This is a genomic window from Synechococcus sp. W55.1, from assembly GCF_047461655.1.
Classification (GTDB): domain Bacteria; phylum Cyanobacteriota; class Cyanobacteriia; order Thermostichales; family Thermostichaceae; genus Thermostichus.
Map to the genome: position 1 here is coordinate 1 of NZ_JANSHN010000021.1, position 49940 is coordinate 49940.

General features: G+C 58.6%; 43 protein-coding genes, 2 tRNA genes and 3 pseudogenes. 18 read left to right on the forward strand and 30 right to left on the reverse strand.

Annotation, left to right across the window (positions count from 1 at the left end):
* Positions 1-145: 145 nt before the first annotated feature.
* The 3 genes from NW816_RS10600 to NW816_RS10610 all read left to right on the forward strand — a co-directional run bounded on the left by NW816_RS10600 (position 146) and on the right by NW816_RS10610 (position 4352).
* On the forward strand, positions 146-640 hold the full coding sequence (locus tag NW816_RS10600) for an N-acetyltransferase family protein (protein ID WP_414358523.1): 495 nt from the start codon (positions 146-148) through the stop codon (positions 638-640).
* A 172-nt stretch (positions 641-812) separates the two neighbouring features.
* A complete protein-coding gene (locus NW816_RS10605; RefSeq protein WP_414409131.1) occupies positions 813-2096 on the forward strand; it encodes a competence/damage-inducible protein A in 1284 nt (427 codons plus the stop codon).
* Positions 2097-2198: 102 nt separating this feature from the next.
* Positions 2199-4352 carry a M48 family metalloprotease gene (locus tag NW816_RS10610; RefSeq protein WP_414409132.1) on the forward strand — a complete coding sequence of 718 codons (2154 nt, stop codon included), beginning with the start codon at positions 2199-2201 and terminating at the stop codon, positions 4350-4352.
* A 30-nt stretch (positions 4353-4382) separates the two neighbouring features.
* Here NW816_RS10610 and typA read toward each other — a convergent pair whose 3' ends face one another.
* The 4 genes from typA to glpX all read right to left on the reverse strand — a co-directional run bounded on the left by typA (position 4383) and on the right by glpX (position 9254).
* Complete coding sequence (gene typA, locus NW816_RS10615; RefSeq protein ID WP_414409133.1) at positions 4383-6200, reverse strand: translational GTPase TypA; 1818 nt, start codon at positions 6198-6200, stop codon at positions 4383-4385.
* Positions 6201-6374: 174 nt separating this feature from the next.
* A complete protein-coding gene (gene psb30 / locus NW816_RS10620) occupies positions 6375-6482 on the reverse strand; it encodes a photosystem II reaction center protein Ycf12/Psb30 (RefSeq protein ID WP_099812430.1) in 108 nt (35 codons plus the stop codon).
* Positions 6483-6589: 107 nt separating this feature from the next.
* Positions 6590-7885: a glutamyl-tRNA reductase gene (locus NW816_RS10625; protein WP_414409134.1), complete on the reverse strand. Its 1296-nt coding sequence runs from the start codon at positions 7883-7885 to the stop codon at positions 6590-6592.
* 325 nt (positions 7886-8210) lie between these two features.
* A complete protein-coding gene (gene glpX / locus NW816_RS10630; protein WP_011433831.1) occupies positions 8211-9254 on the reverse strand; it encodes a class II fructose-bisphosphatase in 1044 nt (347 codons plus the stop codon).
* A gap of 258 nt (positions 9255-9512) precedes the next feature.
* On the opposite strand from glpX, the gene NW816_RS10635 reads away from it, so the two are divergent.
* A complete protein-coding gene (locus NW816_RS10635) occupies positions 9513-9788 on the forward strand; it encodes a DUF1830 domain-containing protein (RefSeq protein WP_414409135.1) in 276 nt (91 codons plus the stop codon).
* A gap of 58 nt (positions 9789-9846) precedes the next feature.
* On the opposite strand, the gene NW816_RS10640 is transcribed toward NW816_RS10635, so the two are convergent.
* Positions 9847-10113, reverse strand: a complete 267-nt coding sequence (locus NW816_RS10640; protein ID WP_414409136.1) for a hypothetical protein — start codon at positions 10111-10113, stop codon at positions 9847-9849.
* 170 nt (positions 10114-10283) lie between these two features.
* On the opposite strand from NW816_RS10640, the gene NW816_RS10645 reads away from it, so the two are divergent.
* The gene (locus NW816_RS10645) at positions 10284-10892 is read left to right on the forward strand and encodes a peroxiredoxin (RefSeq protein ID WP_414357471.1); all 609 of its coding nucleotides are present in this window, start codon (positions 10284-10286) and stop codon (positions 10890-10892) included.
* 167 nt (positions 10893-11059) lie between these two features.
* On the opposite strand, the gene NW816_RS10650 is transcribed toward NW816_RS10645, so the two are convergent.
* Positions 11060-11494, reverse strand: coding sequence for a photosystem I reaction center subunit II PsaD (locus tag NW816_RS10650; RefSeq protein ID WP_369791755.1), 435 nt, complete (start codon positions 11492-11494; stop codon positions 11060-11062).
* A gap of 233 nt (positions 11495-11727) precedes the next feature.
* Between NW816_RS10650 and NW816_RS10655 the strand changes: the two genes are divergently transcribed.
* A complete protein-coding gene (locus NW816_RS10655) occupies positions 11728-12591 on the forward strand; it encodes an arginase family protein (RefSeq protein ID WP_414409137.1) in 864 nt (287 codons plus the stop codon).
* A gap of 36 nt (positions 12592-12627) precedes the next feature.
* Positions 12628-13266, forward strand: coding sequence for a class I SAM-dependent methyltransferase (locus NW816_RS10660; protein WP_414409138.1), 639 nt, complete (start codon positions 12628-12630; stop codon positions 13264-13266).
* A 64-nt stretch (positions 13267-13330) separates the two neighbouring features.
* Here the strand turns inward: NW816_RS10660 and NW816_RS10665 are convergent, their stop codons facing one another.
* Positions 13331-13846 (reverse strand): TIGR02652 family protein, encoded by a 516-nt coding sequence (locus tag NW816_RS10665; RefSeq protein WP_011433824.1) that lies wholly within the window; start codon positions 13844-13846, stop codon positions 13331-13333.
* A 301-nt stretch (positions 13847-14147) separates the two neighbouring features.
* On the opposite strand from NW816_RS10665, the gene rimP reads away from it, so the two are divergent.
* From rimP to NW816_RS10680, 3 genes are all read left to right on the forward strand, one after another.
* Positions 14148-14618, forward strand: a complete 471-nt coding sequence (rimP, locus tag NW816_RS10670) for a ribosome maturation factor RimP (RefSeq protein ID WP_011433822.1) — start codon at positions 14148-14150, stop codon at positions 14616-14618.
* A gap of 135 nt (positions 14619-14753) precedes the next feature.
* Positions 14754-16127: a transcription termination factor NusA gene (gene nusA, locus NW816_RS10675; RefSeq protein ID WP_414409139.1), complete on the forward strand. Its 1374-nt coding sequence runs from the start codon at positions 14754-14756 to the stop codon at positions 16125-16127.
* Between the two features lie 289 nt (positions 16128-16416).
* Positions 16417-18033 carry a B12-binding domain-containing radical SAM protein gene (locus NW816_RS10680; protein ID WP_414409140.1) on the forward strand — a complete coding sequence of 539 codons (1617 nt, stop codon included), beginning with the start codon at positions 16417-16419 and terminating at the stop codon, positions 18031-18033.
* 6 nt (positions 18034-18039) lie between these two features.
* Here the strand turns inward: NW816_RS10680 and NW816_RS10685 are convergent, their stop codons facing one another.
* Positions 18040-18558, reverse strand: a complete 519-nt coding sequence (locus NW816_RS10685; protein ID WP_414409161.1) for an inorganic diphosphatase — start codon at positions 18556-18558, stop codon at positions 18040-18042.
* A 298-nt stretch (positions 18559-18856) separates the two neighbouring features.
* Positions 18857-18928, reverse strand: a tRNA-Asn gene (locus NW816_RS10690).
* 224 nt (positions 18929-19152) lie between these two features.
* Between NW816_RS10690 and yidC the strand changes: the two genes are divergently transcribed.
* From yidC to NW816_RS10710, 4 genes are all read left to right on the forward strand, one after another.
* On the forward strand, positions 19153-20343 hold the full coding sequence (gene yidC, locus NW816_RS10695; RefSeq protein WP_414409141.1) for a membrane protein insertase YidC: 1191 nt from the start codon (positions 19153-19155) through the stop codon (positions 20341-20343).
* 70 nt (positions 20344-20413) lie between these two features.
* Positions 20414-21025, forward strand: a complete 612-nt coding sequence (locus NW816_RS10700; RefSeq protein WP_414409142.1) for a protein jag — start codon at positions 20414-20416, stop codon at positions 21023-21025.
* Between the two features lie 89 nt (positions 21026-21114).
* Positions 21115-21603 (forward strand): YceD family protein, encoded by a 489-nt coding sequence (locus tag NW816_RS10705; RefSeq protein WP_414409143.1) that lies wholly within the window; start codon positions 21115-21117, stop codon positions 21601-21603.
* Between the two features lie 8 nt (positions 21604-21611).
* Positions 21612-22523, forward strand: a complete 912-nt coding sequence (locus NW816_RS10710; RefSeq protein ID WP_414409144.1) for a homogentisate phytyltransferase — start codon at positions 21612-21614, stop codon at positions 22521-22523.
* A 209-nt stretch (positions 22524-22732) separates the two neighbouring features.
* Here NW816_RS10710 and NW816_RS10715 read toward each other — a convergent pair whose 3' ends face one another.
* Positions 22733-23533 (reverse strand): photosystem II S4 domain protein, encoded by an 801-nt coding sequence (locus NW816_RS10715; RefSeq protein ID WP_414409145.1) that lies wholly within the window; start codon positions 23531-23533, stop codon positions 22733-22735.
* Positions 23534-23601: 68 nt separating this feature from the next.
* On the opposite strand from NW816_RS10715, the gene NW816_RS10720 reads away from it, so the two are divergent.
* Positions 23602-23674, forward strand: a tRNA-His gene (locus tag NW816_RS10720).
* A 309-nt stretch (positions 23675-23983) separates the two neighbouring features.
* On the opposite strand, the gene NW816_RS10725 is transcribed toward NW816_RS10720, so the two are convergent.
* From NW816_RS10725 to NW816_RS10740, 4 genes are all read right to left on the reverse strand, one after another.
* Positions 23984-26089 carry a hydantoinase/oxoprolinase family protein gene (locus NW816_RS10725; protein ID WP_414409146.1) on the reverse strand — a complete coding sequence of 702 codons (2106 nt, stop codon included), beginning with the start codon at positions 26087-26089 and terminating at the stop codon, positions 23984-23986.
* 162 nt (positions 26090-26251) lie between these two features.
* Complete coding sequence (locus NW816_RS10730; protein ID WP_414409147.1) at positions 26252-27508, reverse strand: ATP-binding protein; 1257 nt, start codon at positions 27506-27508, stop codon at positions 26252-26254.
* A gap of 90 nt (positions 27509-27598) precedes the next feature.
* Complete coding sequence (locus NW816_RS10735) at positions 27599-27889, reverse strand: hypothetical protein (RefSeq protein ID WP_414409148.1); 291 nt, start codon at positions 27887-27889, stop codon at positions 27599-27601.
* Positions 27890-27954: 65 nt separating this feature from the next.
* Positions 27955-29838: an FAD-dependent oxidoreductase gene (locus NW816_RS10740; RefSeq protein ID WP_414409149.1), complete on the reverse strand. Its 1884-nt coding sequence runs from the start codon at positions 29836-29838 to the stop codon at positions 27955-27957.
* An 87-nt stretch (positions 29839-29925) separates the two neighbouring features.
* On the opposite strand from NW816_RS10740, the gene metG reads away from it, so the two are divergent.
* Entirely contained in the window at positions 29926-31482 is a 1557-nt protein-coding gene (gene metG, locus NW816_RS10745; RefSeq protein ID WP_414409162.1) for a methionine--tRNA ligase, read from the forward strand.
* On the opposite strand, the gene NW816_RS10750 is transcribed toward metG, so the two are convergent.
* From NW816_RS10750 to NW816_RS10765, 4 genes are all read right to left on the reverse strand, one after another.
* Positions 31479-32027 (reverse strand): hypothetical protein, encoded by a 549-nt coding sequence (locus tag NW816_RS10750; protein WP_414409150.1) that lies wholly within the window; start codon positions 32025-32027, stop codon positions 31479-31481. The two genes, metG and NW816_RS10750, sit on opposite strands and share 4 nt — an antisense overlap.
* Positions 32024-32395, reverse strand: coding sequence for a YtxH domain-containing protein (locus NW816_RS10755; RefSeq protein ID WP_414409151.1), 372 nt, complete (start codon positions 32393-32395; stop codon positions 32024-32026). The genes NW816_RS10750 and NW816_RS10755 overlap by 4 nt, the downstream gene beginning before the upstream one ends.
* Positions 32396-32494: 99 nt before the next feature.
* The gene (priA, locus tag NW816_RS10760) at positions 32495-34933 is read right to left on the reverse strand and encodes a primosomal protein N' (RefSeq protein ID WP_414409152.1); all 2439 of its coding nucleotides are present in this window, start codon (positions 34931-34933) and stop codon (positions 32495-32497) included.
* An 8-nt stretch (positions 34934-34941) separates the two neighbouring features.
* Positions 34942-36417: a hypothetical protein gene (locus NW816_RS10765; RefSeq protein WP_414409153.1), complete on the reverse strand. Its 1476-nt coding sequence runs from the start codon at positions 36415-36417 to the stop codon at positions 34942-34944.
* Between the two features lie 589 nt (positions 36418-37006).
* On the opposite strand from NW816_RS10765, the gene NW816_RS10770 reads away from it, so the two are divergent.
* Complete coding sequence (locus tag NW816_RS10770) at positions 37007-38560, forward strand: TolC family protein (protein WP_414409154.1); 1554 nt, start codon at positions 37007-37009, stop codon at positions 38558-38560.
* Positions 38561-38951: 391 nt separating this feature from the next.
* Here NW816_RS10770 and rpsD read toward each other — a convergent pair whose 3' ends face one another.
* The 10 genes and pseudogenes from rpsD to NW816_RS10820 all read right to left on the reverse strand — a co-directional run bounded on the left by rpsD (position 38952) and on the right by NW816_RS10820 (position 47850).
* On the reverse strand, positions 38952-39563 hold the full coding sequence (gene rpsD, locus NW816_RS10775; protein WP_011432724.1) for a 30S ribosomal protein S4: 612 nt from the start codon (positions 39561-39563) through the stop codon (positions 38952-38954).
* Positions 39564-39739: 176 nt separating this feature from the next.
* Positions 39740-40876 carry a GDP-mannose 4,6-dehydratase gene (gene gmd / locus NW816_RS10780; RefSeq protein ID WP_414357356.1) on the reverse strand — a complete coding sequence of 379 codons (1137 nt, stop codon included), beginning with the start codon at positions 40874-40876 and terminating at the stop codon, positions 39740-39742.
* Positions 40877-40998: 122 nt separating this feature from the next.
* Positions 40999-41466 (reverse strand): annotated as a pseudogene (locus NW816_RS10785) (zinc ribbon domain-containing protein); the annotation flags it as partial.
* 11 nt (positions 41467-41477) lie between these two features.
* Positions 41478-42180, reverse strand: a pseudogene (locus NW816_RS10790) (IS5 family transposase).
* A 337-nt stretch (positions 42181-42517) separates the two neighbouring features.
* Positions 42518-42784: pseudogene (locus NW816_RS10795) on the reverse strand (NADP-dependent phosphogluconate dehydrogenase); the annotation flags it as partial.
* Between the two features lie 51 nt (positions 42785-42835).
* Complete coding sequence (locus tag NW816_RS10800; RefSeq protein WP_414357565.1) at positions 42836-43864, reverse strand: formamidase; 1029 nt, start codon at positions 43862-43864, stop codon at positions 42836-42838.
* Positions 43865-43897: 33 nt separating this feature from the next.
* Entirely contained in the window at positions 43898-44539 is a 642-nt protein-coding gene (locus NW816_RS10805; RefSeq protein WP_414357564.1) for a restriction endonuclease subunit R, read from the reverse strand.
* A 46-nt stretch (positions 44540-44585) separates the two neighbouring features.
* Positions 44586-45533 carry an ABC transporter permease gene (locus NW816_RS10810; protein WP_099812292.1) on the reverse strand — a complete coding sequence of 316 codons (948 nt, stop codon included), beginning with the start codon at positions 45531-45533 and terminating at the stop codon, positions 44586-44588.
* A gap of 68 nt (positions 45534-45601) precedes the next feature.
* Positions 45602-46696 carry an ABC transporter permease gene (locus tag NW816_RS10815; protein ID WP_414406450.1) on the reverse strand — a complete coding sequence of 365 codons (1095 nt, stop codon included), beginning with the start codon at positions 46694-46696 and terminating at the stop codon, positions 45602-45604.
* Complete coding sequence (locus NW816_RS10820) at positions 46696-47850, reverse strand: BMP family ABC transporter substrate-binding protein (protein ID WP_414357561.1); 1155 nt, start codon at positions 47848-47850, stop codon at positions 46696-46698. The genes NW816_RS10815 and NW816_RS10820 overlap by 1 nt, the downstream gene beginning before the upstream one ends.
* Before the next feature lie 275 nt (positions 47851-48125).
* Here NW816_RS10820 and NW816_RS10825 point away from each other — a divergent pair, with 275 nt between their 5' ends.
* Positions 48126-49361: an amidohydrolase family protein gene (locus NW816_RS10825; RefSeq protein WP_414409155.1), complete on the forward strand. Its 1236-nt coding sequence runs from the start codon at positions 48126-48128 to the stop codon at positions 49359-49361.
* Positions 49362-49399: 38 nt separating this feature from the next.
* Here the strand turns inward: NW816_RS10825 and NW816_RS10830 are convergent, their stop codons facing one another.
* Positions 49400-49789, reverse strand: coding sequence for a gamma-glutamylcyclotransferase (locus NW816_RS10830; protein WP_099812288.1), 390 nt, complete (start codon positions 49787-49789; stop codon positions 49400-49402).
* A gap of 77 nt (positions 49790-49866) precedes the next feature.
* The coding region (locus NW816_RS10835; RefSeq protein WP_414409163.1) for a hypothetical protein at positions 49867-49940 on the reverse strand (74 nt) is incomplete at its 5' end.

A 49940-nucleotide genomic window follows, 5' to 3' on the forward strand; every position in this document is an offset into this window, starting at 1 on the left:
TGCCATATGCGTTATCCTACCCCCACCTGTCCCAGTTCTGAGTGCTCCACAAATCCAGTGGCGCTATCCATCCCCACTCTATAGAGGGTGGGGAATTCCGGGCGTTTTGTTAAACTTGAGCTTGCTTGAACTTGTCGGGCAAGTTATGGAAATTCGCCCTGCCACCGCCTTGGACGTGCCTGTTCTATTTAATCTCATTTGCGCTTTGGCTGAATATGAGAAGCTGAGCCACTTGGTAACGGGATCCGCCGATCTGTTGCACCACTACTTGTTCGGCCCAGAAGCCTTTGCCTCGGCATTGCTGGCAGAAGTGGAGGGGCGAGCGGTGGGCTTTGCTCTCTATTTCCGCAATTTTTCCACCTTCCTGACCCGACCGGGGATTTACCTTGAGGATCTGTTCGTGTTGCCGGAGTTTCGAGGCAGAGGCATTGGCAAAGCGCTCTTGGCACGGGTGGCTCAGGAGGCGGTGGCCAAAGGATATGGGCGGCTGGAGTGGATGGTTTTGGATTGGAACCAGCCGGCGATTGAGTTCTATCGACGCATGGGTGCCAAGCAACATCCCGAATGGATTCTCAACCGCGTGGTGGGTGCTGATTTGGAAGCTTTGGCTCGGCTGGCTGAGGATCCCCATCGAGCTTGAGTGTGCCTTCTGTGGGGTAGTCGGCGCGGAAATTTTCTCAGAGCGGGAGAGGGAAGTGAAAACCCGCCGGCTGTCTCACCGCAATTGGGAATGGCCGACGACCAGCCGGAAATCTGGGGGCCGAGACCTCTTGTATACTTTTCTTGCGGCTGAGCTGAGCTCGAGGCCAAGCATGATCCCACCGCAAACTGCTATTCCCCAAGGGGCTGAGATCCTCTGCATCGGCACAGAATTGCTTTTGGGAGAGATCACCAATACCAATGCCCAGTACTTGGCAGCCGAGTTGGCGCAACTGGGGATCCCCCACTATTACCAAACGGTGGTGGGGGATAACGAGGCCCGCATTCACCACGCGCTGGAGGTGGCCTGTGGTCGTTCCAGCTTGATTCTGATCACCGGGGGTTTGGGGCCGACGCCGGACGATCTCACCCATGAGGCGCTGGCTTCCTTTTTTGGGGCGGAGATGGTGGAGCACCCCCAAGTGTGGGAAGAGATCCTGCAAAAGTACGGGCAGCGGGGCCTTGTGCCCTCGCCGAGCAATCGCAAGCAGGCTTTTCTGCCCCGGGGAGCGAGGGTGTTGCCCAACCCGCTTGGTAGCGCCTGTGGCCTCATCTGGCAGCCCCGGCCCCACCTGACGATCCTCACTTTTCCCGGGGTGCCGCGGGAGATGCAACACATGTGGCGGGAGACCGCCGTGCCTTATCTGCGCTCCATCGGCTGGGGAAAAGAGGTGTTCTACAGCCGGGTACTGCGCTATTGGGGCATTCCCGAATCGACGCTGGCCGAACGGCTGGGATCCCTGTTGGCGGGGGAAAACCCTACGGTGGCTCCCTACGCCAGCCAGGGGGAGGTACGCCTGCGGGTGACCGGACGCGCTCCCACCCGTGAAGCGGCCCAAGCGTTGATTGCCCCGGTGGTGGAGCAGATTTTACAGATTTCTGGAGAAGACTACTTCGGCAGTGATGAGGCGACCTTGGCCGGTGTGGTGGGGGAGCTGCTGCTGCAGCGGGGGCAAACTCTGGCAGTGGCGGAATCCTGCACCGGCGGGCTGCTGGGGCAGTTGGTGACCGGGATCCCGGGCAGCTCCCGCTATTTTGTGGGGGGGATCGTGGCCTACGACAACCGCATCAAGGAGCAGCTTTTACAGGTGAATCCGGAAACCCTGCGACAGCACGGGGCCGTGAGCGAGGCAGTGGCCGCCCAAATGGCGCTGGGGGCCAAGCAAGTCCTGGGCTCCAACTGGGCCTTGAGCATCACCGGCATTGCCGGGCCAGAGGGAGGCACCGCCACCAAGCCAGTCGGTCTTGTGTATCTGGGTTTGGCGGATCCGCAAGGGAAGGTGGAAGTACACGAGTACCGGTTTGGCAGCCTGCGCGGCAGAGAGGGGGTGCGTTGGTGGAGCGCCCAGACGGCTCTGGATCGCTTGCGGCGGCGCTTGCTCTGCTACCCCCTTTAGGGGGGATCCAGTCTCTCGGGGTTGGATCCCTGAGTAAGCTGGGGGAGCAGATGGATCCAACCGATCTCCAGAAGCAGACCCTACCAGGCAAGGAGCAAGCCGATGATCCCCGATGCCGTCCAGGCGGGCAAGGAAGCCCTGCGGCAGGGCCGCCTTCAAGAGGCCATCCAACTTTTTGAAGGCTACCTGGCCCAATCCCGTCAGCAGGACAAAGCATTAGGGATCCCGGCAGACTCATCTGACGGCGAAGCCCTGGAAGCCCAAATGAACCTGGTGCGGGCCTACCACCAGTTGGGCCAGACGGAGAAGGCACGGTCCCTCTGCCTAGAGCTGCTGCAACACCCCAACCCCCAGGCGCAAGGCTGGGCCAAGAAGATCTTGCTTCGCCTGCCCACTGCAACAGAGTCCCTGGCTGCTCCGTCCGCCAAACCTGTCGAACCGCGTTCTGCTCCCCCAGAGGAGCCGTCTCCTGGAGCGGGATCCCTGTCCACCCGTCAACGGGCCGCCCAACTGGGTATGAAGATCCCCCTGCCGGAGCGGGCCGGCCCCCTGCATTGGGCCAAGTGGGGATCCCTGGGGGTGGGCATTGTCTTCCTTTGGTGGCTGAGCTTTGTGTTGGTAGGCAGCCATCTGGATTTTGGCCGGCTGAGTTTTCCGCGGCAGCTTTGGTTTTTGCAGGGGTTGCTGCCCTGGCTGCGCAATGGCCTGCGGTGGTTGGTGGCCGGCAGCCTGGCGGTCAACTTTGGAGTAGGCCTTCTCTTTTTTGCCCCCTGGCTGATGGATCAGCTCCACCAACGGCTGCACAAGTTGCGTTGGGCCAGGCTTGGCGAAATCGAACGCCACAGCCCCGAAACGGCGCGCCTGCTGCAGCGCATCTGTGCCCAAAACCAGCTAAAACAGCCCCGACTGGGGGTGATCCCGGATGCTGGGCCGCTGGCCTTTGTTTACGGCACTTTTTCTGATGGCTGCCGCATTGTGGTCACCCAAGCCCTGTTGCAGCAGCTTTCTGAGGATGAGATTGCCGCCGTCTACGCCCAGGCCCTGGGGCGAATTGTTAATGGAGATATCCTGGTCATGACCCTGCTGGGATCCCCGATTCAACTGGTTTACCTGGCCCTAGAGCAGGTGAGCCAACTGGGAAGCAAACGGCGGGATCTCATCGGGCATGTGGCCCCGCTGCTCTACCTCATCTACACGGTGCTCTCCTACCCGCTGTTTTTCCTCTCCCGCCTGGGCACCTACCATGCCGACCATTTTGCTGTAGAGGCGACTGGCAACCCGAACGGGCTGATTGCTGCTCTGCTCAAATCGGCTGCTGGCCTGCAGGAGGCCCACAAAAACGACCGCCGACCTTCCTCGCTGTTGCACTGCACCCGCCTGTTCAGCTTTTTGGACTTCAAAACCATCGCCGCTGCCAGTGCTGCCGCCCGCCTCCAGGATCCCTCCCAAGCTGGCCAAGTCTTTCTTTGGGATCAAATCAACCCTTGGGCCCGCTGGATGCAGGTCAATTCCAGCCATCCGCTGCCGGGGCACCGCTTCAAGGTCTTGGCGGGATATGGAGAGCGGCTGCGCCTCCTGCCGGAGCTGAGCCTGGGATCCGGGTCCAAATTGGATGTGGCCCGCCTGCAAAGCCGGTTTTGGCTGGATCTGGCCATCTACGCAGCCGAAGTGGTCGGGATCCTCATTGGCTGGCTGGTGGGGCTGATCCTCTACCTGCTGCTGCAAAACCGTCTCGATCCCAAGGTGATCGCGGCAGCAGCGGTGGTGGGCTACGGGGTGGGCTTGTGGGCCAAAGCGGGATTGATGTACGGGGGATCCCTGCCGGCAAGGCCGACGGATGTGCTCAGCTTGCTGGCGGATCCCGACGCGGATCCCCGCCGCGGACAATGGGTGGAGCTGGAGGGGGAGTTGGTGGGACTGGGCCCCTCCGGCTATCAACTGGGGGCAGAGCTGAAGCTGCAAGAGGCCACAGGGCTGATCCCGGTGCGCTTTACTTCCCCTTTGGGGCCGGTGGGCAATGTCTTTTCCGGCCTGAAGCGGATCCGCGCCCTGGTGGGCCGGCGCGTCAAAGTGGTGGGCTGGTTCCGCCGCGGCAATACTGCTTGGGTGGATCTGGCCTACGTCCAGGTGGGATCCAATAAGCTGCACAGCCGACCGCGCCTTTGGCTGGTTGTGTTCGGCTTGGGAGTCATCCTGCTGGGGATTTGGGGGGCGTTCTATTTCCCCAACTTGGCCTCTTACCTGCGGCGGTGGTGAGCCGGGTTCTCTTCCAGTTGGCTGAGAAAACTAGCGGCGAGAGGGCGTTAACTGTGCCTTGCGCAGGCGCACCGACTGGGGCGTGATCTCCACCAGCTCATCCTCGCCGATGTATTCCAAAGCCCGCTCCAGGGTCATCTCCACCGGCGCTTGCAAGTGCACCAGCTCCTCCCCGCCCGCAGCCCGGTGGTTGGTCAGTTGCTTGGTCTTGCAGACGTTCAGCTCCAAGTCTTGGGGACGGTTGTGCTCGCCCACGATCATGCCCTTGTAAACGCGGGTACCTGGCGTAATAAAGAATACACCTCGATCTTCCGCATTCTTGAGGGCATAGGTAGTGGCCACCCCTTCTTCAAAAGCAATCAGCACCCCGTTGCGGCGCATTTCCATCTCAGAGGTCAGGGGACGGTATTCCAAAAAGCTGTGGCTCATGATCCCCTCGCCGCGGGTGATGCGGATAAACTCCCCCCGAAAGCCGATCAGCCCTCGCGCCGGAATGACAAACTCCAGCTGAGCCCGACCATCGGATCCCACCATCATGTTCTGCATTTCTCCCCGCCGTTGCCCCAGCCGCTCGATGCAGGCCCCCACCGTCGCTTCCGGCACATCCAGCACCAAACACTCATAGGGCTCATAGGGCTGGCCGTTGACCTCGCGGAAAATTACCTTCGGTTGCCCCACCTGAAACTCATAGCCTTCCCGCCGCATGGTTTCTAGCAGGATGCCCAGGTGCAGCTCGCCTCGCCCCGACACCAAAAAGCGATCCGGCGAGTCGGTTTCTTCCACCCGCAGCGCCACGTTGGTTTCCAACTCCCGCATCAGGCGCTCCCGCAACTGTCGCGAGGTAACGAAGGTACCCTCCTGGCCGGCAAAGGGAGAATCGTTGACACCGATCATCACCTGCAGCGTCGGCTCGTCCACTTTGATGAGCGGCAGAGCCTGGGGATTTTCGGGAGAGGTGAGGGTGTGGCCAATGTTGGCCTCGGCAAACCCCGCCACAGCAACAATGTGGCCGGCGGTAGCTTCCGTCAGCTCGATGCGCTGCAGGCCCTGAAAGCCGAACAGCTTGGTTACTTTGCCCTTGGCAATGGATCCATCCTCTTTCACCACTGCCAATGGATCCCCCAGACGGATGGTGCCGTTGTGGATCTTGCCGATCACGATCCGGCCCAGGTATTCCGAATACTCCAGCGTGGTGACCTGCAGCTGCAGGGGCTTGCCGGGATCCCCAATGGGAGGTGGGACATGCTTGAGAATGGCCTCGAAAAGAGGCTTCATATCCAGGGATCCGCTGTACTTCCCTTCCAGAAAGTCTTTGAGATGGGCTTCTTCCAGGGCAAAGCCGCGCAACCCAGAGGCAAATAGATAGGGGAAGTCGCACTGGTCTTCGTCCGCCCCCAGCTCCAAGAACAAATCCAGCACCTTGTCGACGGCTTTGTAGGGCTCGGCGCGAGGCCGATCGATCTTGTTGACCACTACGATGGGGCGCAGACCCTTCTCCAAAGCCTTGCGCAGCACAAAGCGGGTTTGCGGCATCGGGCCTTCGTTGGCATCCACGATCAACAGGCAGCCCTCCACCATCCCCAGCACCCGCTCCACCTCGCCCCCGAAATCGGCGTGGCCAGGGGTGTCGACGATGTTGATCAAGGTTTCGCCGTAGCGGACGGCTGTGTTTTTGGCCAAGATGGTGATGCCCCGCTCCCGCTCCAGCGTGTTGGAGTCCATCACACAGGTGGGGATGTCTTCCCCCTCCCGAAAGATGCCCGCCTGGCGTAACAGGGCATCCACAAGGGTAGTTTTGCCGTGGTCGACGTGGGCGATGATGGCGACGTTGCGGATGGGGAGTGACATAGATAATCAGCCAGGGGAACATTGCCCTATAGGCAGGAGAGCCCTAGGGATCTCTTTACAACTTTAGCGCAAAGAAGCGTTACATCGCTAAACAGCTGATCGCCCTTGACTCTGGGCTTAGCCCCAGCACTCCCAAGGGGCTATCCCGGCTGTCTCGATATCCAAAGGGATCCCCTACATATCGGCGCCGCGCAGGTAAAGCACTAGGATGACCGCCGGGCCTGCCAAGACGATCAAGGCCAGCAGAGCCAACTGCACAAAAACTTCGTATTGTCCGAACATAATCCCAGATCCTGTGGCTTACGCTTTGTATCCTAAGGGGTGCCCTCCACCCCAGATGGGAGAGCTGTTACAATTCTTCAAGTCATGCGCTCTTCGCCAAGGGATCCCTAGCGCTCCTGCTGGGCTTGAAACACCACCGGATCCAGGTTGAACAGTTCCTGCAAGATCCGCATGGCTGCCCGCCGCGCCTCAATATCCCGTTTGGCCCGCAGTTGCACCATCGGGTCGTGCAGGATCTTGTTGACGATGCCGCGGGTCAAGGCGTCGATCACCTCCAGGTGCTTCTCGGCAAAGTCCTTGCCCAGGCGGGAGAGAGCTTTTTCCATCTCCTGCTCGCGGATGGACTCCACCTTGTGGCGCAGGCTGGAAATGGTGGGCACCGTCTCCAGAGAACGCCACCACTCCATGAATTGATCCACCTCTTCTTCCACCAGGGCTTCGGCAGCCAGAGCCAGCTTTTGCCGTTGGGCGCGGTTTTCTTCCACGACGCGGGAGAGGTGATCCACATTGAACACCTGTACCCCCTTCAGCTTTTCCACGTCGGGATCGATGTTGCGGGGCACAGAGATATCCACCAACAACAGCGGCTGATCTGGCTGCAGCACCCCTGCCAGTTGCTGGTAGGTGAGGATCGGCTGGGTGGCACCGGTGCTGGTGAAGACCAAGTTGGACTCGGCCACGCTGCTCAGCAGCGACTCCCAGGGCAACACCTGGATCGGCTGCTCGAATTGCTTGGCCAGGGCTTCGGCCCGCTCCAGGGAGCGGTTGACCACCGTGATATCGACTGCCCCTTTGGCCAACAGGTGCTGCACCAACAGACGGGCCATTCTCCCCGCCCCCACCACGGTAACTTTGCCCTGAGAGAGGGATCCCTGCTCTTGCAGAGCCAACTCCACCGCTGCCGAGCTGATGGACATGGCGCCGGTGCCGATCTCCGTTTCGGTACGGACGCGCTTGCCGGCGGTAATGGCTGCCTTAAAAAGGCGATTGAGGATGCGATCCATGCCGTTGCAGGCTTGGCCCAGTTGCTGGGCTTTTTTCACCTGCGAGAGGATCTGCCCTTCTCCCAGCACCAAGCTGTCCAGACCGGCAGCCACCCGCATCAGGTGGGTTACGGCATCCTGGTAAAGAAGGGTAAACAGGTGCGGACGCAGTTGGGGCAAGGGGATCCCTTTCAGCTCAGCCAAGAACTGCATCGTCTGCCGGACACCACTCTCCATTTCTGAGGTGACGATGTAGACCTCCAGCCGGTTACAGGTGCTGAGGATCGCAGCCTCCTCAATGTGGGGGTGGGCGCGAAGCTGCTGGATCGTCTCTCCCACCTCCGCCTCCGCGATGTTGAGGCGCTCCCGAATCTCCACAGGAGCTGTGCGATGGCTAAGACCGACAACCGCGATAAACATGCCTCTCCGTCGTCTGTACAGCAACAGCAAAAGTTATTAAAAACAAAAACTCTGAACAAAAGCAAATATTGTTTCAGAAAGAAGGCAAAAGCTGTAACCGATATGGGGGATCCCTTGACTCGGTTCCAGCAAGCTTAGGTAACTTTTCTCAGCCTACCTAAACCCTAAGACCAGTATCGAACCGGTTTTGCCGGATTTTGCTGAAGAGTTATTACGTTTTCACGGGTTGGGGCTTGATAGATTTCGTAACTTTCCCAAAAAGGCAAGGGCGACCTTCACCAGGGGAAAGCCGCCCCGATCTGCGAGGATGTTAGATAGGGATCCCTTAGCGCAGCTGCAGTCCGCGGGGCTGCTGGCCATCTTTCATGTGGATGGTATCCACAAAGCGCACCGTGCGGGATTGGCTGGAAATCACCAAGGTCTCGGTGCGGGCCCCACCCCCAAAGAAACGTACCCCGCGCATCAAGTCACCATCGGTGATCCCGGTGGCAGCAAAGAGGACTTCCTTGCCACTGGCCAGCTCCTCACACTCCCACACCTTGTCGGGATCCTCAATGCCTTTTTCTTTGAGTTCCCGTCGCGTTTCCTCCACAGGCGGCAGGTAAGTGCCCGCCTGAACTACTTCGGGATCGTAGATCAGCCGACCTTGGAAGTGGGCGCCCAAGCACCGCAGAGCAGCTGCCGAGATCACTCCCTCAGGAGCAGCCCCGATCCCCATCAGGGCATGAATGCCGGTGCCATTGAAGCCTGCCGAGAGAGCCGCCGAGATGTCGCCATCGGTAATCAGCTTCACCCGCGCCCCCGCCTCTCGAATTTGGCGAATCAGATCGAGGTGGCGCTTGCGATCCATGACCACCACCGTCAGATCGGAGATCTCCCGATCCAGGCTTTCGGCGATGATCTTCAGGTTTTTCTCGGGGGGATAGTCGATGTGCACCTTGCCCTTGGCCTGGGGCGGAGCTGCCAGCTTCTGCATGTAGATGTCCGGGGCATGGAGAAGGCCGCCTTTCTCGGAGATGGCCAGCACCGCCATAGAGCCGTTTTGGCCTTTGGCCACTAGGTTGGTGCCCTCGCAGGGATCCACAGCAATATCGATCTCCACCAGCTCTTCCACACGGCAGAACTGCTCAGCATCCGGGCGGGTACAGATGCCCACTTCTTCGCCGATGTAGAGCATGGGGGCCTCATCGCGGGTTCCTTCCCCGATGACGATGCGACCGCGCATAGGGATCTGGTTGAGTTTCTCCCGCATGGCCTCTACAGCCACCTGGTCGGCGGTCTTGTTGTCCCCTTTGCCCATCCAGCGGGCGGCGGCAATGGCAGCCTGCTCCACAACTTCGATGATCTCTAGCCCCAACTTGTTGTCCACGGTGTGCCCCCTTGCTGATCTCAGAATGGTGAAGGCCAACTTAAGGATATCTTCAGACTCTTCCCCTCAGTTTACCAGGGCAGGCTTCTCCTCGGGATCCCATTCTCTCAACCCCAATAAGCTGAGAGAACAAATCTCCCAAAGCCAGTCAGGAAGAGCGATCCCCGTCTTGGCGGCTCGCTATTGTCGCTTGGGGATCAGGGATGGTAGCCTATTTTAAGGGCAATAAGTTTTTCTTAACGCAATTAAAAAAACGCAATGAAAAGATACGCTTTCGTCAACCGTTCCGGACAGGTTCAGGTGATCCGAACGATCCCCGGCCACTGGGAGCGCACCCTCTTCCCCGGCCAGCAGGCGATCTTTGAGGCGGAGCCGGACGACTATCTGGAAGTTTACAGTTGCTGCTGCTCCACCACCATCCTGGAAGAGCGCCGCCCCTGTCGCTATCTGGTGGATTCTTCCTCGCCTGAGGTTGACCTCTACCTGTGGTCATCTTCGCAACGGGGAACTCTGGCGGATGCGTTGAATGGTTGACAGGCTCTAGCGGCTGGCTGCCCCATAGGGGCAAGAGGACTGGGTTTGCCCAGGATAACTAGATTGGGGATCGCTTCTCCTGAGGCCGATCCCCGGATTTTTCAGAGGGCGGATGCGGATCTGGAGAAGGGGCATCGGGGGGACGGGTCAGGCAACTGCCCCGCGCAGCATTGCGAAAGGTATCGATGCGCTCCACACAATTTTGATGGCCGCAATAGGGGCAATACAGGCGATCCCCAGGTTGCGGCTCCACATCGGCCTGGCTCCACCACCGCCGACAGCGATCACAACAGAAGTGATAGAGGAACTCCAGCGCCACCCTCATGACAACAGGATCCCTTGCAGAGCCGAACCGATCAGCATGGAAAAATGGGGATTATCCGGATCCCAGCAGTTGGGATCCCTCCCTAGCCCTCGGATTAAGACAAACTCATTATGAGTATGGTATGTTAGGTTTGGTTTACGTTTGCACTTTACCGCAAGGAGCGTGGATTGATGTCTCAGGAAGGATGTCTGCGGGTTGGCCAAGCTGCTCCCGATTTTTCGGCCACCGCCGTCTATGACATGGAATTCAAGACGGTGAAGCTCTCCGACTACCGGGGTAAGAAGTATGTGGTGCTGTTCTTCTACCCCTTGGACTTCACCTTTGTCTGCCCAACGGAGATCACGGCCTTTAGCGACCGCTATGACGACTTTGCCAAGCTGGATACCGAGATCCTGGGCGTCTCGGTGGACAGCGAATACTCTCACTTGGCCTGGATCCAGACCGACCGCAAAGCCGGAGGGGTGGGCGAGCTGAGGTATCCTCTGGTCTCTGACCTGAAAAAGGAGATCAGCGCTGCCTACAATGTTCTGGATCCGGAGGCCGGTGTGGCGCTGCGCGGCCTGTTCATCATCGACAAAGAAGGGATCATCCAGCACGCCACCATTAACAACCTGGCCTTTGGCCGTAGTGTGGATGAAACCTTGCGCACCCTGCAAGCCATCCAATACGTGCAATCTCACCCCGACGAAGTTTGCCCGGCCAACTGGCAGCCCGGCCAGAAAACCATGAATCCCGACCCGGTGAAATCCAAGGAGTTCTTCGCGGCGATTGCCAAGTAGGTTGGCCCCTGGGATCCCTGGCTACATATAGGAGATCCCCAGCGCTTCCGGGCGTAGCTTCAGCTCAAGGTGGGCTGGAGCTTTTTTGTCGAAAACAGGCAAGCAAAAGATCCCCCGACCTTGCTAGGGGATCCTGAAACCCAGTAGGGAGCGAAGCTGTGGGGAGTTCAATCCCAGGGTTTCCCGCCGGTGAACTTGTAGGTAATCGGCTCTTTGTTTTTGCCGATGTTGCGATCCACTTTGCCGACGGGCTCACGGCCTTCGTTGACCTTCTCAGGAAAAACGCCATCTTTGGGATGCACCAACACAGGCTCTCCACCCGCCGGAATGCGGAAGATCTGGTAGTCGTTGATCTTGTAGTCGGATCTCAACTGGGCACCCAGCGCCAAACACTGCTCTTTGCGGGCAAAGGTGAGAAAGTTTTTGCCTTCCACCATCTCAGCAGCGCCGCCAGTGGGCATTTCAAACACCTGCCCCGGCTTGCCCGTCCAGGTAATGACGTATTTTTCTTCGGTTTCGGCTGCGCTCAACAGCCCTCCGGTGGATCCCCCAAATAGAGGCAGCTTTGCTCCCTGACGAGGATCGCCTTCCATCACAGCCATAGCCTACCTTACTCAACTCGTTGTGGTTTGCAGTTGTTTGCCCTATCTAAACCGCGTTTGCGGCGCGGAGCACTTTGAATCTACCATCGACCCGATTTTTGACCGCAGCTCCGCCTGGGATCTGTAATCTTTCGTAGCAGACCGGCTGGCCCTCAGACGGATCCCTGGGCGCCCTGTAGGCCACCATAGAACAAGCCGGAGACCCACAGCTTTCTGGAAAAGGAACAGCGCCCATGGCCCAGTGGTCCCTCCATCCCAGCTCGCAATCCAACGCTAGGGTCATTCTCATTCCCACCGCCTTTGGCCACGATACTCAGGCTCCGATGGCCATTCTCAATGCCGGTTCGGAGCTGTGTGCCTTCGAGCCGAGGTTGGGGATCGATGTGGATAAGCTGGCGGTGGCGCAGTTGCCGGGGCTGGTGGATGAGCCTCCCTACGGCATGTGTGAGGCGGCGGTGACTCAAGCTTGGAGACGACAACAATGGCCGGTGCTGTTGCCTTCGGTCTTGGCCGCCAGTTGGGGGGCCATTCGTGCCCTTTGGAAACACCACCCAACCCTGAGCGTGGTGCATTGCAGCGCCCATGCCAATCTGATGCCGCCGCCGGAGATGAGCCAGCCGGATCAAGATACGAGCTATGGCAGTGCTGCCTGGGTGGAGTTGCTCTACCAGCACATGCTGCCGGTGATCCATGTGGGGTTGCGCAGCGGCAGTGCGCGCGCCTACGCATGGCTGAAAGCCCACCACAGCCCAATATTCTGGGCCCAAGATGGCTGGGATCCCCAGCAGGTGGTGGCCTCTTTGCCGGATCAACCGGTGTTTTTGGTGGTGGACTGCAGTGTGTTGGATCCTTCCTTGGCGCCCGCGGTGCATCACCCAGAGCCAGGGGGGGTGAGTTGGCCGCAACTGTTGCAGACCTGTGAGGCCATCTTTGCCGCTCGTCCTGTGGTTGGCCTTTCACTGGGAGGGGTGGCGGTGGGATCCGCAACGCGGCAAACCGCTCGTGTGGTGGCCCGCCTGCTCAATTGGTTGCTGGCCTGCTATGCCCTTCACTCCCTGAAGGTGACTGCTCAACCGCAACCTGCCCAGACTGTTTAAGCTGCTCAGGTCTGAACATTCATTTGGGATGGTCGAATGAACCTCTATCGCCGAATAATCTTCCCGCGGCTGTTGGATTTAGCTCTCTCGGGGGAAGGGATGGAGCGCTATCGGCGGCAGCTTCTGGCCCATGTGCAGGGAGCTGTTCTGGAGATTGGTTTTGGCACCGGCCTCAACCTACCCTGCTACCCAGAGCACATTCACAAGATCACAGGGGTAGACCCCAATCCCGGCATGGGATCCCTGGCTCGTCGGCGCATTGCATCTTCTCCCATCGCCGTTGATTGGCAGGTGGCGGATGCCCAGAAACTGCCTTTTCCAAGCCAGAGTTTTGATAGCGTGGTCAGCACCTGGACATTGTGCAGCATTCCTAATGTGGCCAAGGCTTTGAGAGAGATCCGGCGGGTGTTGCGAGCAGGGGGAAAGCTGTTTTTTCTCGAACACGGCCTCAGCGAGGATCCCCAGGTGCAAAGATGGCAAAATCGTCTCAACCCCCTCCAAAAAGTGATTGCAGATGGCTGCAACCTCAACCGAGATATGGCCCGGTTGATCCGAGAAGCGGGGTTTCGGTTTGAGCAACTGGAGCGGTTTTATATGCCTGACCAGCCGAGATTCATTGGCTACACCTATCAAGGCATAGCGCTTCCCGCCGCGGAAGGAAACTTCCAGTTCTAGAAGACTTGAGCAGCCACCAATTTTCCAACAGCTCTCTACCTGTTCGCCTTTCTAATCACACAGTCTAATCACACAGTTGCAGACGGGATTGCGGCTGCCGCATGGCCGGGTCGATCTCGTAGGTCAGCTCAAAGTTGATCACCCGCCAGCGCTGAGGGGATCCACCCCTATCCTCTGGGATTTGGGAGCTGAAGCTGACGGGCAAGCCATAGAGGCGAGGTGGGCCAGGACGACGGTGGGATCCCTGCTCCAGATAAGGGGTGAGCAGCTGGCGGTAGCGCTCGGCCACGATCACCTGAGTGGCTCGCATTCCTTGCATGCGCAGCCGATCCAATTCTTCATGAATCTCAAAACGGATCCCATCGGCGTGGGTGTGCTGACGAAACCAGCGACCTTCCCAAAAGCGCCAGCGCCGTCCGGATTGCAGGTGTACCAGCTCCTCTTGTTCGGCATCCGCCTCAAATGCACCATGGCGAGGGCAGAGGTAGGTATCGGTCAGGGTGAGGGCCGCAATCGTTTGCCGACAGTGGGGGCACTGAATGCTGGGGCCGAAGATCGGGTAGGAAAAGGCAACAGTCATAGGAAACCCCACAAAACGCGGCTGGATATCTGGGCAAATCCGCAGTTGTCCACATTATAGATGTTGCCTTTTGGGGATCCCCATGACAAAACCGGGGGAGATCTTCTAAAGTAGTAACGAGGGGAATGCACCAAGAGTCTGCATCGACTCTGGGCAAGCCCTGAGCAATCTCCACGATGACAACGGGGAGTGGGTAAAGCCCACTTCTTTGCTTTTTGAGGGGGCTTACTGTCCCCTTTGCCGGCTCCGGCTCCAAGGGGTTTGGATCTGGCTGCAGCACCGGGTTGGTGACGAGTAGGTTATGGTTCACCCTCTTATTCCACAGTTGGAGAGCTTGGCCCGTCCCTTGGCCGCTCAACTGGGATACCAGTTGGTGCAGATGGTTTTCCACACCAACCAGCATCCGCCAGTTCTGCGGGTGGATATCCGCCCACTGGATCCCGACCGAGAAACCAGCCATGCCGATTGCGAAGCCATGAGCCAAGCCTTAGAAGTCGAGCTGGATCGGGTGGATCTGATCCCAGGCCAGTATGTGTTGGAGGTGTCCAGCCCTGGCATCAGCAACCTTCTCACCAGCGATCGCGACTTTGTGGTTTTCAAAGGGTTTGCGGTGGAGGTGACCTTGGATCCACCCTACAAGGGCAAAGCCGTTTGGTCAGGACACCTGCTGGGTCGGGATGAGGAGAGGGTTGCCTTATCCCTCAAGGGGCGGCGAGTTCAGTTGCCCCGCGCTTCGGTGCAGCGGGTTGCCCTCTCATCGGAAACTGACTAGGAGACCGGAGATAGAGAGAGCGTTTGACCGCAGGTGGTGCGGCCCTCCCTTCGCATCAGAGATGCGGGTTCAGTTCCCGCTGGGGAGCAATAGCAACAGTAAGTTTCATGAGGTTTATGCAGGAGGACAGTGGTTATGGCGATGGTGCCTCTGCCGGGTTTGGCGGAAATGGTGGAGATGATCTCGCGGGAGCGCAACTTGCCCCGCCATGTGGTCACCGATGCTCTGCGAGAGGCGCTGCTCAAGGGCTACGAACGCTACCGCAAAACCATCCAGCGAGATGTGGTCTTCGCAGAAGACCACTTCCGAAACTTTGATGTGGAGTTGAATGTGGAGGCAGGAGGCTTTCGCGTTTTGGCCACCAAAGCCATCGTTGAGCAGGTACAGGATCCGGATCACGAGATCTCTCTGTACGACGTGCAGCAGGATTACCCAGAAGCCGAAGTAGGCTGGGAAGTCACAGATGATGTCACCCCACAACAGGCGGAATTTGGCCGCATGGCGGCCATCCAAACCAAGCAGGTGCTGGCGCAAAAGTTACGGGATCAGCAGCGCCGTCTGATTCAGGAAGAGTTCCGCGATCTGGAAAAAACCGTACTGCAGGCACGGGTGCTGCGCACCGAGCGGCAGACGGTGATCATGTCGGTATCCAGCGGTTTCGGACAACCTGAGGTGGAAGCAGAACTGCCCAAGAAGGAACAGCTGGCCAGCGATCGCTACACTCCCAACGCGGTGATGAAGGTCTATCTCAAGAAAGTCTATGAGGGATCCCGGCGGGGGCCACAGCTTTTGGTTTCCCGGGCCGATGCTGGCTTGGTGGTGAACCTGTTTGCCAACGAGGTGCCGGAGATTGAAGAGGATATCGTGCGGATTGTGGCAGTGGCGCGGGAGGCCAACCCCCCTTCCCGAAATGTGGGGCCACGTACCAAGATTGCGGTCGATACGGTGGAGCGGGACGTGGATCCAGTGGGGGCCTGTATTGGCGCGAGGGGATCCCGGATTCAGGCGGTGGTAGCAGAGCTGCGCAACGAGAAAATCGATGTCATCCGCTGGTCGCCGGATCCTGCCACCTACATTGCCAACGCCCTCAGCCCGGCCAAGGTGGTGGAGGTGCGGCTAGTGGATCCGGAAATCCAGCAAGCTCATGTGTTGGTCAACAGCGACCAGCTCAGTTTGGCCATTGGCAAAGAGGGGCAAAATGTGCGCCTGGCAGCCCGCCTCACCGGTTGGAAAATCGACATCAAGGAAGTGGAGAGCTACCGCGCAGCGCTGGAGGAGGCCCAAGCGCAAGGGTTGCCCTATCCCTTCATCACTCCAGCGGCACTGGAGCGCTTCCAGCGGCGGGCAGAGCGGGCTGCTTTGGGCCTAGAGGATGAGGAATACGAAGAAAAGCGCCGCCTGGAGGAAGAGGAGCTGGCGGGGGACGATAGGCTGGAAGAAGACTGGGCTGACGAAGAGGAGGACTTCGACTACGACGCCGAGTTCGACATTGCCCAGCCAAAAGGGTAACCCTCTATTCTCACTCTGCCCGTAGAGAGTGGCTTCTATTGGAGGTCTGGGCCTTGGGATGAGTCTTGCTGCATGGGGTCACGGTTTCTATCCTGAAGCAATGTATTGAGCAGCAGAGTTCTCATGGTTTGGGCGCTTCGAGGCAGCATTCGCGAAGTGCGCTGCAGGCATATCTCCTTATTGAGTTCTCCTCGCGGGGTTTCCCACCAATTGGCTAAGCTGGAGAGGCAGGTACATCAAAACTCCTCTAAGCCAGAACCCAAACCTCAATCCAACACAGCGGGATCCCTTGGCTAGTTCAGAGTTTGCCCTGGAGCAGTTGCTCTTTGCCCCGGCTACGCCCGACCCCGACGCGGTGCGGGTGATCTATGCCTTTCCCAACACCTACGCAGTGGGGATCACCAGCTTGGGCTATCAAGTCATCTGGAGTCTGCTGGCCAGCCGCCGAGATGTGGCCGTCTCCCGCCTCTTTACGGATCTGGCTGAACCCCTGCCCCGGGAGCCGGAGCTGTTCGGCTTTTCCTTGTCCTGGGAGCTGGATTATGTCCATATCCTGGCTCTGCTGGAACGGCACGGGATCCCTCCCAGATCTGAGGAGCGGGAAGAAGCCCACCCCTTGGTCTTTGGCGGCGGCCCGGTACTGACGGCCAACCCTGAGCCCTTTGCCGAGTTTTTTGACCTGATCTTGCTGGGGGATGGGGAAGGTCTTCTGGAGAAGATGATTGAGATCTATCGGCAGGTGCGCCAGGGATCCCGGGCTGAGCAATTGCAGGCGCTAGCGCAGGTGCCAGGGATCTATGTGCCCGGCTTGTATGAACCCCAATACCGGGAGCCCGACGGCCCGGTGGAGAAGGTGCTCCCCAAAGTGGCCGGGATCCCTAGCTCCATTCGCAAACACACCTTCCGCGGCAACACCCTCTCGGTTTCCACAGTAGTCACCCCCAAAGCGGCCTGGGAGAGCATCTACATGGTGGAGGTGGTGCGCAGCTGCCCGGAGATGTGTCGGTTTTGCCTGGCCAGCTATCTCACCCTGCCTTTCCGGGTGGCGGATGTGGAGGGGCATTTGATCCCGGCGGTAGAGCGGGGGCTGCAGGTCACTCAGCGGATTGGGTTGCTGGGGGCTTCTGTAACCCAGCACCCCCAATTTGAGCAGTTGCTGGAGCACTTGGCCCAGGATCGCTTCGAGCAGGTGCGTCTCAGTTTGGCCTCGGTGCGCACCGCTACCGTAACCCCACGTCTGGCGCAGGTACTCTCCCGCCGGGGCAGCCAGTCCATTACGGTGGCCATCGAAAGTGGCTCAGAACAACTGCGCCAGATCATCAACAAGAAGTTAAGCAACCCGGAAATCTTGGCAGCAGCAGCCCACGCCCAGGCTGGAGGTCTGAAGGGCATTAAGTTCTACGGCATGGTAGGGATCCCGGCGGAAACCCAGGCAGATCTGGAGGCCACAGTAGCCCTTTTCCAAGAGCTCAAAAAAGCGGCTCCCGGCCTGCGCCTAACGCTGGGGTGCAGCACCTTTGTGCCCAAAGCCCACACCCCTTTTCAGTGGTACGGAGTGGATCCCCAAGCCGAGAAAAAACTGCAGTTTTTCCAGAAACACCTGCGTCCCTTGGGGGTGGAGTTGCGCCCGGAAAGCTATAGCTGGTCGGTGATCCAAGCCCTCATCTCGCGAGGGGATCGGCGGGTGGGAAAAGTCTTGCAGTTGGCGCGGGACTTTGGGGAATCCTTGGGGAGCTACCGGCGGGCTTTCAAAGCGCTTAAAGGGCAACTGCCGCCTCTGGATTACTACGTGCACAGCCACTGGGATCCAGGGGATCCCTTGCCTTGGCAACACATCGAAGGGCCCCTCGCCCCAGAGCGACTGTTGCAACATCGCCAGGAAGCTCTTTCTGTTCGCATCCCTTAGAGATGTCTATTGGGGTTGTTTGCAGGCCGCAATGCTGCTGGCAATGACCGCCTCGGTTTCGGCCAAGCCTTTCCAGCCCAAGATCTGGGTTTCTTTCTTTTCCAGGCGCTTGTAGGTGGCGAAAAACTCCGCGATCTCATCCAGGCGGTGCTGGGCGATGTCTTCCAGCTTGGTCACCGAAGCATAGCGGGGATCCTTAGCAGGCACACACAGCAGCTTCTCATCGGGATCCCCGCCGTCGATCATCTGCAACATGCCCAAGGGGCGCACCGTGACCACACACCCTGGGAAGGTGGGCTGATCCATGATCACCAAGCCATCCAAGGGATCCCCATCCCCGGCCAGCGTGTTGGGCACAAAGCCGTAGTCATAAGGGTACTGCACCGAGGAGTAGAGCACCCGATCCAGCGCCATTGCTCCCATGTCTTTGTCAAACTCATACTTGTTTTTGCTGCCGCCGGGAATCTCAATCAAGAGGTTGAGCAAGCCGGGCTTGGGTTGGGCAGGGATCCGCGACAGGTCGATCACAGCAAGTACTCTCGGATTGGGAGATAGACAGCCAGAGTGTATTTTGACATACTCCTTGCCCCAAAGGACAGAGACTCTTGACACTTCGCCGGGAACAGTTCACGTCGGCGGGACGGAATCCTCAGCCAGCTTCCATTCTCTCCACCCACGTCTGGCTCAACGCTGGGAGACGCCCCATCCTCGGCAAGAGACTTGGTTTTTGTCTCCTCCTTTCGCTCAGCATGCTCAGAGCTGTCTTGGAAGGAGAGGATTCCAGATCCGGTTTTTTTGATCGACTTTGATCAGCTTGGACATACTCCCCGGGCAAGATTCGAACTTGCGACCAATCGGTTAACAGCCGACCGCTCTACCGCTGAGCTACCGAGGATCAAGCGTTTCTCATCATAGGGGAAGAAAGGACTGCTAGGCAACTGCCGGCGGGGGGTTCTTGTTGGGCCTTGGGATCCCTGTTCAGTGGAGCGGGCTTGATTTTGCTCAATTGCTCGCCTTTCTCAGGTCTATCTGACGGATCCAGGGGACAAACCCTGAAAACGCCCTCGTCAACCGAACGGAAGCCATTACAATGGTTACGGACATTTGCCAGCGCCCCTCATGGACTTCGGAGTCGGATTTCTCTCCAACAACGTCATGCTGCCGATCCTGGATTTTTTCTACGGGATCGTGCCCAGCTATGGACTGGCCATTATCTTCCTGACGTTGGTGATCCGCTTTGCCCTCTACCCGCTCAATGTGGGATCCATCCGCAACATGCGACGCATGAAGGTGATCAGCCCGGTGATGCAGCGGCGGATGCGAGAACTCCAGGAGAAATACCGAGACGACCCGCAGAAGCTTCGGGAAGCCCAGGCCAAGCTTTATACCGAGCTGGGGGCCAATCCTTTGGGGGGCTGCCTGCCACTGCTCATTCAAATGCCGGTGCTGTTTGCCCTGTTTGCCACCCTGCGGGGATCCCCTTTTGCGGCAGTAACCTACGATGTCAACTTGCAGATCCTGCCGGCGGAAGTGGCGGCTGAGGTGGTACCAGCTCCCTACGTCAGCCCCAGCAAGAACATTTTTGTCACCGACTCTCTCCACAGGCCAGTGGTGCTGGTGGAGCCCAAAGGCACCAAGATTGCCGTTGGGGAGGAGGTGCAATTTCTGCTTCAAGGGCCGGGGGGCAAACCTTTTGAGCAGTTGGTGGCCGAAGCGGGCGGGGATCCCAGTCTGTTACAGCCCACCTGGAAGATCACCAAAGGGGAAGATCGTGCCCAGATCAAGCCGGATGGCACCTTGCTGGCTCTGCAGCCGGGGGATGTGACCGTGCAGGTGTCCATTCCCGGTTTGGCCTCTGACACCGGCTTTCTGTTCATCGACAAGTTGGGCCGTGTGGGGGCCTTCGACGAAGATGGCACCATCCACTGGGATATCATCGCCATGATCGTCATCTTTGGGGTGTCCATTTACTTGAACCAGTACCTGACGAACGTTGGACAGGATACGGGCAAAGAAGACCCCAGCCAGAGTTCCATGGCTCGCATCACCCCTGTGCTGTTCTCGGCTATGTTCCTGTTTTTCCCTTTGCCGGCAGGGGTTTTGCTCTACATCCTCGTCTCTAACATCTTCCAAACGGTGCAGACCTTCCTGCTCTCGCGGGAGCCGTTGCCGGAGAACTTGCAGCAATTGGTGGAAGAGGAGCGCCGTCGGGCTGCCCAGGCGATCACGGTGGAGGCCAAGGAAGTGGAAAAATCGACCAAGCCCAGAGCAGCCAAGGAGGGACGGGAATCCTTGCCCTTTGAGCCCTAGGGGATCCTCGCTGTTGGGGTGGACTTGTGGTGGAGTGTTGATACCTCTTCAAAGTTGGAAGCTGCCTAGGATGAGCCGTCCTAAGTCTTCTACGGGATCTGCTGCTAAGAAATCTGAGGGAACCGTTGCCCCTTCCTCAAACAAGCCCACCTTTGCGGCCAATCAAGAGCGAGCCAGGCAGTGGTTACAGCAGGTGCTGGTGGCCATGGGGATCCCAGCGGCGGTGCGGGTGGTGGGGGAGGTGCTGGAAATTGAGGCAGACTCTTTGACCCCAGCTCAGAAGCAGCTGCTGTTGGCGAAAGCCCCCCCCTTGCCCTCTCCATCTTCCAGAGATTCCCCTCAAGAGGAGGATCGCTCCCCCGTGGTGCTGGATGCGTTGCAGTACCTGGCCAACACCCTTCTCAACCTGAACCAGCCGGAAGACCAGCAGCAGCCCTACATTTTGGATTTGGACGGCTATCGGCAGCGGCGTTTGCAGGAGCTGAAGGTTTTGGTTGCCGCTGCTGTGGAAAAGGTGAGGGCCACTGGCCGGGAATACGAGTTTCCCGATCTCTCGGCTGCCGAGCGTCGGCAAATTCATACTCTCTTGAATGACCCTGCCTATGCCGATCTGGAAACTTTCAGCCGTGGCAAAGAGCCTGACCGGCGCTTGGTTATCCGTCGGGCAGCTTCCCCATCTTGAGAGTGGGCAGAGGGCTGGGAACAAGTTGGCCCTCTTGCTACGGTGACGACAGGGATCCCTGCTACCCAAAACGCGTGAAGGGGGGTGCCATGCTGAGGCCAATTCGTCTATCGGATCTGCGGCAGATGCCCGGTCAAACCCAAGAATTGCAGTTTAGGCAGTTTTTTTCGGGCTTTGAGAGTTTGACCCCTGTGGAGGGATCCCTGGAAGTCAGCCATCGGGGCCATTTTCTCGAAGTGAGTGCTGAAGCTCGTACCATTGTCACCCTCACCTGCCACCGCTGCCTACAGCAGTTCAACCACCGGCTGCACCTGGAAGTTGAGGAGATCATCCTGATCCGGGATCCCGAACCTCTCCCCTTGGAGCTGGAATTGCAAGACGAAGAAGATCTGCTGGAGAGCCTGCCCTCCAATGGTGAGCTGGATGTCGAAGACTGGATGTACCAGCACCTGCATTTGGAGATGCCCCGCCAGTTGCCCTGCCGTCCCGATTGTCCGGGCATTGCGGTGGAAGCTACAGCACCAACGGCGGATCCCCGCTGGGCAGCCCTAGCTTCTCTCCTGGAAGACTCTCCCTAGCTTTTTTGATGTTGCGCCCACAAGTTCTCTGGCGTTTTGCTCGACCCCACACCGTCTACGGCACCAGCGCCAGCGTGGTGGGCCTCTACCTGTTGGCGGGGTTTGTGGCTGCCGGATCCCTGCAACCGGTTCTCTCGGCGCTGCCCCAGTTGGTCTGGGCTTGGGCGGCCTGTCTGGCGGCCAATGTCTACATCGTCGGCTTGAATCAACTGACGGATATTGAAATCGACCGCATCAACAAGCCCCATTTGCCCTTAGCTGCTGGATCCCTGAGTTGGCGACAGGGGGTGGGGATCGTCGTGGGTTGTGGGGTGGCGTCCGTCCTGCTGGCCATGGCCGGGATCCCCTACCTGCTGCTGACGGTGCTTTTGAGCAATGGGATCGGCACGGCCTATTCGCTGCCCCCCTTGCGGTTGAAGCGTTTTCCGCTGGCAGCCTCGGCTTGCATCTACAGCGTGCGGGGTTTGATCGTCAATTTGGGCCTTTACAGCCATTTTCAGCAGGTGATGCAGGGAAGGGTCGAGCTTTCGGCTGCGATTGTTTGGCTGACGGGGTTTATGTCGATTTTTGGGCTGGTGATCGCCCTTTTCAAAGATATTCCCGACATGGAGGGGGATCGCCAGTTTGCCATTGCCACCTTCTCGCTGCGCTTTGGGCCAGGGCGGATCTCAAGGTTTTGCATTAGCATTTTGGCCTTGTGCTATCTGGGATTTATCGGGGTGGGGATCTCTTTTCTCCTTGCGGGCAACGGCCTCTGGCTGTTGGTGAGCCATGTGTTGGGGCTGGGGATCCTCTTGGGCTATGGTGTTCATCTGGATCTCAACCGCCGAGATGCGATCGTTGGCTATTATCAACTGATCTGGAAGTTGTTTTACTTGGAGTATTTGCTTTATCCCTGGGCCTTTTTCTCTTTTTTCTAGAGCATTTCTTGAAGCTGCAGTCGCTTCAAATTAGGGTGGACACCTGAGCTACTGATCGCGCCAGCGGGACGGAGTCCTTGAAAAGACTTCTGGCCCTATGCATTATTGCTCTACAACACTGACGCGACCAACGTTTCGGGTGTGGGCACAGTATCCTAGTTTGAACCAAAATGAGCATAACGATCTCCCAAAACTCAGGCAAGAAAAACCTAGAGATACCGCGTCATTTGCACTCGAAAGCGGCCTTTTTTTGTTTCGGCTACCTCTTCGATTTGCAGCCGACCCCGACCTCGAATGGCAATCCAATCCTGAGGGCCAACGGTGTAGCTGGCTTGGGTAATGGGCTTCCAATTGACCCGCACTTCCCCCCGTTGGATTTCTTCCACCATCTTGCTGCGGGAGATGCCAAACCCAGCTGAGGCTACCGCATCCAGGCGCAAAGAGGCTTCCACGCTGGTGATGGATTTGACGCGGGGGGGTTGAATGTTCAACTGGCTCAGGGGGATCCGGCTCACTTTGACAGGCACTGTGCGCACCTGAGTCAGGTTTAGGGTGAGGTAATCCACCATTTCGGGCACAACGATGGCCTGGGCGCCTGAGTCCCCCAACAGGAGGATGTCTCCCACTTTCTCGCGGGCGATGCCGGACGCCAACAGGGCTCCCAGAAAATCGCGGTGGGTGGCCGGGTCGAAGAGAAAGTTGCCCTGAATCTGAATGGCGGCCAATGGGATCCCTTCTTGGTCGGACTTTGGATCCCGGACATCTAGGCCCACCTCAGAGCGAGCTAGGGCCAAGCGCTGGCGCTCTGCTTGAGGGTACCCTCCCCAGGCCCCCACTTGTAGTTCGGTCAAGTTGCGCAGCCGAGCTTGCACCTCTGCTATTTCCGGTGGCGAGAGGAAGTCGCTCCAGACCACTTGCCAGGTTTTGAGAGCTTGCTCTCCCAAATCCAAGACCCGTGCCAAGGTTTCTCGATGCTCTGCCCCTCGCAACAAATCGGCTCTGGGTAGCATTTGGGGTGCTTCGACCTTTGTAGTTCAGTCCCGTTTTTCCCATGCTAAGCTAGATAGCCGGAATCGCGGCGGGCGTAGCCAAGCGGTTAAGGCAGAGGATTGTGGATCCTCCATTCGTGGGTTCGAGTCCCATCGTCCGCCCTCGAGGGAAATCGCGAAAATCCAGTCAGGGCAAGGGCTGCAGAGGCCAGTCCATCTATCTAGACCCTGACAAACGAAAACAGACAACACCCTATCTGGACGCAAAAATCGTGAAGGTATTCGTCAAGGTGATCTGGAGCACCTGCCTCTCCCTCTCAAAACAAGCTCTGCTGTGGTCTTTCAGGTTAGGGTGAGCTTCTGGCCCCCTGCATTATTGCTCCGCAACGCCGACGCGAGCAACGTTTTGGGTGTGGGCACAGTATCCTAGTTTGAATCGAAATGACCATGACGCTCTGCTTGCGGATGGACTCACCAGGACTTTGTCCCGCTATCGCGAACACAGCTCAAGATTAGGGTTCCCACTTCGTCAATGACACCTGTCCAACCGGCTTCGATCACCGCCGTTGCCTCCGGCATCTCGACAATTGCCGGCCCGCGCAGTTGAAACCCCACATCCATGCGCTGCCGATCGTAAACCGGCACCAGGCGCATCCTGCCCCCAAACCATGCCTCTCGCCGACCCTTGAGGGGATCCCCTGGCAAAGGGTGGGGTGCAGTCAAAGGCACGGTGGGTAGGGCCTGCACCGCCTGTAGACGCAACTGAATCACCTCCACCGGCTGGGCCAAATCCTGCCATCCATAGCGTTGTCGGTGGGCCTGGTGAAACTGTTGCTCCAGATGAGGAATCGGATCTGACAACTGCACCGGGATCTCCAACTCAAAAGACTGGCCGCGATAGCGCAAGTCCAAGCTGAAGTGCAGCGCCGGATCCTGCAGATCGGCTCTCGCCTGGCGGATCAGGGGTTCTGCCCATTGAGCCAGCAGGGATCCCCCTGAAGCGGACGTGAGCTGCCGCAGAGGTTGGAGGATGGCCCGCCGATAGTCTCGCCGCAGATCTGCCAAAGCCATTCCCAGCGCCGAGAGCACCCCACAGGCAGCCGGGATCAAGATCGTGCGGATGCCCAGCTCTTCTGCCAAAGCACAGGCATGCATGGGCCCGGCTCCGCCGAAGGCCAACAGGGCAAAATCGGCGGGATCCAAACCCCGCTCCACGCTGATCACCCGCAAGGCCCGCGACATGGCGACATTCGCCAAGGTGCGAATGCCAACGGCAGTTTCCTGCAAGCTCAAACCCAAGGGATCCGCCAGCGTGGCAATAGCCTGTTCCGCCAGCTCCCGCCGTAGCTGCACCGAGTTGCCCAGCCGCCCGCCATCCGGCAGGTACCCCAGCCAGAGGTTGGCGTCGGTAACCGTCGGAGCTGTTCCCCCCCGACCGTAGCAGGCCGGCCCAGGGTTGGATCCGGCACTCTCTGGCCCCACCTGGAGCCCACCGCCGGGCAGCAAATGGGCCAGGGATCCGCCGCCGGCACTGACGGTGTGGATGTCAATTTGGGGCTGTTGCACGGGCAAGCCGCACACCACCGCTGCGGGAGTAACCTGGGGGATCCCATCTTGGATCAAGGCCACATCTGTGCTGGTTCCCCCCATATCGAAGCTGAGCAAGTGGGGGTAGCCACTCAGCCGACCCAGATAGGCCGCCCCGTAAACTCCGCCTGCCGGCCCTGAGAGCAAAGCCACCGAAGCATGGGCCGCCGCCTGAGCAATGGAGGTCACCCCGCCGGAAGACTGCATGATCAAGGGCTGGGGGATCCCTCGCTCCCGACATCCTTGGGCCAAGCGGTGCAGGTAGCCCGCCAATGCCGGGCTGAGGTAGGCATCGATGGCGGTGGTGCTGAAGCGCTCGTATTCTCGGAACTCCGGCGCCACCTCGCAAGACAGGGAAAGGTGCAGATCGGGAAAAGCCTGCCGCAAGGCCGTCCCCAGCCGCTGTTCGTGCTCCGGGTAGAGAAAAGAAAACAAAAACCCCACCCCAATAGCGCGGATCCCATCCCGCTGCACCCGTTCCCCCACCTCCTGCACCACCCGCCGGATTTCGGCATCGGTGAGCGGCTCCAACACTCCGCCCGCGCTGCAGCGCTCCTTCACCTCCAGGCAATGGTGGCGGGGCACCACCGGCTCCGGCTTGGGCTGCGTCAGGTCATACAGAGAGGGGCGGTTTTGACGGGCAATGGACAGCACATCCCGGAAGCCCGCCGTGGTTAGAAACAGGGTGGGGGATCCCTTGCGCTCCAGCAGCGCGTTGGTGGCCACCGTCATGCCATGGCAGAACAGGTCAACCCGGAGCTCTCCTTGGAGCGCCCCCAGCTTGTCCAGCGCCGCAAAGACTCCCTCCTCAGGGCTGGGGGTAGACAGCACCTTCGCCGTCTGCATCTGGCCGTCGCGCAGGAGCACCAGATCGGTAAAGGTGCCCCCCACATCGATCCCCAGGCGGGCCAAGCCTCGGCTTGCTTCCGTCTGATCCAGATTGGCCGGATCGAGGTTGCTACCCAACGCTGATGCGACCATGGCTTCCATCGTGCATTTCTTTTGCCTTCTTCTGGGGCCAGCCCTTGGTCGGACTATGGCTATGACGCCTGGCTTTTGTAACGGCAGAGACAGGCTGACCGGCGCCCCTTCGTGTAGCGAGTGTAGCTCAGCAACTTCTGTCTTTTTTGGAGTTTGGAATAGTCACCACCTCTAGCTCGGAAGTCCATCGTTGCCTTTCACCAGCCCTGCCCGAACGGCATCCAAGAACTGGCGGGCAGTGCGACCGGAAAAGCCGTTTTGCTGTTGGGCCCAGATTAAGGCCTGGCGGCGCAGGGCATCCAGAGATTGGGTGAAACCCAGCCGCTGGGCCAAGTGTTCTACGGTTGCCAGGTAATCTCCCTGGGTGAAGGGGGTGAAGGTGAGGGTGAGGCCGAAGCGATCCCGCAGCGACAGCTTTTCCTGGACCGTATCCCAGGCGTGGACTTCTTGATCTTGGGGATTGGGACGGTCGCCAAAAAACTCGCGGATGAGATGGCGGCGGTTGCTGGTGGCATAAAGGCGCACGTTGGGGGGCGGCGCAACGAGATCCCCCTCCAGGAGCACCTTGAGCTGCTTGAACTCGGTTTCCTCTGCCTCAAAGGAGAGATCGTCCACAAACAAGATGAAAGGCAACACCTGCGCCCGCAGCTCTGCCAAAATTTCCGGCAACTGAACCAAGTCAGTTCGTCGCAGCTCCAATAGGCGCAACCCCTGCGGGCCGTAGCGGCGCAACAACGCCTTCACCAGAGAAGACTTGCCGGTGCCCCGCGCCCCGTAGAGCAACACATGCAAAGCCGGATCCCCCCGCAGCAGGGCTTCGGTGTTGGCCGCCAACTGCTGTTTCTGCCGTTCGTAGCCGTAGATCTCCTCCCAGTCAGACAGATCGGGAGCAGGGATCCCTTCTAGCCCTGCTGGCCCCCAGCGAAAGGCCCAGTAGCGACCACAGAGCCCTACCCCCCTTTGGCGGTAGTGGGCAATTAAGGTCTCCAAGCTCTGGCCCCAATCGGCAAAAGAGCGGGGATCCCAGCCGAAGCTGCTGTTGTTTTCATCCGGCCAGGGGATCCCCAGACCCAGCGCCTGCATTTGCTCGGCAATGGTCTCCTGACTATCCGCCAAGGTTTGCAGACAGCGGAGATCGTGGCGGGCCGCCTGCATCAGAGGCCCTGGGATCTCTTGGGATCGCAGCGCCGCGCGGGAAAAGGGGTTATCTGCCCAGCCAATCTCCCGGATCAGCCACTCCCGCCAGCTCAGGCCCTGCCGGGCCAACTGCTCAAACCAGCGCCCGTAGGCCCTCCAGCACGGCAGGGGATCCCCACTCATCAACTGCTGGATTAGCTCCTGCCAGGCTAGGGCTAGGGGGTGGGTGCAGATGTCCCGGAATACCAGCAGCTTGGCCGCTGCTTCTGCTGCTTCTTGGAGGGGGGTCATCGCTTGAAGCCGCTCTAACTTGGCGTTGCTTATCCGCTCCCTAGGGGAGGAGACTGGGGGTAGTTGCGTTAACAACACGGAGCGCTTGAGTTACCTGGCATTGTCCCGCCGGCCCAGTTCATAGAGGCCTCCGCCGACGCAGGCGATCAGGCCGCAGGAGACGGCCCAGCTTTTGCCCAAGGAGATCTCCGTCAGGCCTACCACCAAGCCTGCTGCCAGCAAAAAGGGAAGGGTGCTCAGCAAGGAAGCCAAAGCTCCACTGGGATCCCATAGCAATTGCTTTTCCCAGCTCTCCTGCAGCTTTTGATGCAGCGGCGAAAACCCCCACATCAGTCCCAAGCCCCACAGAGCCGTGGCGGCCCATAAAGAGGGGCGAAGCATCTCCCAGCCCACAAGTCCAACCCCAACGGGATCCACCGGTCAACTCCCAACCCTGCCTTTCTAGGCTAGCGGGATTGGGCCCAATCGGTGGCGGTAATGGTGGTGCCAGGAAATTGAATGGGGTTGCCCAAGCTCTGGATTTGGGCCTGGAGAGCTGGCAACAGCCGCAAATCCAAAAGCGGCTCCTCCACGATCTCCGCCGGGATCAGATCCCGTTCTAGGGCAAAGTGGGCCGTGTGGCCGGCGGCGGTGCCAATGGCCCATTCCACCGGATGCACCCGGTAGGAGGCACTGGCAATGCGGCTGGTGGCGATATTTTTGTTGCCGGCTAGCAGATTGTCAATGCGCTGGGGGATCAGAGCCCGCAGGGGGATCTGGTAAGGGTAGCTGGGGGCCTGCGCGTCTTTGTTGTTGCTGGGGGGCAGGGAAAAACCCGGCAGCAGGCAATCGTGAAAGTCGATGGGGTACTGGCCCACCCCCACCGAGTCGTAGAAGATGAAGGGCCGCCCGCGGTTTAGCTCCGATTCCCGTGTGGTGATGTCCGACTCGTAGATGGTAAATCCTTCTGGGTAGGAGAGGCTGGGCCGACCAATGATGCGCCGCGACTCGCGGATATAAGGGTACTTGGAGAGGCCGCTGGCAGTTCCCATGGGGGTATTGGGCCCCCGTAGGTAGGCATAGCGCAAGTAGAAGTCTTTTTGAAAGTTGGGATCCTCCTGTTGCAGGAGAAAATCCGTCCTTCCCGCCACCAGCCAGTAGAAAAAGCCCTTAGCATGCTGCTCAGCTCGCCGCAGGGCTTCCACCCGCAGGCCCCCCATCCAGCCGCCGGGATCCAACTGGCCTGAAGCCTGCAACTGCTCGTGGGTGAGGATGAAATTCTTATCCGGCCCTGTGATGCGCCAGTCGTTGCCCCAAGTCCAGTTTTGCATTGACTGATCCCCCACCCGAATGGCCTCTTCCCCAAAGCCGAACACCTGCCCCCGGATGCGGCGGTAGGTAAAGACCAGGCCAAAGTTAAAGCGCGGCTGTTCAAAGCTGTAGTAGGGACCGTGCAGTGGGTCATTGTAGAACTCGGGCTTGATGGGGACTTGGGGCACAGCAGAGCGCTCCAGGACAAAGGTGTAGGTGAAGCCCTGGGTACAGTAGGGATCCACGTAGGGCTTGGAGCTGGGTTCCCAGCGGCTTTGGCCATCGGTTCCCAGGCGGTAGGGCACCCGCGCCAGAGGCAGCAGCTCGCCGGTTTCGGTGGCATCGATCACCACCCAGGGCAGGGTTTTCCCCTGGCGTTCTGGCGGCGGCTCAAAGCGCAGGATCTCCTTGTCCCAGTCGTCGGTGGGCTCCAGGCGGTAAAAGTCCAGGAGATAGGTGGACAAATCCCCCCGCTGCTCCGGCTCCACGCCGGCGTGTTTGGGGATGTTGCGAATGGCCTGCACACTGCGGATCTGAGAGTCTTTGATCTCCAAATCCTTCACTACCGTCTCGGTGAACAGCCGCAACTGCCCCGACTGCAGATAGGGATCCAACATCTCCCGAATCACCTGGTGGCCCACCTGAGGGGAAAAGCAGAGCACGCTCACCCAGCATTTGCCCGGATTGGGATCCCCGCCGTATTTTTCCCGTACCCGCCGGCGAAACTCGCTGTAGCCTTTGGGGAAGATGTCATTTTCTCGTTGCAGGGGTCGCTCGTCCAAAGCGGAGACTCCCTGGGCGCTCACCTGCCCCCCGATCCAATCGGTGATCTCCGTCATGCACACCTGCCGGCCCAGTTGCAGCGCGTCATAGGCCGCCGCCACCCCCCCCAGCCCACCCCCCGCGATGAAAATCTCACAGGGGATCCGGGTTTCCGGCAGGGGCGCCGTCGAGGGTTGGGCCAGGCCCGCTCCCGCCCCGAGGATCCCTACTCCCAACGCCACACCGCTCCACCCCAGAAGGTTGACCTGAAGTTTCATCGAATGACCTCTCCACACCCACGCTACAGCTTGGCCTTTTGGACTTTCCCGCAACCTCTATCATGGGAGAAAGCCTTGGGGATGCTCATGCCGGATTCCACCTTTGTCATCACCACCCCCATCTACTACGTCAACGCCGCTCCCCACATCGGCAGCGCCTACACCACCCTGGTGGCGGATGCCATTGCCCGTTACCATCGCCTGCGGGGCAAGGATGTGCTGATGGTGACGGGAACCGACGAGCACGGCCAGAAGATCCAGCGTACCGCCGAAGAACGGGGCGTTCCGCCGCAGCAGCACTGTGATGAGTTTTCTGCCGAGTTTGCGAAACTGTGGCACCTACTCCACATCCGCCACGACCGCTTCATCCGCACCACGGATCCCCGCCACAAGGCCATTGTGCGGGAGTTTTTTCAGCGGGTCTGGGATCAGGGAGATATTTTCATTGGCCGGCAGCAGGGTTGGTACTGTGTGGCCTGCGAAGAGTTCAAAGACGAGGCCGAGCTGCTGGAGGGAGGATTTTGCCCCCTGCACCCCACCAAGAAGGTGGAGTGGAAAGACGAGGAAAACTACTTCTTTCGCCTCTCCCGCTACCAAGAAAAGCTGGAGGCCCTGTATGCGGAGCACCCGGAGTTTATCCAACCAGAAAGCCGCCGCAATGAGGTGATCAACTTTGTCAAGCAGGGCCTGCGGGATTTTTCCATTTCTCGCCCCAGCGTCTCCTGGGGGATCCCTTTTCCGGCGGATCCCGGCCAAACCCTCTACGTCTGGTTTGACGCCCTGATCAACTACATCAGTGCCGCTCTGGATCCTGACGACGAGCCCACCTTGGCAAATGCCCTACGCCGCTACTGGCCTGCGGATGTCCACCTGGTGGGCAAGGATATTGTCCGCTTCCACGCCATTTACTGGCCGGCCATGCTCATGTCCGCAGGTCTGCCCCTGCCCAAGCAGGTGTTTGGCCACGGCTTTCTCACCAAGGATGGCCTCAAGATGAGCAAAAGCCTGGGGAACACAGTGGATCCCTTTGAGCTGGTGCGCCAGTACGGCGCCGATGCCGTGCGCTACTACTTTCTGACGGAAATCGAGCTGGGCAAGGATGGCGATTTCAGCGAGGGCCGCTTCGTTGACGTGCTCAACGCCGATCTGGCCAACGACCTGGGCAACTTGCTCAACCGCACCCTCAACATGCTCAGGAAATATCAATCCGACTACCGCGTTCCCGCCGTCGGGATCCCTGCAGATCACCCCCTCAAAACCCTGGCCGAGCGCCTTGCCCCGGCAGTGGCCGACGCCTACGAGCGGCTGGATCCCAGCTCTGCTGCCCGCAAAGCCCTCAGCTTAGCCCAGGCCAGCAACAAATACCTTGATGAGCAGGCTCCTTGGACGCTGCACAAGCAAGGGCAGGGGGAACGGGTGGCCCAGATCCTCTATGCCGTTCTGGAAAGCGTGCGCTGGGTGGCAGTGCTGCTCTCGCCCCTCATTCCCGCTCTCAGCCTCAAGATCCTGCAGCAACTGGGGTTCTCCCTCACCGACATCACGCAACTGCGCTGGGATCCGGATGCTACCTGGGGTCAGCTTCCCCCTGGGCAAGAACCCCAGCCCCCCACGCCCGTCTTTCAGAGAATCCTGAGGAGCGCCTAAGAATTGGCAGGATCCGGTCGGGAAGATTGGGCATCGGGCTGGGATCCCTCTGGCGTGGATCTGTCGGCAAAAGGGCGAACATCCCCCAGGGGAATGGTTGAGGAAGCGACGGGGAAAGCACGGTTGGACGGGTCGGATGGGCGCAGCCGCGGGTTATGAATCGCGCCAGCAGGGGGGGGCACTTCGCCGGACAGCGTCTGCCAAGCTGCCCGTACCCCTGCCCAAAGGCTGCGGATATTGACCTGGGCGCCACGGGCTTGGGTGCGTGCTCCTTCGATGGAGCGGTTGACCTGCTTCACCACCTGCCCGGCCCCTTTCACCCCTTCGTCGAGGCTGTCAGCAATCTCGCTCACTTCCAGGCTGGTCAGGCGCAGGGCTTCCAGTGTGGGCGGCAATTCCCGCAGCAGGGTATCGAAAAAGCGTTCTACACTTTGAGCGGCTCGACCCAGTTGGATGACGGCGGGCAGCAGGGTCAGGATCACCGCCAAAATGCCCACTGCCACCAGACCTACCGAGAGGCCCAGCCAAAATACCGGATCGGTCATCGCGCTTCTTCCTGTCGATCTTGGGCTTCTAAGTTCGCTTCTTCCCTGGCCAGGACGCTGCGGTTTTGGGCTTGGCTCAGTTCTTGTCGCTTTTGCAGCATCGCCTCTTTGCCCACCGCCACCGCCTGTTGCAGCCTCAGCAGGGCCTCGTCCAGACTTTTTTGGGCGGAGTCGAGCAGCTTTTCCGATTGGTACTGCAGGCTGCTGGTCACATCTTCTGCTACCTCTGGCAGGGCCTCTGCCGATTTCTTCAGCAGTCGCCGCGTTTCCCGTCCGCTGCGGGGAGCCAAGAGCAGGCCAATGGCGGTGCCCACAGCAGTTCCCAGCAACAGCCCACCAATAAACGCGCCAGTCCGGTTTTCAGCCATGCTTTGCCAGAGTTGAGTTGGATACGGGTGGCCCCGAAACCAGACTACCTTAAGATCTCGCGGGATCGGCGGGCTTGCCGCGCGCCGGGTCAACTGTTCCTAGAGAATCCGCAGGGGATCCACATCCAGGCTGACGCGGATCCCTTGGGGGGGATGGCCAATTGCGGCCTGGATCTGCGCAGCCAGCTTCGGGCGATCCCAACCTTGGTCGGGAAGCTGCTTCAACAGGATCTGCCAGCGGTAGCGTCCGGCAACCCGCTCCACCTGAGCTGGCCCCGGCCCCAACACCTCTGCTGGGATCCCCTGTAGGCGTTCGGCCACCCGATGGCAGTAGCGCTCCAGGGCTTCCAGGCGGGTGCTGCTCAAGCGGATCAAAATCAAGGCTCGATGGGGAGGATAGCCCCCCTCTTGCCGTTGTTGCAGTTCTGCCCGCAAGAAGCCCTCGTAATCTTGGGCCAGCACCGCCCTCAAAATTGGGTGCTCCGGCAGATAGGTCTGGACAATGGCCTGTCCCGGCAGGGATCCCCGGCCCGAGCGCCCCGCCACTTGGGTGAGCAGTTGAAAGCTGCGCTCGCCGGCGCGATAGTCGGCTTGGTGCAACAGCCCATCGGCGGCCATCACGCCCACCAAGGTCACCTGGGGAATGTCCAACCCTTTGGTGAGCATTTGCGTGCCCACCAGCACCTGGGCCTTGCCGCTGCGAAACTGCTCCAGCAAATCGCGATGGGATCCCTTGCGGCGGGTGGCGTCGCTGTCGTAGCGCAAAATTGAGAGCTGCGGCCAATGCTGGTGCAACACTTCCACCACTTTTTGGGTGCCGGTGCCGAAGTGCTTCAGGTAGGGGGATCCACAGGCGGGGCAGCGCTGCGGATGGGGTTGGCGGGCGCCGCAGTAGTGGCAGCGCAGTTCTTGTCCGCCAAGATGGGCCAGGTGAAAGGTGAGAGAAACATCACAATGCTCGCAGGTGAGGACAAACCCGCAGCTCCGGCACAAGACAAAGGTGCTGTGGCCGCGGCGGGGGACGAAGAGAATAGCCTGTTCCCCTCTGTCCAGCGTCCGCTGCAGGGCCTGGTGCAGACGGCGGCTGAGGATGCTGCGGTTGCCGGCTTGGAGCTCCTGGCGCATGTCCACCAGCTCCAGTTGGGGCAGGGTGGCCGGGATCCCAGCTTGGGGGATGCGCTGTGGCAGGGCCAGCCGGATCCACCGCTGCGGATCCTGCAGATGGGCAGCATAGGTCTCCACTGCCGGGGTCGCACTGCCCAAGACCAAGGGACAACCGGCCAGCTCGGCCCGCCACTCGGCCACCTGCCGGGCGTGGTAGCAGGGCTGGGGCTGATCCTGCTTGAAGCTGTCGTCGTGCTCTTCGTCCAAAACGATCAGGCCCAGCTTGGACAAGGGGGCAAACACCGCCGACCGAGTGCCGATCACCACTTGGGGAGTGGAGGACAGCATCTGGCGCCAGGTGTCGTAGCGCTCGCCCTCGGAGAGGCCGCTGTGGTAGGCCCACACCTGGGATCCCAGCCGCGCCCGAAACCGATCCATCAGTTGCGGGGTAAGGCCGATCTCGGGCACCAGCACCAGCGCCGACTGCCCTTGCTGCAGCACCTGGGCGATTACCTGCAGGTACACCTCTGTTTTCCCAGAACCGGTGACCCCGTGCAGCAAAAACCGCTGGAACCGGCCCAAAGCTTGCCGGATCGCCTCTACCGCCTGAGCCTGGGCGGCCGTCAAGGGCCTGGGCGGATCCCGCCACCCCGGCAGGCTGGCATCTCCCAGCCGCAGCAGTGGGCGCTCGTAGAGATGGGCACGGCCTTTGCGGGCCAACCCCTGCAGAACCGCTCGGCTCACTCCTGCCAGGCGCTCCCACTCGGCGAGCAGCAGCTCTCCCCCCTTCTGCTTGAGGATCTGCAGCGCCTTCTGCTGAGGGAGGCTCAGCCCCTCTGGGGAGTCGTCGGCCAGACTGGCGGCCAGCTGGGTTTTCACCCTGCCCCCCTGTTGCTCCTGCCAAAAGCTCTCCACCCAACCCCGTCGCTGCAGTTCCCGCAGGGCGAGGGCGGCAGTGGGCACCTGCTGTTGCACATAGCGCCAAGACAGCTCTCCCCCTTTGGCCTGAAGCAGCTGCAGCAGGGTTTGGGCAGCCGGCGAACATTCCTCCCCTTCGGCAGGGAGCCTGAGCAAGCGGACACGCCGCTGAGAACGGCTGAGCAAGCCGGGGGGCAATACCGTGCGCACCACCTGGGCCAGAGGGGTGAGGTAATAGTCGGCCACCCGCTGCAGCAGGGGCCAGAATTCTTTGGGCAGGATCCCTTTGGCCACCACCGCCTCGATCTCCCGCACCGACTGCGGATCCACCCCTGCCGGCAGCTCGGAGCGCCAACCCAAGGCCACTGCCCCCGCCATTTGCTGACCAAAGGGTACGCTGAGCAGGTCGCCCGCTTCTGGCGCGGATCCCTCTGGCACCCGATAGGTAAAGCAACCCCCCAAATGGGGATGATCCACCCACACTTCCAGCCAGCGGGGAGGCACAGGCTGCAACACGGGATCCCTCACGGACGGGGCAGAAACCTCGGCAGATCGACCGCCCGCTTGCTTGCCCGAGACGGTAGAGGTTGGGCCAGGGGCTGAATTGTAGGCTTGGCAGCAGGGGTTGGAGACAGAGCCTGGCCAAGGGACTCTGTTCGCGTGAGGGCGCTGGAGGTATCGGCCCGAGGTGGGACATCCAAGCCTTTGCGTTCCAAAGCCGCCTTCAAGCTCAGCACATGCATCTGCTGCTGCTCGTATTTTTCTCGGAGAGAGCGGTTTTCTTCCCACAGGGCAGCACGCTCCCCTTGCAGGGCTTTGATCTGCTCTGCTTGCTTCTCCAGTTGCGTGGACAAGGTTGCAATTTCTTCTTGCAGATGGAAAATGGTTGCCTGCGCAGAGCGCAACTGTGGCTGCCAGTCGGGTTGGGCGGCCAACTGCTCCAAGGCAGCCTGCAACTGCCGCTCCATGGCGGAGAGATGCTGCTGGGCTTGGGCGTACTGTTCCTGGAGATGGCGGTGCTCTTGCTGCCAACGGGCAACTTCTGCTTGGGCTTGGGAGAGGGCCACTTGCAGCGCTTCGGCCTGGGCCTGCCACTGCTGTTGAAGCTGTTGCTGCGCCAGGGATCCCTGACGCAGGTGCTCCTGTTGAGCTTGCAAAGCCGCCAATTGAGCTTGGGCTTCGGCCAGGGCTGCTTCCAACTCCTGCCGCTGTTCCCGCCAGCGCTGCTCGGCCTCGGCTTCTGTCTCGGCATAGCCTGCCAAACGGGCCTCGAGGTGTTCCCGTTGCTCCTGCCAGGCTGCCTGTTGGTCGCTGTACAAAGCTCGCAGGCTGCTCAGCTCCGCTTGAGTTTCGGCAATTTGGGTGCGGGCCAGAGAAAGCTCTGCCTTAAAACGCTGCAACATCTCCACCCGTTTTTCTGCCACATCTTGGGCTTCCAGAAGAGAAGCTTGCAGCTCCTGCTGGCGCTGTTCCCATTGACGGCGCTCCTGAGCGTGGGCCAAGCGTAGCTGCTCAATCTGCTCCTGCAGGGCCTCGATATCTTGCCGCTGCCGTTCATTTAGGCGTTGCCGAGCCGCCAGTTGAGCTTCCTGCTCCGAGATCTGCACTTTCTGATCCGCCAAAGCCTGCTGCAACTGTTGCAAGAGGTGCTCCCGCTCCTGCAGCGCCTTTTCTTGTTCGGCCACCTTCTGGCGCAAAGCGCGACATTCCGCTTCCAGGCCAGCATCGGCAGGAGGTTGGGCCTTCCGTTGCAAAAGCTCTGTTTGCTGCTGCTGGCAGGACTGCAATTCCGCCTGAGCCAGTTGACTGCGCAGAGCTTGAACCTCGGCTTCGGCTTTGAGCAGACGGTTCTCCAATTCCTGGCGCTGCCTCAGGGCCAAATGGTGCTCCGTGTTGGGATCCGGTTCCGTTCGCGCAAGTGGGACAGAGTCCTTGGCTGACCAGCCCGCTTGGGCCTCTGGAAGGATGGGATCCGAGTCACCTGAAGAGGGAGCACGCATAGATTGAAGGAGAGATGAAGAAGCGGGAGCAAATGATAAAGTTCCCTGCAGTATAGAGAGATTTTTGGGCGGGTTCAAGCCAGAAGGGTGATCTTGTAAAATCTCCTGCTGCTCCGCACGGCGCGGAGTGCTATCGGCCTGTTTTGGCCGCGCTCTTGCTTCTGAGGTTCCCAAATCCCCGGACTGGGCAGAAGGGCTTGGCTTACTTTTTTTCGGCCGCGAGGCCCGATCCCGACCGGAAGAGGTCTCCCCTTGCTTGGGCGTGCTCTGAGAGTCTGCCACCTTGCCCCCTTTCATCGCCCACAACACCCACCCCCGCCATCACGGACAGATGGCCCCACCATTCTAAACTGAGTCTAAATCTAAATCGACTCGGTCTCAATCCAAGCGTCTCTGCTGAGTGTAGAGGAGTCCCGCCCGTGCTCGGAGCTCCTGGCAGACGCAGGTCGGCCTCATCGTTGCAGGGGCAAATGCGAGGACTCGCTTCCACTGGCCCGAACAGGGCAGCCAGCGAGCCTGCGGAAAACCGTCTTATCTTTGTCCTTCATTTTGCGATACTGCTAGGGGTGATGTTGAGAATGACAGCACGATGGCGATGCAAAATGGAGCCAGGGATCCGCTTCAACTTCCTCAACGGCAGACAAACTCGGCGGGATCCCAGTTGTGCCTTGCCTGTTCTGCTCCCTGTGGCCTACTGTTGAGCCTGCTCTGGGTTGTCCCTGCTCTTGCTCAGCCGGAATCTCCCAGCTCTGCTGCCTTTGCTCTGCCCAACAGCCGCGAAATCCTCACCCCCCCACCCCCCCCCACCCTATCGATTCCCTCCAACCCTGCTGACCCTACCCCTGCGGCTGACCTGGCTTTGCAGGGGGCTTCCAAGGCTGAAGAATTGGTGGTGCCCCAATCCCCCTTGCAGGTGCGCATTGAGCGCAGGGAGGGCCTGTCTTTGGAAGAAGCTCTGGAGATCGCCGTTGCCCAGAACCCGGCTGTGCAGCAGGCCAGACTGGCCGTCGAGCGGGCCGAGGCCGGGGTAGCCCTGGCTCAAGCTGCCTTTGCTCCCACCCTCTCCAGCCGTGCCAACTACCAGTACAGTGAGGCTCCCTCTCCGGGTGGTGGGCCAAGGCGCGAATCCCACACCCTCTCGGCCAGTGTGGTGCGGGTGGAGTATACCGCTTTTGACAGTGGCCTCAGGGAGCAAAACCTGAAGCTGGCCCAGGAAGCTCTGCGCATCGCCCAACTGCAACTGGAGCAAACGCTGCAGACGGTCAAACAAGCTGTGGCCAACGCCTACTACGATCTGCAAAGCGCGGACGCCAGGGTCGCCATCAGCCAAGCTGCCGTTGAAAGCTCTGAAGCTACTCTGCGGGATGCTCAAGCTCGAGAACGGGCCGGGCTGGGTACCCGCTTTGAGATTCTCCAGGCAGAGACGGAATTGGCCAACAATCGACAAACCTTGCTGGTGGCCCAGAACACCCAGCAACTGAATCGCCGCCGCCTGGCCGAACTGCTGAATTTTCCCAGCCCCACCGACGTGTTGGCCAGCGACCGCATCGAGCCGATGGGAGAGTGGGATCTCAGCCTGGAAGAGACCATCATTGCTGCCTTTGCCCAACGACAGGAATTGGAGCGCCGACGCCGAGAATTGGAGCAGGCCCAAAGCCGTGTGCGCCTAGCACAGGCCCGCAATGGCCCCCAAATTGGCTTATTCGCCAGCCTCGATGCCGTTAACGATTTCAACGCCAGCCGCGATAGCTTTGATGTTGGCTATTCGGTCGGAGCCAATTTCAGCTTGACTTGGTTCGATGGGGGAGAAGCGGCTGCCCAAGCCCGCCAAGCTCAGATCGACGGGCAGGTGGCCGTGAGCAATTTCGTCGGCACCCGCAACGAAATCCAGCGGGGGGTGGAAGAAGCCTTTCTGACCCTCAGCTCCAGCCGTGAACAGATCGACTCGGCCAAAGTGGCAATTGCCTCGGCAGAAGAGAGCCTGCGCTTGGCCCGGCTGCGTTTGCAAGCAGGGGTGGGCACCCAAACCGAGGTGATCAATGCTGAAGCTGCTCTCACCACTGCCCGTGGCAACCTTTCCAATGCTGTAATCGCCTACAATCGCGCCTTGGTGCAACTGAAACGGGCCATTGGCAGCCTTTGACCTGAGCCTTTCTCCCTCACTCCCAGCCCTTCTTCCAAAAGGAGAGGGGTGCTATGGATACCGCGACGAAACAGTTCTATTCCAAGCTGGAAGTATAGTTGCTTCAGGTTAGGCTGAGACAGCCAGGCTATTGAGAGAAACCTTCTGGCCCTCTGCATTATTGCTCCGCAACGCTGACGCGACCGACATTTTAGTTGTGGGTGCAGTGTCCTGGTTTGAATCGAAATGACTATGACCCCAGCGCTGCGCATTGCCAACGCGAGCAAGAAAGAGGGGGAACTCTGTGAAGACTATGAAAAAGCAAACCGTGAAAAATCCCCTGCCTTCGGGTGTGGGGAGAACGTCAAACCGCCCCCCCCCTGCAATTTGTAATGGCCACAAAAGGGGATCCCTAGAGCTTGCGGGAATAGAACTCGACCACCAAAAGCTCGTTGACCGGGGCGCAAATTTGCTCGCGGGGGGGCAATTCCTTGATGCGTCCGCGCAGCTTTTCTTTGTCAAACTCCAGGTAGTCTGGCAAGAACAATCCCGGATACTCCGCGTAGGCGGCCACCAGCTTGCGGGAAGATTCCTTGTTTTTTACCGTAATCACATCCCCCACTTTGCAGCCATAGCTGGGAATGGTTACCTTTTGGCCGTTAACCTCTATGTGGCCGTGGCTCACGAGCTGCCGAGCTGCCGGAATGGTTGGAGCCATGCCAAGACGAAATACGATGCAATCCAACCGCATTTCCAGCATTTGCAGCAAGGCCAAACCGGTGGATCCCTTGGAGCGCCGTGCCTTGCGCATGTAGCGGATCATCTGCCGCTCGCTCAGCCCGTAGTTGAAGCGCACCTTCTGCTTTTCTTCCAGGCGAATGGCATATTCGGATTTTTTCTTGCGCTCGGCCCCGTGCATACCGGGTGGATTGGTATTTTTGGGGCGCTTGCGCGTCAAACCGGGCAGATCAAGTCCCCCGAAGCGACGAATGATTTTTAGGCGGGGACCTGTGTAGCGGGACATGCGGGCATTTCTCCAAAATCAGCAAACAAACTCTGCAAGAGATGGTCAGCTAGGGAGCAAGAGTACAAACCACCAAAAGAATCGGCGATCTACTATATTAAGCGTTTGATCCCTACTTTGGGCAAGGGGGCAAGGCTGTCTTTTGGGATCCCGTCTCCACCGTTCTAACTGTCTTGTCAGTCGTAGTGAACCCCCATTTGGGTGCGGATGAAGGCGCGATCTTCGCTGAGCAGGCCGTTGAGGGTGCGCCGTTCCCCCAAGATGGGATCCGGATCCAGGCCGATGGCTTCCAAGTCGGCCAGCACCATCAGCTCCACCAATTGCGGGAAGCTTACTTTGGGTTCCCACCCCAGGACTCGCTTGGCTTTTGAAGCATCCCCCAACAGCAGATCCACCTCGGTTGGGCGGTAGTAGCGGGGGTCGATCTCGATCAACACTTGGTCTTTGTACAGCCCCTGTTCGGCTTGGCCGGAGCCTTTCCAGGTAATCGGCAGGCCCACCAGCGCGAAGGCCCGTTCCACAAACTCACGCACGGTGTGGGTTTCCCCAGTAGCCAGCACATAGTCATCCGGCTGGGGTTGTTGGAGCATCATCCACATCCCCTCGACGTAGTCTTTGGCGTAGCCCCAGTCCCGCTTGGCATCCAGGTTGCCCAGGTACAGCTTGCTTTGCTTGCCGGCAACGATGCGGCTGACGGCGCGGGTGATCTTGCGGGTTACAAAGGTTTCCCCTCGCCGTGGGCTTTCGTGGTTAAACAAGATACCGTTGCAGGCGAAGAGGTTGTAGGCTTCGCGGTAGTTGACCGTCTGCCAGTAGCCGTACACCTTGGCACAGGCATAGGGGCTGCGCGGGTAGAAGGGGGTGGTCTCCTTTTGCGGGATCTCCTGCACCAGGCCGAACATCTCCGAGGAGCCTGCCTGGTAAAACTTCACCCGGATCCCGGTGCGCTGCTGATAGTCGCGGATGGCCTCTAGGAGACGCAGGGTACCCATGGCCACTGCATCAACAGTGTATTCCGGCGCATCAAAGCTCACCCGCACGTGGGATTGGGCCCCCAGGTTGTACACTTCCGTCGGCTGCACCTGTTCCAGGATCCTGCGCAGGGTGGTGCCATCCGTGAGATCCCCGTAGTGAAGGAATAGCCTAGCCTGGGGGTCATGGGCATCCACGTAGATGTGGTCGATGCGGTCGGTGTTGAAGGTGCTGGCGCGGCGGATGATGCCGTGAACTTCGTAGTTTTTCTGCAACAACAGCTCGGCCAGGTAAGAGCCATCCTGTCCGGTGATGCCGGTAATTAGGGCACGTTGGGTCATAGAGTTGGGGGCAAAGATCGGGAAAAATGAAGAACCAAGTGGCTCAAGGCTCAAGTCCAATGGCAAACCTCAAAGCGGAGACCTTGAAGCGAGAACATTATAGTGCAGCAGGACTGATACATTTACGCTGAACTTTCCTGTTCGCTTGCGTGGCGTAGCCACACATTGCTGCCCAGAGAAGCAGCGATAGCATCCTGCTCAGTACTGAACAGAATGGCGGTATCCCGCAAAGCCCTGAGGAATACCCCCAGAGCGCCTTGCCAATCCCGTGGTAGCTTGTGGTTGCATTCGGGACAGACAAACACCTTCGCACCCCCTAACTGGGTGTGGATATGCCCACACCTCGTACAGGTCTTGCTGGTGTACGCCTCTGACACATCCACCACCACGTTCTTCTTCCTGGCTTGGAACTTCAGGAACTGCTTGAACCGATAGTGCGCCCAGGTCAGCATCGCCCTAGCCGTCTTGCTACCAAACTTTCTTCCCGCCTTGGCAACCATCTGGGCCGACTCGAAGGTGGGCAGAAATATCAAGCGGTAGTGATCGGTCAGGAACGCTGCTACCTTGCGATGGCACTCGTCCACTAGGTTGTGTTGATCTTTTATTTGAGCCAAAAGAGAGCACTGACGAGATAGAGAAAACTCAAGAAGTTTCTTGCCAACTTGTCAAAACGAGAAAATAGATGCCGGTACTGCTTCAACTTATGAAAAAAAGCATTCGGTTAAATGCCTTTCTTTATATAAATGCTTGTCATAATACCGCTGCGTCTTTCTATTCCTTTTAGGCGGAATAACCGCTTGAGCTTCCCCTATCTTCTCAATCAACTTATCGGCATCATATCCTTTATCCCCAATTACTTTGGTATCCTCTCTCTGCCAGCCCTCTATCAATTCTTCCCCTTGAGTAATATCGTTCCTTTCTCCGCCAGTTATCCTCAATTCCAGCGGATTTCCCAACCCATCTACACTCACATGAATCTTAGTGCTGTATCCCCCCGGCTTCTCCCCAAAGTTTGCTCCCCTTTTTTCCGGCAGCACAGGAGTGCGCTCGAACCATGGTTGAATCAATAATGAGATGCTCTAAATCAGGGTCGTCAATAAAATACTTGAACATCCGTTCCCACACCCCAAAACGACTCCACCGATGGAATCTTTGATAAATGGTGTACCATTTGCCATATCCTTCTGGGAGGTAGCGCCAAGGAGCACCAGAACGTGCCATCCAAAGAACTGCTTCAATAAACTGTTTACAGTTTGCTTCTTTCCCAATGTTAACTCTCTCTTCTGTCCGTAAAAAGCCAATATCTTCTGCCATTTGTTTTCATCTAAAAAACCAACTTCATCCTCTTTCCTCCATAAATTATTCTCTCTATCTCAACATAAGATCAACACGACCTAGGACATTGAACCCACAACCAGAACCTTGAATACAGAAGGCCAGAAGGTTTTTCTCAGTAGCCCGTCTGTCTCAGCCTAAACTGAAACAACTATATCGCCACATGAGGCTTCGGCAAATGCGCTAGTGGAGCGGAGTCCTTTCGCCTACAGGTCTAGAGGCTTGTTTTGGCCGGAGCTGGGCTGCTCGCCATCCATTCTTCTCCTGAGTGGAAGGCGATTGGAGAACACCTCATGCTAGGCATTGCTAACGCGAACTGGCATTCCACTCATGGTGAAAGACGCCCGGCCTGTCGATGCGCTCAAAGGTGTGGGCCCCGAAGAAGTCCCGCTGGGCTTGGGTGAGGTTCTGGGGCAGGTTGGCGGTACGGTAGCTGTCGTAGTAGGCCAAGGAAGCGCTGATGGCCGGGAAAGTGCTCCGCACCACTGACGCGAACGGGATCCCCAAGGCCGCCGCTGTGGCCACCACCCGCCGCCAGGATCCCTGCCGTTCCTGGAGGGCCTGCTTAAACTCCTCATCTGCCCAGTCTACGCGGGTGTAGTGTCTCTAGTATCGACGAAATCTTCAAGTAGAGCCAGTATAAGCTGCCTCGGTGAGGGAGGATTCCTGGTAAAGGCGGGTGGCAGGAGGAAATCCACAGGCGCTGCCATCTTTGTGGATCACTTTCTCTTCCCAGGGCAGGCGATAGGCCCCATTCACCAAATCCTGCATGTAGGTGTAGGGGCAATCTTGGGCTCCGCCTTTGACGGCCACATAGCCACGGTGTCCGAATTGATAAATGTTGTTTTCCACACCCCAATGGATGCGAGCTTCCCGCACCAAATCTGGGCGCACTTCGCCAGTAATGATTTCATCAGGGCGATGGGATCCCATGACCAGGGGGGTGCCATCAAAGTTGCAGATCATGCCCTCCCCCATAGAATCAAACGTGCCATCCGACCCACACATACACACCGAGGCCGTCACCATCAAATTGCAAAAGGCATTGGCCTGATTGGTAATTTGCCAACTGTGGCGAATGGGGGCAGTATATCCGGCAGTGCGCAACATAATCTCGGCCCCTTTGTAGGCACACTCGCGGGCCATTTCTGGAAACATGCCATCATGACAAATGATCAGGGCAATCTTTGAGCCATTCGGGCCATCACAGACAGGGATCCCTAAATTTCCCGGCTCCCAAGGTTCGACGGGAACCCAAGGATGCAGCTTGCGATAGTACAGTTGTAGGTTCCCTCGATTGTCGAGAATAATGCCGCTGTTATAGGGATTACCCTGCGGGTTGTATTCCATGATTGAGAAGCAGCCCCAAATATCGTTCTCTCGGCAGGCGGCACTGAAGGCAGCTACCTCTGGTCCATCCAGTCGGCACATGATCTCCGGATTAGTGTCCATCGACAGGCCGTGCAGAGAGTACTCCGGAAAGACCACCAAATCCATGCTGGGCATGCTGCGGCGAGCCTTCCCCACCATACTGACTATCTTTTGGGTTTGCGCCGCCAGATCATCGGGAGTAACCACATTGGGTAGCTGCAGTTGCACCAGTCCCAATACAACACCGTTGGGAGTTTTATTCAGGCCACCGAGTCCACTCATGATCAAATCCTTTGCTGATGAAGATGGAATGGGTTAGAGAGTTAGTCGAATGGATTTAAGAACTTGTAAAAGCCGATGTATCGATTTGCTATCTAGCAATCCCAGCTTAGGTAGATAATGGTAGGTAATGGGTGAACCTTGCTGTAACAAGATAAATTGGTAGTCTTCTCCATTTGTAGCTAATCCCCAAACAAATTCTTGATTTTTTATTCCTTTGTAAGCATAGGTCAATAATTGGGCGATGGCCAGGCTTGTAGCTACTGTTCCTCCCTTGGTTTCTATCACGAGGATCCAAAAGCTCTCTCTTGCTCCTCTTCTAATGGCGAGTAAGTCTACACGACCTTTGATGGCAACTTGGCCTTCTTCCTCCTCAACGATAATATCGGCAATATTTTCTTCTAGATTAATTTTGATGTCGCTCGATAGAAAGCCTGCCAGTTTGAGAAGTGGAGAAACAAACAGAAATTTGACTTGCCCTTCATTCAGAGTGTCATCGGCCAGATAGCTAAAATACAATTCCTGGAGTTGGGTCAGCTCCTCAATCTCCCGTTCAGTCAAAGGGGGTAAGTCCAGTTTTTCCTCGAACTCTAAAGAATCTCCCCGACACAGCCCTAAGAGCTCGTGAACCTCTCTCAGAGTCAGGGTATTGGCAGGTCGGGTTTGTACAGCGGTCATAACCAGGGATCCCTAAATCGGGTTCACTTCGACTATAGCCAGTCGGCTACTTCCCGGTGCCCAAGGCCCCAGGCATGCCTGCCAGGGTTCGCCGCGGAGAACTGGTCAGGATCATGATCCCCAAGGTCAGCACGTAGGGAGCGGCATTCCACAGGTAGTAGTTGGACTGCACACCCACCGACTGCAAGGCTGGCCCAATCGCCTGAGCTCCGCCGAACAAAAAAGCAGCCAATAAACACTGCAACGGGTTCCACTTGGCAAAGATCACCAGGGCCACGGCCATCAAGCCTTGTCCGCTGGAAATGCGTTCTGTCCAACTGCCGGGGTAGTATAGGGACAGGTAAGCTCCTCCCACGGCTGCCAAGAAGCTGCCTGCCATGATGCACAGAGCCCTTACCTTGGGCACCGAGATCCCCATGGCCCGTGCTGCATCGGGGTTGTCGCCCACAGCCCGCACGAATAGGCCCCAACGAGTGGAGCGAAAGAACCAGTGCATGACAAAGGCCAGGAGGATCCCCAGCAGCAGAAGTGGGCTCAGTTTTAGGGCAGCTTGAATGGCAGGACTGCTGCTCCAATTTCCCAACTCAAAGGCAGGTAGCCGGGGGGCTGCGGGCTGAATGAAGGGTTTGCCCAGGTAAAAGGCCATTCCACTGCCAAAGATGATCATAGCAATGCCCACCGCAACATCGTTAACCCGAGGTTGTTGGGCCAAAAAGGCGTGGATCCCTCCCAAGGCTAAACCGGCAAACCCGGCCACCAATACCCCTAACCAAGGCGCGACCACACTGCCTGCCGTGTTTTGGGTGAGGAAGGAGATGGCGTAGGCGCTCATTGCCCCCATCAACAGGGATCCCTCTAGGCCGAGGTTGATTTTGCCGCTTTTTTCCGTCAGACACTCCCCCAAGCTGACGAACAAAAAAGGCGCACTTCCCCGCAAGGTTCCGGCGATCACCGCCAAGGGGATCCCCCACCATCCTAGGGCTTCTGTTTCCATCTGAGTTTTTCTCCTGACCACTGAATTGGTTACTTGACCAAATCATTGCTACTTCGGGGGCCAGTTATCTAGGCTGGTTCTGAGGGTTCTCGATCCCGAAAAAAGTCGAAGCGCCCGTAGAGGGATTCGCTGTAGAGAATCAGCAAAAAGACAATGCCCTGAAACACCAACACAGTAGCATCCGGCAAATTGTGGGAGCGCTGCAAAATGCTGCCGCTGGCCAGGATCCCTCCCAGGAGGATAGCCATCGCCACTGCTGCGGCTGGGTTTTGTCGAGCGACAAAGGCCACCAGAACGCCGCTGTAGCCATAGCCCACAGTCAAGGACTCATTGGCCCGCCCGTGTACGGCAGCCACCTCTACCATGCCCGCCAAGCCGGCACAGGAGCCGGCCAGAAAGGTGATTAACAGTGTGAGTTTACCGACAGCAATCCCCACCATTCGGGCCACCTTTGGGTTACCCCCTATTATGCGCACCGAAAAACCCAACGTGGTGCGTTGAATCAACACATAGGCAACCAGGCAGGCAACGATGCCATAGACCAAGCCGAAGTGGATGCGGGTGCCCCATAGCCGACCCAACATGTTGGCCTCGTCAACGGCAAAGCTGGAGGGCTTGCTCAAGAAACTGGGATCCCGCAGCGGCCCCCCCACCCAATGGTTCATCAGGGCAATGGCAATGTAGTTCATCAACAGGCTGCTGATGGTTTCATTCACACCCCGGTAGTGGCGCAGTGCCCCCACCACCATGATCCACAGGCCACCGGCCACCATGCCCGCCAAGGCCATCAGGAAAACGACCACGGGTGGAGCCAGGGATCCCGCCCACAGCCCCATCGCCACAGCTGCCACCCCCCCCATCACCAGAGCTCCTTCATTGCCGATGATCACCAGCCCCATGCGGGCCGGCAGGATGGTACACAGGGAGGTGAGCATCAGGGGAGCCGCCCGTTGCAGAGTATTTTGCCAAGAGAACCAACTGCCGAAGGCAGCTCTGTAGATGGAGCCATAGACGGCGAAGGGATTTGCGCCGGCCATGGCACAAAACAAGCCGAAGATCAACAGCGAGGCCAACAAAGCCCCAAAGGGCAGTAGGATCGGCTCAAGGCTGGAGCGCCACCGCAGCGGAACCGAGCGGGAAACAGCAGAAGAGGTGGTAGCCATCAGCTAGAGATACTCCCGATCACGCCTTCCACCAGGTAGTCCATGGATTCCAGCTCGATTGCCCGCTGGCCGTATTCCACTCCGGCAGGGATCACCTCTTTGCCGGTATTGTCTTTGAGAGGGCCTTTGTAAATGACCAACGAGCCAGCTTGCAACTGGGCAAGGGCCGCTTCTCCAGCTTTTTTGGCCTCATCGCTGGCTGCCGATCCCCAGGGGGAAGTTTTAATGAATTTCTCTTTGATACCCCCCCGAATGAGGTGGGGGATCCCACCGTTCATCAGGGTTTTGCCCGCCTGGATGGCTTCGGCAAACTGGGTATAGACGCTTGTCCAGTCGTATTCAGCGCCCGTCAAATAGCCCTTGGGAGCCAGCGCCGCTTGGCTGGTGTTGTGACCACAGCTCATCAGACCTCGCCGCTCTGCTGTTTCGATAACGATTTTGGGACTGTCCACATGGCAGGTGAGCACATCGATGCCTTGGTCGGCCATGCTGTTGGCAGCTTCTGCCTCTTTGACAGGTAGAGCCCAATCTCCCGTAAAGATCACCTGAGTGGTGATGTTGGGGTTGACACTCTTGGCTCCTAAGGTAAAGCTGTTGATGTTGCGCAACACAATGGGAATGGGTTTGGCGGCGATAAACCCAAGGCGGTTGCTTTTGGTCATGGAACCGGCCAGCACCCCGTTGATGTAGTGGCCTTCATCCAAGTAGCCGAAGTAGCTACCGACGTTTTTCGGATGCACTCCCTCAATGTAAAGTCCACCGGCGTGAAAGAATTGTACCTCTGAATATTCCTTGGCTACCCGCAAGATATGGGGATCGTAGTAGCCAAAAGAAGTGGGAAAGAGTACCGTTGCCCCATCTTGCTCGATCATGGCCCGCATGGTTTCTTCCACGGCCACCGTTTCCGGCACATTTTCTTCTTCAACGGTTTTCACCCAAGTTAGGCTGGACAAGCCAACTTTTCCCTCTGCATGGGCCTGGTTCCAGCCAAAGTCATCTTTGGGGCCAACGTAAATAAAGCCGATGGTGATCTCTTTCTTGTTCTGGGCCTGGGCACGCCACAACTGTGAGGTCAAGGTGATGGCAGCGGCGGCAGCACCAGAGCGAAGGAGCTGCCTACGAGTGTACAGATGACGAAACAATGGCCGGCTCATGTTGAGAATCCTATTCGTGAATAAGCTTTCTGGAAAGACGAGACCCAGCAGACTCGGTGAGGTTCTGAACCTCTGCTGAACCCCTGGCAGCAACTACTGGATTTAATAGCCTCTATCGAGAAGTTTTGGTAGTCTAAATTACAGTTTTCTCGATTCAAAGTTTTGATGCTTCACTTTATGCTGGCAAAAGTCCTTCCCGCTCACCCAAAGTTCGGTTAGCCCGTTTTTGGCACTGATAACATTCTCAAGTCTGATGAGTTTTGCGAGTGGGTTTTATGGGTTTTCAATGGCAAGAGGGTGTTGTTCTGGCCGGCCCGGATCTGGTTCCCCATCGCTGCTCCTGCTTCGGGGTAGAACAAGACACCGTTACCTGCATGGAACTGGGGGATCCCATTGTTGGGTTGGAACAGAGATCCTGGGTGATTTTGCCGGCTTTCACCAACAGCCACACCCACATGGGGGATAGCTGTCTGCCGGATGGGGCGACAGGCCTGACTTTGGAAGAGGGGTTCTTCCGACCTGACGGCTACAAATATCGAGAGTTAGCCAAACAGTCGCCGCAACAGCACCTGGAACACATCGCCGCTCACCTGCGCTACATGGCGGCAACGGGCACCATCCGACACATCGATTTTCGCGAGCAGGGGGTCTACGGCTGCCAACTGTTGCGGGAAGCTGCAGCCCAAACCGGGATCCACTCAGTGATCTTGGGCCAGTTTGAGAGCCTCCCTTTCAGTGAGGAGCAATTGCGGCAAAATCGGGATCCCTTAAACCCCCAAGCCTATCAAGAATTGCAAGAGATTCTGGCAGTAGCAGATGGATTTTCCGAGAGCACCCTGAACGATTTGACGGAACCCGCCTGGCGGCAGATCCACGACCTGACCGAGAAAATAGGCAAGCTGCGGGCCATCCACTGTCTGGAAAATGAGGGGTATCGAGAGGTCAGTCTGGCCATCGCCGGACGGGGAGATTTGGAGCGTGCTCTTGATTTTTACCGTCCCCATTGGGTGATTCACGCAACGGTGGCCAACGCAGCGGAAATTCAATTGCTCTCCCGGCATCGGGTGAATGTCGTTTTGAACCCACGGGCCAATGCCAACTTGGGACTGCCTCTCCCGCCGATTGCCCGCCTGCTGGAGAGTGAGGCCAATCTCTTGCTAGGCACCGACAACGGACTTTTGAATAGCCCGAACCTTTTGGCAGAGCTGGATTTCACCTACAAAGTGGCCAAAAGCCAGTTTGGAGATGCGGTGCGCCCTGATCCAGTCGAGATTTTGAAGATGGTGACCAGCAACATCCGACATTTACGGCCTCTACTGGGATCCGATGTGTACGGCTATTTGGATGTGGGGCTGCCCGCCGATTTGGTGGTGCTGGACTTCACCCGTCCTCATTTGCGGGCCAGTCGTCATCTAATTGCGTCGATTCTCACTCGGGTTACCCCGGCAGATGTGGTGCTGACGATGCGGCAGGGCCAGGTACTGTGGCGGGATCCCCAGCGGGTCAACTGATGTCGAAGCTGCGACTGGGAAAAGCTGGTGAAATGCGATTATTCCTGTCTATTTCTGGAAGCGATGTAGGCTCGCCACCCCCCCCAAGCGGTGATGTCCAATTGCCCCTCACACAGGTAGGGTTCGGCTAGGATCCCCAGCACTTCCTCCCCTTCTGCCAAAAGAATGCGGCCCACTGACAAGCCTGGCGGCTCTTGCAAAAGGAGTTGACCCAACCCATGGGCAGGGATTTCCCAAATCTCCAGAGCAATTGCAGAACCGCCCTGGCAAACCCGTACCATGCCTGGATAAAGACCGTCGATGGACCAAAGCCGATAACAAGCGGCTGTTTGGGCTTCCCGCACAAAGCGACCCCCAATTTGCAGTAGGTTCTCATTGAGGGGTAGCCCCCGCATCAGGGTGCCATTCACGGCCAATTTAATGTCCATATCAAATCAAACAGATTCTCCCGCCTCCGGATCCCCGGCCAGAGAGGGATCCCAAGACCTCCTCATGCTACCCGTTGCTAACGCGAACTGGCATTCCACTCATGGTGAAAGACGCCCGGCCTGTCGATGCGCTCAAAGGTGTGGGCCCCGA

What these genes read in the sequence shown, in the direction of transcription:
- NW816_RS10600 (WP_414358523.1), top strand. Translation starts at nt 146, where the DNA reads ATGGAAATTCGCCCTGCCACCGCCTTGGACGTGCCTGTTCTATTTAAT.
- NW816_RS10605 (WP_414409131.1), top strand. Translation starts at nt 813, where the DNA reads ATGATCCCACCGCAAACTGCTATTCCCCAAGGGGCTGAGATCCTCTGC.
- NW816_RS10610 (WP_414409132.1), top strand. Translation starts at nt 2,199, where the DNA reads ATGATCCCCGATGCCGTCCAGGCGGGCAAGGAAGCCCTGCGGCAGGGC.
- typA (WP_414409133.1), bottom strand. Translation starts at nt 6,200, where the DNA reads ATGTCACTCCCCATCCGCAACGTCGCCATCATCGCCCACGTCGACCAC.
- psb30 (WP_099812430.1), bottom strand. Translation starts at nt 6,482, where the DNA reads ATGTTCGGACAATACGAAGTTTTTGTGCAGTTGGCTCTGCTGGCCTTG.
- NW816_RS10625 (WP_414409134.1), bottom strand. Translation starts at nt 7,885, where the DNA reads ATGTTTATCGCGGTTGTCGGTCTTAGCCATCGCACAGCTCCTGTGGAG.
- NW816_RS10635 (WP_414409135.1), top strand. Translation starts at nt 9,513, where the DNA reads ATGAAAAGATACGCTTTCGTCAACCGTTCCGGACAGGTTCAGGTGATC.
- NW816_RS10640 (WP_414409136.1), bottom strand. Translation starts at nt 10,113, where the DNA reads ATGAGGGTGGCGCTGGAGTTCCTCTATCACTTCTGTTGTGATCGCTGT.
- NW816_RS10645 (WP_414357471.1), top strand. Translation starts at nt 10,284, where the DNA reads ATGTCTCAGGAAGGATGTCTGCGGGTTGGCCAAGCTGCTCCCGATTTT.
- NW816_RS10650 (WP_369791755.1), bottom strand. Translation starts at nt 11,494, where the DNA reads ATGGCTGTGATGGAAGGCGATCCTCGTCAGGGAGCAAAGCTGCCTCTA.
- NW816_RS10655 (WP_414409137.1), top strand. Translation starts at nt 11,728, where the DNA reads ATGGCCCAGTGGTCCCTCCATCCCAGCTCGCAATCCAACGCTAGGGTC.
- NW816_RS10660 (WP_414409138.1), top strand. Translation starts at nt 12,628, where the DNA reads ATGAACCTCTATCGCCGAATAATCTTCCCGCGGCTGTTGGATTTAGCT.
- NW816_RS10665 (WP_011433824.1), bottom strand. Translation starts at nt 13,846, where the DNA reads ATGACTGTTGCCTTTTCCTACCCGATCTTCGGCCCCAGCATTCAGTGC.
- rimP (WP_011433822.1), top strand. Translation starts at nt 14,148, where the DNA reads ATGGTTCACCCTCTTATTCCACAGTTGGAGAGCTTGGCCCGTCCCTTG.
- nusA (WP_414409139.1), top strand. Translation starts at nt 14,754, where the DNA reads ATGGCGATGGTGCCTCTGCCGGGTTTGGCGGAAATGGTGGAGATGATC.
- yidC (WP_414409141.1), top strand. Translation starts at nt 19,153, where the DNA reads ATGGACTTCGGAGTCGGATTTCTCTCCAACAACGTCATGCTGCCGATC.
- NW816_RS10700 (WP_414409142.1), top strand. Translation starts at nt 20,414, where the DNA reads ATGAGCCGTCCTAAGTCTTCTACGGGATCTGCTGCTAAGAAATCTGAG.
- NW816_RS10705 (WP_414409143.1), top strand. Translation starts at nt 21,115, where the DNA reads ATGCTGAGGCCAATTCGTCTATCGGATCTGCGGCAGATGCCCGGTCAA.
- NW816_RS10710 (WP_414409144.1), top strand. Translation starts at nt 21,612, where the DNA reads ATGTTGCGCCCACAAGTTCTCTGGCGTTTTGCTCGACCCCACACCGTC.
- NW816_RS10715 (WP_414409145.1), bottom strand. Translation starts at nt 23,533, where the DNA reads ATGCTACCCAGAGCCGATTTGTTGCGAGGGGCAGAGCATCGAGAAACC.
- NW816_RS10725 (WP_414409146.1), bottom strand. Translation starts at nt 26,089, where the DNA reads ATGGAAGCCATGGTCGCATCAGCGTTGGGTAGCAACCTCGATCCGGCC.
- NW816_RS10730 (WP_414409147.1), bottom strand. Translation starts at nt 27,508, where the DNA reads ATGACCCCCCTCCAAGAAGCAGCAGAAGCAGCGGCCAAGCTGCTGGTA.
- NW816_RS10735 (WP_414409148.1), bottom strand. Translation starts at nt 27,889, where the DNA reads ATGCTTCGCCCCTCTTTATGGGCCGCCACGGCTCTGTGGGGCTTGGGA.
- NW816_RS10740 (WP_414409149.1), bottom strand. Translation starts at nt 29,838, where the DNA reads ATGAAACTTCAGGTCAACCTTCTGGGGTGGAGCGGTGTGGCGTTGGGA.
- metG (WP_414409162.1), top strand. Translation starts at nt 29,926, where the DNA reads ATGCCGGATTCCACCTTTGTCATCACCACCCCCATCTACTACGTCAAC.
- NW816_RS10750 (WP_414409150.1), bottom strand. Translation starts at nt 32,027, where the DNA reads ATGACCGATCCGGTATTTTGGCTGGGCCTCTCGGTAGGTCTGGTGGCA.
- NW816_RS10755 (WP_414409151.1), bottom strand. Translation starts at nt 32,395, where the DNA reads ATGGCTGAAAACCGGACTGGCGCGTTTATTGGTGGGCTGTTGCTGGGA.
- NW816_RS10765 (WP_414409153.1), bottom strand. Translation starts at nt 36,417, where the DNA reads ATGCGTGCTCCCTCTTCAGGTGACTCGGATCCCATCCTTCCAGAGGCC.
- NW816_RS10770 (WP_414409154.1), top strand. Translation starts at nt 37,007, where the DNA reads ATGGCGATGCAAAATGGAGCCAGGGATCCGCTTCAACTTCCTCAACGG.
- rpsD (WP_011432724.1), bottom strand. Translation starts at nt 39,563, where the DNA reads ATGTCCCGCTACACAGGTCCCCGCCTAAAAATCATTCGTCGCTTCGGG.
- gmd (WP_414357356.1), bottom strand. Translation starts at nt 40,876, where the DNA reads ATGACCCAACGTGCCCTAATTACCGGCATCACCGGACAGGATGGCTCT.
- NW816_RS10800 (WP_414357565.1), bottom strand. Translation starts at nt 43,864, where the DNA reads ATGAGTGGACTCGGTGGCCTGAATAAAACTCCCAACGGTGTTGTATTG.
- NW816_RS10805 (WP_414357564.1), bottom strand. Translation starts at nt 44,539, where the DNA reads ATGACCGCTGTACAAACCCGACCTGCCAATACCCTGACTCTGAGAGAG.
- NW816_RS10810 (WP_099812292.1), bottom strand. Translation starts at nt 45,533, where the DNA reads ATGGAAACAGAAGCCCTAGGATGGTGGGGGATCCCCTTGGCGGTGATC.
- NW816_RS10815 (WP_414406450.1), bottom strand. Translation starts at nt 46,696, where the DNA reads ATGGCTACCACCTCTTCTGCTGTTTCCCGCTCGGTTCCGCTGCGGTGG.
- NW816_RS10820 (WP_414357561.1), bottom strand. Translation starts at nt 47,850, where the DNA reads ATGAGCCGGCCATTGTTTCGTCATCTGTACACTCGTAGGCAGCTCCTT.
- NW816_RS10825 (WP_414409155.1), top strand. Translation starts at nt 48,126, where the DNA reads ATGGGTTTTCAATGGCAAGAGGGTGTTGTTCTGGCCGGCCCGGATCTG.
- NW816_RS10830 (WP_099812288.1), bottom strand. Translation starts at nt 49,789, where the DNA reads ATGGACATTAAATTGGCCGTGAATGGCACCCTGATGCGGGGGCTACCC.